The following is a 57,202-nucleotide window of genomic DNA, read 5'->3' on the forward strand; positions in this document are numbered from 1 at the left end:
CAAGTTATCGGTTTCTTGGGTAAGGTTATCAGTTAAACCCGCCCCTACAGATTGATCAAACTGGGCGGGTTTAGTCAAGTTATCGGTTTCTTGGGTAAGGTTATCAGTTAAACCCGCCCCTACAGATTGATCAAACCGGGCGGGTTTAGTCAAGTTATCGGTTTCTTGGGTAAGGTTATCAGTTAAACCCGCCCCTACAGATTGGCTCCTCGGCTCCTCGGCTCCCTCATCCCCAGTCATATTGGGTAAAGGGTCTAAGGGCGATTCCATCCGAGCCGGTTCAATTGAGCCAAAGTCCTCACGGCTATGGGATTGTGCAATACTTTCGGACAGGGTATTATCTTCCGCTTCCCTCTTCTTGTAGGAGAGGCGTCGGGAGAGGTGGGGAGGGGTCTGACCCCGGATTAATTGACCAACAGCTTCCTGGGAAGCATTGACATCTTCCCGTTGCCAGTCTCCTTTTTCCCGTTCCTGGGACAATTCATCGGCTTTCGCTCCTGGAATGATGCCAATTATCCCAATTAGAATCACCAGCAACCCTACAGAAATCGAGGAAAACCATCCTTTACCTGAAACCCTGTGATCATCGATACCTTTAAGTAACGAAAAATAAAGCCTGAATCTCAGTCTTTTGGGTTGACTCGCGTCCTCCCAACGGTTCTGATATTGAGTATTTTTCATCACTGCTCCTCCCCGTAAGCCGGTGTCACCGCAAAGTTCATTCGCGCCATCCCCCCCGGTGAAAGTCGCACCAAGCGAGATTGACTATTCCCTTCGATGAAATAGAGATTCGGCGCAAGGCTGTATCCGGGCAAACTGCTCAAATCCAGAGTCCCACTGCGATTACCGGCGATAACGTTAGCCAATGAAAACAAGCCATTGGCATCTGTAGTAATCCGGTTACCATCATCCATGTAAATCACTGCATTGGGAACTCCCGGTTCTCCCGGTTGCTGTTCGCCATCAAAGTTTTTATCCACGAACACCCGCCCCACGACTGTGCCGCAATCGGATAAAATTCCCGGTCGAATCCGCATCAAAAAGCTGGCAATATTACTGCGTCGTTCCTGGGCGACATTTCGACCATCCCCCCGAATCGCATCCGGTGTGATTACGGCAGCATAGATAACATTGAGGGTTTGATTGGGTTCTAAGCGGGGATAGGTAAACTCGACATTTCGTTCATTACGCTCTGCTGGAGGTAATGTCACAGGTTCTGTGTTGGTGCCTGTTGTAATCGAACCTTGCAACGACTCCGGCAAAAATCGCACGCCCAAGGGCAATCTGTCCGCCAGCACAATACTACTGGCGGCGGATTGACCGGTGTTTCTCAGGGCGAGGCGATAAACAACCGTATCTCCGGGTTCAGCCGCTGCCCTATCTGCTGTTTTAATTAGCTCTAGAGCCGCCTGACCCGCCACCAAGGAGGTTTGATTAGAGTTAACAATACCTGTACCTGGTAAATTATCACCGGACGCCGAAGCTTGATTCCTAATTTCTTGGGCGGTGACCGATGAAGTTCCCGTGAAAAATAATGTAGCAATAAGCGTGCTTATAAGCCAATCATAGCTTCCTAACGTTGCCGTTAAAGATTTCATCAGAAAGTATTGCCCCAAAAGGGAGTTAGATTGTTCAACAGGAATTAAACTCGTTTGTCAGTCAGTTTATGGACAAACGTTTACTCTGGACGTTGAGTTTGATTAACTGTTTTTATTTTTCCACAAAAAAACAATTGCTGTGCTGTACATTAGCACAAAAAATGTTTATATTTTTCCATCTTTTGCTCCCGATTTAACTGGGTGATTTAATTAGTTGCCCTATGTTCCCTGATGCGAACTAATCACTTTAGCCTTAACATCAATCTTTTGCTAGTCATGGTCAACTCCCCAAAATAGTTATATTAACCCATGGGATCTGACCTGACAAGCCATTTTCTTTAAAATTTACTTCATAAACTTTTGATGGCTCAAGGAACAGAAAATAGGGTAAAGGGAAGTTAGGAGTGCGTATAGCAGGTGCTAACACTATGTTATACAGTAGCCATGAGTCAGCCCTATTATACTCTTACTTTATTGTATTACATCAACTTGGAAACGACTGTAGAGGAAAATTTTCCTGTCCTCGGTTAATTAAGATTTAGTTGCAACAACCCGCTGGGCGCTCACTTGATTATCACAAGGGCGACCTGATTCAATATCTGTAATGTTCGATAATGTTGTCTGGGCAATATTTTGTAAAGCATCTTCAGTAAAAAATGCTTGATGACCTGTAATCAAAACGTTTGGGAATGTTAATAGCCGTTGAAAAACATCATCTTCAATCACTTCTGTAGACAAATCTTCAAAGAATAAATTGGATTCTTGTTCGTAAACATCTAAACCCAGATAGCCAATTTTCCGAGACTTGAGCGCATCAATAACGGCTCGCGTATCAATCAGTGCGCCGCGACTGGTGTTGATCAGCATAACGCCCGGTTTCATTTGCGTCAACGATTGAGCATTGATCAGGTGATGGGTTTGAGGGGTTAAGGGACAATGCAGGGAGATAATATCTGAAGTCGCGAAGAGTTCTGGGAGATCGACATATTTGACCCCCAATGCTTCACAATCAGGATTTGTATACAAGTCATAGGTCAATAATTGACACCCAAATCCCTGCAAAATCTTGGCAACTAGGAAACCAATTTTGCCCGTACCGACAATCCCTACCGTTCGCCCATGTAAATCAAATCCTATGAATCCATCGAGGGAAAAATTTCCTTCTCGCACTCGGTTATAAGCGCGATGAATTTTACGGTTAAGGGTTAAAATGAGTCCGACGGTATGTTCAGCGACAGCATAAGGTGAATAGGCTGGAACTCGCACCACAGTTATGCCTAAATCAGCCGCCGCATTTAAATCGATATGGTTGAACCCCGCAGAACGTGTGGCAATCAGCTTTGTCCCCTGTTCTGCAAGCAGTCGCAAGGTTATTTTATCAAGCTGATCATTGATAAACACGCATACCGCCGGAAACCCTGCTGCTAATGCTGTGGTTTCCTGAGTCAGGCGGGGTTCAAAAAACACTAGGTCATGATTATAATTCGCGTTGGCAGTTTCTAGAAAATTTCGGTCGTAGGATTTGGTATTGAAAACAGCGACTTTCATGGTTGTTTATTGTTTGATATAAAGTAAAAAAAAACAGTTAATTAATTACGGCAAATCTATATTATAATATAATTATGACGATATCCACCGTTAACTTTTATTTTGCATTGATATGCCGTAGGGTGGGCATTGCCCACCAGCCTTTTATCAGTGGGGTTAGGGCGGGTTTTGTTGTTCAGTTAATGGGAACAAAGTGAATGAAGTCCCTAAACCCGCCCCGACAAATGACAAATGATAAATAACAAATGACGAGCCTCGCCATTAACATTAATTTTTACCACTTATTTCCCTGTTCCCTAAAGCAACGGATTAATTCTGCCACAGACCAAGCTTGAGCGATCGCGCCTTGGGGGAGATGGGGTTTGTCTCCATCGAAAATCTCGGAAATAGACCCCAGACAAGCTTGGTGCTGTAGATGATCCAGTAAAGGTTTCCAGTCAAAGGGAAGGGGTTCTGTGGGGTAGAAGCGTTTCCACGCCCGACTAAACGATCCAATCAACCAACTCCAAACCGTTCCCTGGTGATAAGCACTATCCCGATGCCAGCGATCGCCACCATAATAACCAATATACTCAGGGTCAGCCGGGTCAAGACTTCGCAAACCGTAGGGAGTTAACAAGCGATCGCGTGCTACTTGTAACACCTGTCGCCCCTGATTCGACTCAAAACCACAATGATACAGAGACAGCGCCACTACCGCATTGGGGCGAATTTGGGTATTGCGGTGATCATCGGGTTCTATGGTGTCATAGAAGTATTTTTGCTCTGGATTCCAAAACTTTTGCAACGAAGTTTTCACCTGTTGTGCTTGCTTGAGATAATGTTGATTCTGGTGTAACAAACGCACCCGATCCTTAACCGCACCCGTCGCCATTTTTTCAGTCCATTTAGCAATCCAACACAACGCCGAATACCAAAGCGCATTAATTTCAATCGCTTTTCCCTGACGGGGTGTAATCGGTTGACCATCCAGCACCACATCCATCCACGTAATCGCCACATCGGGCGCTTCCCAGGTTAAGAGTCCATCCACCGCGTCAACTTGAATATTGTAACGGGTGCCTGCGGTATAAGCTTTGTAGATTTTTCGGACTGTTGGATATTGCTGAATCAAAAAATCCCAATCTTGGGTAATTTCCAAATACAATCCCAAGGTTTCCAGCCACCACAGAGACGCATCAATACTGTTATAAATCGGTTCACTCTCCACATCGGGAAAGGTATTTGGAATTAAACCATCACGACAATAACTACCAAAGGTTTGGAGTAATCCCTTTGCCAAACTAAAACGCCCTGTAGCTAATGTCAATCCGGGCAAAGCGATCAGTGTATCCCGCCCCCAATCATTAAACCAGGGATAGCCAGCCATCACCGTTGGACTACTAATGGAGGCGCACCAGGCAATAAATTGATCCCCAGCTTTGAGTAACTGACGCCAAATCGTCTCCCACTCTTGGTGCGATCTCATCACAGATGGATATCTAATTTCATCGTCCCCAGCTCCCTCAGCTCCCCCAGCTCCCCCAGCTCCCCCAGCTCCCCCAGCTCCCCTCGCTATAGCCACTAACTGATTTTGTCTGTCTTGTTCCCCTTGCACCGCCGCCTCAAACACTTGAGCATTTAACTGGAGCTCTGCCGTATCTTGAGGACATCCCACCCGCGCTTCCAGCGTAACGGTTGCGCCCGGTTCTAGAGAAATAGTAAGATAACCAGGACTATACAGATCTTCGCGATCGCCTAACCCACGTTGATTTTCTTCAGGATAGTAATAATTCCGATACCACAATTCATCGGGTTGATACTCGCCTGCACTCCACCCCAACTGCCAAGGCGTACCCACTTGACTCGGACGCATGGCTTGCAGGTAAAGGCATTGATGTCCGACTAATTGCGAGAATTGTAAATTTTCTTGCTCAAATTGCTGGTGGTGAAAGTCGCGATCGGCAATTAGGGGTCGTAGCCTTAATGTTGCCACATCACTACCTTGATAGGAATACTGAATCAGAATCCGGTGATGAAATTGGCGGGTTTGCTCATCCTCAACTAACCCGTAAGGCATAACCAGTTGGCGCGTCAATTGCCACTGCTGATGTCCCCAAACCCACTGAGGAACAGGATCGGTTTCAAAGGAGCGCAGAAATTGATATCCTACCGGATCAATCGTCTTACCCCCATTCCAGAAATTGGTTGAAAGCGCCCAAATCTTGCCAGATACCTCCAGACTAGTATCCAGATGAGAGAATAACAACGTCCGACGCCTAGGCGGATCGAGTGCCGCAATCAACCAGCCGTGATACGTGCGAGTGCGAGCATCGCAAACTGTACCACTGGCAAAACTGCCTAATCCATTCGTAAGCAGCCATTCCCGCCGATCCAAATAATTCACCACAACTTTTTTCTCCCAATAGCACCCAACCCGTTGTCGCAGAACCTTCCGCGTCGCTTCTACAAGGCTGATCAAGCCAAGAAACCCAACAATGTTGCTTAAAATAGCCTAGTTTAGCGGATATCGGTGGATTGTGAGACGGCACTTGCCTGTCTAAAATACCTCGACTTCATAATTCATCCTTCTGCCGTCGTGCTTTCTCAAAATCGTTATGACTATGATATAGTCGTAACAGTTCGTAAACAATTTGTGTTTATTGACGGCGGTAAAGTTGTCAAAACTTTACCGCCCACGATCACCTATGGCGAACGTATACACCAAAGCATTCAAGGAGGATAATTTCATGGAAGGATGTCTGCGAGTTGGTCAACCGGCTCCTGACTTCAGTGCGACGGCGGTTGTCGATCAAGAATTTAAGACCATCAAGCTGTCTGACTACCGGGGTCAATATGTAGTCATATTCTTCTATCCGCTAGACTTCACCTTTGTCTGTCCCACAGAGATTACAGCATTTAGCGATCGCTTTAGTGAATTTAAAGAAGTTGGCACTCAGGTTCTCGGTATCTCCGTGGACAGTGAATTCTCTCACCTAGCTTGGATTCAAACCGATCGCAAGAGTGGTGGTGTGGGTGATCTGAATTATCCTCTGGTATCTGATATCAAGAAAGAAATCAGCACCGCTTACAACGTCCTTGACCCAGATGCAGGTGTAGCTCTGCGAGGATTATTTATTATCGACAAAGATGGCATTATCCAGCATTCGACCATCAACAACCTCTCTTTCGGTCGGAATGTAGACGAAGTGTTGCGGACTCTGAAAGCGACTCAATACGTTCAGGCGCATCCAGATGAAGTTTGCCCTCAAGGTTGGCAACCCGGAGACAAAACCATGGTTCCCGATCCCGTTAAGTCCAAGGTTTACTTCTCAGCCGTTTAACAGATTGAGTTCTGGACTTTCTGTTTTTAGGAATTAGAAAGTACCCAACGTGGCATCGGCGAATGAGACGGGAAATCCCGAAAACGAATAAGACCGTCCTTGTTTAGCTAAGTTGGAAACCCCAAATAAGAGCGAAGCAAGTTGGGGTACTTCACCGCTTACCCACCTATCTGGTATGGGCGCACGCCCCGTGCGCCCTTTGCCGTTATAGCTTCCGTCGTAACGGTTAGGACTTTCTTTAACGGCTACCTTTTGCGATAAAATAAGTTGTTGGATCAGGTGAAGCCAATGCTAACATCAACTGACTTTAGGGGTTTATTTAACGAGCGTTTTCTGCGTAATTTTTTTCCCATCCCGGCTACTAATCCGTTGAGATTAGGACAATTGACTCCAGATTTTGAACTACCGGACATCACAAATAATCGCCAGGTGAGATTATCGAGTTACCGAGAACAGCAACCTGTTCTACTGGCGTTTACCCGCATTTTTACCGAAAAGCAATATTGCCCCCTTTGCTATCCTCATATTCAGGCGATGAATGAGCAATACGAGCAATTTACCCAGAAGGGGGTAGAGGTGTTAATGATAACGAGTACTGATCCTCAGCAAAGCAAAACAGTGGTCAAGGATTTAGGATTAAAAATACCCCTGTTGAGTGATCCGAGTTGTCGCACCTTTCAAACCTATCAAGTTGGTCAAGCACTGGGAGCGCCTTTACCTGCTCAGTTTCTAGTCGATAACCAAGGTAAACTCCGCTTTAAACATTTGTTTTCATTCTTATCTCCAAATGCGGAGATGGAGAAGGTGATCTCGCTCCTTGATTAGTTGCTCGTCCTCTGGGTTCTGTGTTATTACGAGCGATGAAATAGACGAGCAACTGTTGCTAACGATAAATAGAAAATTTTGCGCCAAGTCATTGAATTCAATTCAACAGAATCAGGTTAGGATTCCTATCCATAATCTTAAATTTGGATAGAGTTTTTTAGCGATATTACTGAATCAGATTGCTGCCTACTATACCAGAGGAGTCTACCAAATGGAAGATACAATCAAGGTTCAAACTATTGATAAAAATAACTGGAGTACCGTATTGCAGGGATTCCAACCCAATCAGGTTAGGCAGGTTTGGCAAGTCCTTGCTTTTGATGGAACAATCCTGGGTACTATCTGTGAATCGGTAGAGGATAAATACTACCTCAACGGTCATCCCGAATTGGACTATCCATCTCTACAAGTAGCGGCGAGAGTCCTGATTGAAAATCAAGCGTCTTTGTAAATACCCTTCTACCCTTTCATACCAAGTTGCATTCAAAGATATAACTTTCTCTCCCCCTGCCTCCCCTGCTTCCCCTGCTTCCCCTGTCTCCCCTGCTTCCCCTGCTTCCCCTGCTTCCCCTGCTTCCCCTGCTTCCCCTGCTTCCCCTGCTTCCCCTGCTTCCCCTGCTTCCCCTGCTTCCCCTGCTTCCCCTGCTTCCCCTGCCTCCCCTGCCTCCCCTGCCTCCCCTGCCTCCCCTGCCTCCCCTGCTTCCCCTGCTTCCCCTGCTTCCAGACGCGCCATGGCGCGTCTCTACATTGCTTCCCCTGCTTTTCTACTATGTTTGAGCCCAACTCGGTATCAACCCTTACCCAGATGTTGACGCACTGGAATCTGAACCACAAACTCTGTTCCCTGTCCTAACTTACTCTGACACAAAAGCCGACCGTTATGTTTTTCAACTACAATTTGATAGCTAATCGATAATCCTAAACCTGTCCCCGTCCCCACCGGTTTAGTCGTAAAGAAAGGATGAAATAGCTGTTGCTTAACCTCCTCCGTCATTCCGGGACCATTATCGATAATTCGGATCGCCACCGCTTGGTTATCTAAGAGTTCAGTCTGCACTCGAATTGTACTAGGATTGGCTTTAATATCATCCAATGACCGATTTTTATTTTGCTCATCAATGGCATCAATGGCATTGACTAGCAAATTCATAAACACTTGATTCATTTGTCCCGCGTAACATTCAACCTGCGGCAGATTACCGTATTCTTGAATCACCTGAATACCCGGATTATCACCCCGTGCTTTGAGTCGGTTTCGCAGAATCATCAGGGTACTATTAATGCCCTCATGAATATCTACGGCTTTCATATCGGCTTCAGCGATACGGGAAAAATTTCGCAGGGAGTAGACAATTTCACAAATCCGCTCCGCTCCAACTTTCATGGAATCCAGAAGTTTGGGCAAGTCTTCGACTAAAAATTCCAGATCGATGGCTTCCATTTCTGACTGGATTTCTGGCGTGAGTTGGGGATATTGCTGTTGATAGAGTTCGATTAAACCTAAAAGATCGGTGGCATAGTCACTGGCGTGGACTAAATTACCATAAATAAAGTTAACTGGATTATTGATTTCATGGGCAACTCCCGCGACTAACTGTCCTAAGCTGGACATTTTTTCACTTTGCACCAACTGCGCTTGGGTTTTCTGGAGTTGGGAGAGGGTTTGCTCAAGCTGTTGGGCGTGGGTTAAGGCTTTGGCTTGTGCCCTGCGACTTTTTTCATAGAGTTCCGCTTGTTGGAGTGCGATCGCTAATTGATCGGCGATGGTACACATTAACTCTACCTCGGCGTTTTGCCAATCGTAGGTTCGATTATCCATCATCAGTCCTAAGGCGCCCCAAACTGAGTTACCACAGTGCAGGGGAACTAACAACCACGCCCCAGGAAACTGTTGCGCGACGGCTGTATTGGTTGTGTCTGCCAAACAGCGGGTATCGTTGATCCGCACCACTTCTAAGCCTTTGAGTCGTTCAGCCAAGGGATTATTTTCATCGGGAATTTCTACACCCAAGACTTTGGGCAAACATTCATCGCGACACGACTCCGCTACATTTACCCAGAGTTGGCGTTCGGGAATATACTGGATAATTTGAGCGCGATCCACTTGCAAAAGGCTCTCAATTTCTTGGGTAGCGGTAGAAAAAATCGTTTCTAAGTCGAGTGAGCAACGAATCGCGTGAGTTAGGTGATTGATCGCTTGTTCTCGTTTGAGGTGATACTGAGCCTGATGGTACAGTTGACTTTGACCGATCGCGATCGCGACTTGGTCGGCAATGGCGGCGATTAATTCTACCTCTGAGTTTTCCCAGGAGTCGGGATGACTGGTTTTACCTAAGGCTAAACTCCCTAATATCTGAGAATTGAAGTGCAAGGGAACCCATAACCAAGCTCCCGGCAAGTCTTCAGCTAAGCCTTGGCTAAATGTACTCCTATCCTCCCTAATAATTTCTAATTGCTTGAGCCGTTCAGCTAGGGGATGATCTTGATCCGGAATTTCCAGTCCCAGATTACTGCGATCCTCTGGAGAGCGGCGATATTCTGCCACGGATAACCAGCACTGGCTCTCTGGCAAATATTGTACAATTTGGGCAAGATCAACGGGTAATAGTTCGCCAATCTCGCGGACGGTTGTCTCAAAAACTGTGGTTAAGTCCAATGAACAGCGGATGGCTTGAGTGACTTGATTAAGGACTCGCTCTCGCCAGAACAGAGATTTTGCCTGTTCGTACAGTTGGCTTTGTTGAATGGCAATAGCAACCTGAGAAGCTAACCCGTCGAGTAAGTCAATTTCAAAGGATTGCCATTTCCGGGGTGCATTACAGTGATGGGCAATCAGCAGTCCCCACAAGCGCGTTGGGCTTTGAGTTGGTGTTGAGACATTGAGTTGGGATTGTGGGATGGGTAGTAGTTTTTCACTGTGGACAATTGGCACAACCAGGTTAGCCCGTACCTGGTATTTGGCGAGTAAGTTAATATAACACTGGCTCAGATTAGCCCCATAGATATCATCCAGGGTTCTCACGCGACCTTGTTGGTAGAGTGAGAGGTAGTTTTTTTCAAAACAGGGGTCATAAATCTGGTTGCCTAAAATTGAACACCAGCGTGAATCTACGGATTCGACAACCACCTTGCCACTCCAGTCGGGATTGAAGCGCAAAATAATCACCCGATGCGTTTGCAGAACCTGGCGTACTTCCGCCACGGTGCGTTCGAGAATGTCCTCTAAGTTCAGCGACTGACGAATGCGTTGAGTAATTGCGCTGATTAACTGCTCTCGCTGAACCTGTTGTCGCAACGTGGCTTCTGCTTGCTGGCGTTGGTGGATTTCGGTTTGAGCTTGCTGATAGAGTTCCGATTGTTGAATGGCAACTGCCGTATGAGTGGAAAGATTTTGCAGCAACTCAATTTCCCACGGTTGCCATTTGCGGGGGGTTTGGCACTGTTGAGCCACAAGTAATCCCCACAAGCGTTCCTCATGGACAATCGGGATAACCAGGTTTGCTCTCACTTGGAATTGAGCGAGTAATTCAATATGACAGTCGGTTAACCCAGCATTATAGATATCTTCGACGGATTGGACGCGCCCTTTTTGGTACAGATGGATATAGTCTTCGGCAAAGTAGCGATCATTGATCACAGTTCCGGAAATGGGTTTCCACTGAGAGCCCACGGATTCAACCTCTACCACACCACTTCCATCTTCATAGAGGCGAAAGACAAGTACGCGATCGCACGCCAAAATCTGCCGCACTTCGGCGACGGTGGTATTGAGAATTTCGTCTAAGTCTAAGGAATAGTGAATCCGTTGCGCGATCGCACCAATTAACCGCTCTCGCAGATATTGCTGTTGCACGGCTGTTTCGGTTTGTTTGCGATCGGTAATATCGATGCAAGATCCGATATAGCCTAAAAACTGACCACTGGGGGTAAATCGTGGCGTTCCTGTATTTAAAATCCAGCGATAGTCTCCATCTGCTCGTCGTAGGCGATATTCCATCCGAAACCCTTGACGAGCATTAAACGCCTCCTGATACGTCTCTAAGCTTGACTTGTCATCGGAATGCACCCCCTCAGCCCAACCATTACCCAATTCTTGCTCCAGACTACGTCCGGTAAATTTTAACCAGCCTTGATTAAAAAACGTACATAACCCATCTGTACCGGACATCCATAACAGCACAGGGGCGCTATCTGCCATGGTGCGGAATCGGGCTTCACTCTCTTGGAGAATGTCTTGGGTGTATTGGTTATCACTCAGTTGTTCCATAGTCGGAACGGCTACTCCATCCGCCAACTGATCAGCTTTTGGTTGCCATTTGTCTTCAATAGACTGGCGATTGATATCACGCAAACGATAAAGTATTGTCCCTTCCTGGATAGAAACCTGCTTGACATTAACGACTAAAGTATGAGGTTTGCCTGTCTTATCGGTAATTTCTAGCTCAATATTACCAACCTTCCCTGTAGCCGCTAAAGCTTGCCAATTCAAGGGCAGGTTGCCCAGCAGTTTAGTAATATTACCCAGAGCGCGGACTTCAGATAAAGAATAGCCAAAAATAGAGGTGATCTGAGGACAAATATAGGTAAAATTACCCTTGTCATTGGTGATTAAAACAGCTTCATTATTATTGCTCAGAGGAGTTGGGAGCAATGCTTGTGACTTAGCCGTCGTCATATCTTCACACACGAGACTAATGATCGAATTCGAGGCGGTTATCGGCAGCAAACGGGTTCTTGCCTTAACCCAAACAATCCTGCCATCTTTACCAATCAACCGAGTTTCCCAGTGATGAATTTCAGTGGGATGTTTACTTAGATTACTCAATAAAGCTTGATACTGGCATTGGCTGTCTTGATCGAAAAGCCGATGAATTGGCTTTTGCACTAATTCCCAAAAATCATACCCCAAGTATGCTGCACCGAACTGACTTACATCCAAAATCACCCCATCAAAATTCAGGGTGAAATAAATGCATGGAAGGGTCTCATACAATATCCGCATCCATTTTAGTTGCTCCGGACTATTGCCTGTCCATGATAATTTTTCAGGCTGATAGTTTTTTCTGGCACTGTTCATCCATTGGGACTTTTTCAAATCGAACTTTTTCATAAGTTGACTCATGCCAATTCGATGATAAATTGAGGCATTTTCTCGATCATAACCCTCAAGTTATTATTTATTTTTCGGATTTAGAGGAATGACTGTAAAAAATAGTTAAACTTGATGGGAGTTTAAAACAAGGGTCAGCCTCATTCGCTCACGTCAAATTCTGGGCTAGCGTTGAATCAAATTTCCCCCTGTTTTCACAGAAGCTGTGGTGAGGCGATTGTTCTAATCTGGCTATCGCTCGCCATTTATCTCTACTCTTTTTCCCAGATGTACTGAACTTGGTTGTTATATCATGTCAAACTTTGCCAATAAAAAAAACACGGCTTGTTTCCGTCTCTCCCAACTCCTGCGTCTGTCCTTGATTCACAGGTTCAATTGGACATGATATGACAACACATGCAGTTTTTGAGCTATCTAATCATAAGCTAATATAAATTTCCCACTATTGTGACTGAATCCACGAATAAGTTTAAAAAACGTTATAAATCCGTTACTTATTTTGATTTACTATCGGGTTAAGTTTATTTATCTTTACAAAAAAAACAATAGGATGCACCCTGCATCCCTGTACCCTAAAACTCTGCATTACCCATGTCTTTCTTCAGATTCCCTGGGGGGACTCCGGAGATGAGGGAGATGATGTGTTCCAGACGTAGAATGCTACATCTGGAACACTCAGGGCGAGTTTAGCCGCATCTTTTGTGAGGTAAAAATAGTGAAAAGAGCCCCTACACAACAGAGGCGTCATGCCCTTGAAGGTAATGAAGGATCGCAACTCAAAACTCACAACTCAAAACTCTCCCAGCACCCTCTAAAGACTTACCTGAGACAAATAGCTGCGGGGATCAAAATGACGGCTTGCCCGGATTTTTTCATAGTACTCTCGCTCAACTGGTGTGATATCTTTTGGTGTAGCAATGATAATCCGCACCAGTTGGTCACCGCGTCCACCTTTAGGTTGAGTCCAGCCTTTACCGCGCAAACGTAAAGATTGACCCGAACGAATCCCGGCTGGCACATTAACACTGACCTTCCCATCAGGAGTCGGCACCTCAATAGTGGCACCCAATACTGCCTCATCGGGCATCACTGGCACTTCACACAGAAGGTTATCGCCCTCGAACTGGAAGAAGGCATGAGGTTTTAAGTCTACAATCAAGTACAAATCACCGCGTTGCTGGTTGTATTGGCTCACTTGACCCTTGCCTCGAACACGAACACGACTCCCTGGTTTAGCACCGGGCGGAATCCGCACTTCGATGACTTCACTGCCCAAATTAATTCGTTTTTGCGTACCCTGGAAAGCATCAGACCAGCTCAACGTAATTGTTGCTTCCCGATCAGTCCCAGCTGCTGCTTTGCCATTTTCATAGCCAGAGAAATCGTTAAAGCCACCAAAGCCACTGGTAAAGTCATTATTAAAACCCGAACCCGTTGCTCCGCCCGGAGTAGAACGATAGGTGTACGTCCGACGAGTTCCCGTACTTCCTGGCGTACCTGTAGCGGCTGTATTAAAGCGCCCTAGAAGTTCGTTAATAAACTCGTCAAAACTACCGTATTGACCAAAATCAAAATTACCGAAATCAACATTGGCACCCCCGGCTCCAGGATACCCACCAACTCCTGCTTGCTTCCAGTACTGACCAAACTGATCGTATTTCTTGCGTTTTTCGGGGTCAGACAAGACTTCGTAGGCTTCGTTAACTTCTTTAAATCGAGCCTCAGCTTGTTTGTCACCCGGGTTCATGTCTGGGTGGTACTTCCGCGCCAGACGTCGAAAACTCTTTTTAATTTCATCCGCACTAGCCGTCTTGCTAACTCCCAGGACGGCATAGTAGTCTTTATAGTCAGTTGCAGCCATGAAGGGTTTCTCCTCTACTCCAAGGATTTAATCGATAAACTGGGCGAATAGTTCTCTACCTCAAAGCTAGAGTAACAAACCTCAGCCTGGGTTTAAGTTCGGATCTTTCTCACTCACGCGATCGCAATTTCCACACCTGAAGCCTCAAATAGAGAAGCTATGGCATTTTTCCCCATCATGCCACTTTCTCTAAACCGTTGCTACCCACATTAGTTGTGGATAGTAGCTAATCTAAAAATTAGCTCAGCTTTGGCTGACTCAACGAGTGTGGATTTCCCGCTATCCAGTTAAGGGAATATAGTTGTAGGGGCGGGCGCGAGTCACATCAGGGCGGGACGCCGGAAGAATGGAGGCGTCCAATCCCTTCCCTTTAAGCCGAGCATAATTTGCATGAGCGCTTAAGCAATTTGATTTTATTGGGGGAGAATTGCCCCATTCTTTTCCAGTTATGGTCATAGACTGATACATTTTTCGACTTGGCTGTTTCGGTATGTCCGCCCACCCAACCCCTGTACACTTTCCCCGCCTTTTCAGCTTGAACAAAGTCACCCCTACGGAAACCAAAGGGCGTGATTGTTCCACCCTTGCGCTTACGGTATTGGTTGGGGTTGGGTTTGTTACTATCTGGGTTTTCAAAATGAAGCTGACGCCTATAAACATTAGGTTTAGCTACTACCTTGAATGGAGCAGGTGTTATTGCAGCTTCCCCTTCCCAATAGCCTCCTTGTGCATTGCTCGAATGCCAATCTTTCCACTTAATAAAATGACTGGCGGCAAGCGCTACACCGTCGTTACTATGCGTTTGTTCACAAGCTTTTGACTTGTTAGCTTTGTCTTTTTCCAGCTTTAGCCATTGTCTGAGATTAGATGTTTGCCAACCCAATTGAGTGGTAGTAGGAGCAATTTTTTCTAACCATTCCAGCATGACTTTTTGCCCGACCATTGCGGGACTAAAACCCTTGTCACCACGAGCTTTGATGTACTCGTAGACGATGTTGGATATAGGGAATAATCGACGAGCTTCTCTGACTACCCTTAGCTCTAGCTGCCTGTTCGCTCTGATGCTAGGAGGTAGAGACCGTCCATGTTTGGTCTCTACTTGCCTGCGATTATCAAACCGTTTGGCTCGATGACACCGTTGGTCATAAGGCAGTTTGCGGTTGATTCGTCGTCCACGTCTAGCTCTCCTAAGTATCCGCCTTGCTGTCATCTTTTTTGTGACATTGGGGAACGGCAGAATTAAATGCAGCTTGAGCAGGGTCGCTTTAGAACTTTGAACCCCAACACCGCTAAACAGTTTGCCAGGGTCTATACCAATAACCACGTCTTGAGTGTCGTACCCAGACGGTTCATTGATCAGTTGAATCGCAAAAACATTCAGGTCATTGGGATAGATTCTTGCCAAACCTCTCCCAAGCCAACGTCTGGCTCTTGAGGGTTTTGTGGGCATCAGTGGACGCCCATCCGGTGAAATTACTGGCACTCGTTTTACAGTGAGCGAAGCGTTCGACTGAGCGCTCACGCCGAAGTCCGAACTGTGCATTTTGGAGATAATCCAATGAATGTGACTAGTTCCTTACCGCCATTTCTAGAAAGATGTCCCCTCTTAAGGCGACCCAATCAGAGGTCTTGCAGTATTTCCGAACTAGGAAAACATCCGGAGGTGCGTACCATCTAGAAACTCATGCGGTAGACAATGCTTACGTTGGAATCTGATTCTTCCAAGCTGCCGCTTCAACGAATTAAGCGGCAGTCATTGACAACTTTACCGTCCCCATTTCCCTATAAAGACCTAAATGACGGTTCCATCGGGAATTACAGCATTTTTGAGAACAACGACAATGCCACTGCGGATCAAAAAGCCTTGTTTTTCACGTTCGGCTTCCTCGACTCGATCTTTGTTCACAATTTGAACATCCTGACCAATGCGAGCGTTTTTGTCAATGATGGCACGGCGAATTGTGGTTCCTTCACCAATCCCTAAGGGCACACGTCCAGTCTCTACACCTGATTTACGTTCGGCAAAGGGTTCGTAGAAGTCACATCCCATGATCAGAGTATCTTCAATCACACAACCGGCTTCAATGCGAGAGCGAACTCCCAATACCGAGTGATGGATACGACAATCTTTGAGAATACAGCCTTCTCCAATAATCGATTGCGTCACATGACTATCCAAAAGTTTGGTCGGAGGCAAATAACGGGCGCGAGTATAAATCGGTGCCTCTTTGTCATAGAAGCTAAAGGGCGGCTGGGGTTGCCGAGTTAAGGCTAGATTGGCATCATAGAACGCTTCAATGGTACCAATGTCTTCCCAATAGTCGTTGAACAAATAGGCTTGAACGTTATGGTCCGCCGATGCTCCGGGGATTATTTCTTTACCAAAGTCGGTCTGTTCCAGGTTGGCTTGCAACAACTTGATCAACGCCTCTTTGCTGAAGACGTAAATTCCCATCGAGGCAATATAGGGTTTTTCCTTTGCCTCGTCTGGTTTCAACCCTAAAACCGTCGTATCCACCTGCATTTGCTTGAGGGCATCACCTTTGGGTTTTTCACTGAAATCAATCACCCTGCCCGTATGATCAATTTTCATCAAACCAAAACTGCTTGCCAGTTTCTCACCGATGGGCACCACAGAAAGGGTGATATCGGCTTTAGTTTGGCGGTGGTGTTCCACGAAATGGCGATAGTCCATCCGATAGAGATGGTCGCCGGATAGAATGATGTATTCATCAACATCCCACTCCTCTAGTAGCCACAAGTATTGACGAACTGCGTCTGCTGTTCCCTGAAACCAGCTTGGATTTTCAGCGGTTTGTTGGGCAGCAAGGACTTCCACAAATCCATCGGTAAAGCCAGCAAAGTTATAAGCGCGGGCAATATGCCGATTTAAGGATGCTGAGTTAAATTGGGTAAGAACGTAAATTTGATAGATCTCGGAGTTGATGCAGTTACTGACCGGAATGTCAATCAGGCGGTATTTACCCGCCAAGGGAACAGCCGGTTTAGCCCGCAACTTGGTCAATGGATAAAGGCGGGTGCCCGCGCCACCTCCGAGAATGATACCTAATACTCTTTTCACGAAACACCTCTGGAATGCCGATAGACTCTCAAGTCTTAGTGTCCGCTTGTGTGGAAATCTTTTCAAGAGGGTAAGGGAGAAAGTTAACTCTCTTTTGGGAAAGAAAAACCAGAAAAACGGCGTGAATAGAAGCACTTCAAGCTTTCTACCCCGACTGGAGTAATAATTTGAGGTAGGGGTTGTGAGCAACTATTCGGTTGAGCTTGTCAGTTCTACTCCGTTGATGCCCAATTTCCATTAAATTAGGATAAGTAAGGGTAAAGGAAGTGAGAGATGTCAGCACAACTGTTACTGGTCGATGACGAACCGGGGATTCGGGAATCAGTCCCAGCCTATTTAGAAGAGGTGGGTGGTTTTACCGTCGATGTTGCCAGTAATGCCAATGATGCATGGCAAATGTTGCAACAAAAAACTCCCGATCTGGTAATTACCGACGTTATGATGCCTCAAGTCGATGGGTATCAGTTTCTCAAGAAGCTGCGAGAAGACCCTCGCTTCAAATCACTGCCGGTGATATTTCTCACGGCTAGAGGGATGACCACAGACCGAATTCAAGGCTATCAGGCAGGTTGTGATTACTATCTGTCTAAACCCTTTGATACGGATGAATTGGTCGCCATGGTGGAGAATTTGCTAGAACGTCGTGCGGCTACTGCTCAGGAAAAGGCGGGTACGGCAGATTTAGGGAATATCGAGAAAGAGCTGACCGCGATTCGGGAAATGTTGGCTCAACGGGGCAATATTTCACAAACCCCTCCGCCCATCCGCATCGACTTTACGCCACGCGAGCAAAGTGTCTTGGATTTGGTCGCCCAAGGGCTGATGAATAAAGAAATTGCTCGCCGTCTGGAAACCAGTGTCCGCAATGTGGAGAAATATGTCAGTCGCTTGTTTAGCAAAACCGGAACTAATAGCCGTACCGAGTTAGTCCGTTATGCCCTTGAACATGGCTTGACTCAATAAAATATTCTGTTCCGTAGCAGGGGAAAAGGATAGCAGGGAAAAAAGTAGCACAAGAGAAAATTATATGAAAGTTAACATGGTCAAACTAGAGAATTTCTAGTGCTAATCTAGGTGAATGTCACATTCCGCTACGTCCAGAGAAACAGATGGCAACCTTAGTTGTAACCACCGACACAGTTTTCAAAACCCAACCGATTCAGTCTTCAGAACTCGCCGACTCCGAGAAGTACCCTGTACCTAAGGGAGAATTCGGACTCAAAAGTTACCAGGAACAGAAGGGTCATCTTAAAGTCACCTTAGCCAATCCCCTGGGCGATCGCACGGAATGGTATGTGTTTAAAGGACACGTCGAGGTTCTCAACACCTCCACCTTAGTCGTCAGGCAAGATACCATTTTCAAGACTAAACCCTTACAAGCCAAAGACCTACCCGACTCCGAAAAATTCCCGGTTGCCAGACGAGAACTCGCCGTCAAAAACTTCCAGGAAAGAGGTATCCATCTACTGGTGACGTTAGTGAATCCCCTTGAGAATGATTCCAATCGCCTGGACTGGTATGTGTACGAAGGGCACATTGATGTGCTTAAAATTGCCACCTACTCTCCGCCAATGGACGAACCCGAACCCGTTAACCGGGGGATTTTGTTCCGAATACCAGGACGCGGACAAGTTGGAACGGATGACTCTATCATCCCCAATGGCAACTTTACCTGGGGTGAAGCGACAAAAAACGGGACTCGCATTCCGGTTAATGAACTCATTGTAAATAACATCATCGCTATGGCGCGACAGATGGAAGAGGTGAGATCACGCTTGGGAAATCGCTCCATTACTATTACCAGTTGGTATCGACCCCCGCTTGTGAATCGTGCTGTTGGTGGTGCGACGCGTTCAACCCACTTAGAGGGACATGGTGTTGATTTTTTGGTCAGTGGACTGACACCCAGAGAAGTGCAGCGACAACTCGATCCCTGGTGGCCCGCTGGATTGGGGTATGGGAGGAATTTTACCCATCTCGATAATCGAGGTTATCGGGCAAGATGGAATTACAATTAATTTGACGACTCCCCTGACTAAAAGTCAAGGGGATTCTTAAAGGATGTTACGAGGCGGACTGAAGTCGCGCCTCTCCACCCTTGTTCCTGCTTCTCGGACTCTTAACTAGACTGTTGCCAGTCCCCGTCAGACCGTCTCCACAAGCATTTTCTTCGTCTAGGATGCGTCCCACCCCAGACAATCCTCTATTTCTAACAATCTGTGCAGCCGCTACATCGCGATGCGTGGTGTACCCGCACTCAGGGCAAGAGTGAACCCTATCACTAAGTTTTTTCTTACCTGTATGGGCATCGCATTGAGGGCAGACCTGGGAGGTGTAATCCTTGTTCACTTCACCAAAGTACACACCACGCTTCCAACACACCCATTTGAGGATGCTGACAAACTGCCCAAATCCGGCATCTAAAGTATGTTTCCCAAGCATCCCCTTTGCCCACACTCGAAAATCGATATCTTCAACGAATATCATTCCAGCCCCATCGCATAGCTTGTGAGCTAATTTAAAGTGCCAGTCTTTCCGAGTGTCGCTAATGCGCTGATGCAACCTAGCAATCTTTCTATTGAGTTTGTGGCGATTGCTTGACCCTTTCTTTTTGTGCTTCAATCTGCGTTGGAGCAATTTCAGCTTCCGGTGCAGCGAGTTCAAAAATCGAGGTCTATCAACCACAAGCCCATCAGAAGTTGCAACGAATTTGTCTAATCCCAGGTCTATCCCTAGCGGATGACCACCATCCATAACATCGGGAATAGATACATCACACTTTAGCGATAATTGCACGAAGTATCCAGACGCTTTGCGAATGATTCGAGCTTGCTTCATAACAAACCCGTCCGGGATTTCTCGCGACTTAACATATTCCAGCCAGCCTAACTGGGGAAGCTTGACTTGATTCCCTTTTAAAAGCTGACCTTTCCCCAGTTGTGGGTAAACAAAAGACCTCATCCGGTATCTGTTCTTAAACCGAGGAAAACCCATTCCCTTACGCTTCATGTCCACAACAGCCGCTTCCAGCCTTTTTAGGACTTGTTGCAATGCCTGAGCGTTAACGGTTGCTAACTCTGGAAACTCGGTTTTAGCTTTTGTTAATGTCCTACATTGTTGAGCATAGTTAGGATAGGGTGCATCTGCTGGGATGATGTATTCTGATTCCAGCGAACAAGCGTTAACCTGACATTTACGAGAATTTGTCCAATCCTTCCTTTCACGCAAAGCAAAATTCCAGACTTGGCGACACATGCTTAGCGTATGTTCAATAGTCTGGACTTGCTCTGGTGTTGGGATTGCCTTAAATTCGTATGTCAGGTTTAACACTTGTGTTTACCTCCTATGAAATTATAGCGCGTTTCATAGGACATGGAAGCAGGGATACAGAGGGCTTTAGCCCTTAAGTCGCTTTCATCCACCGCTTAAAAGACGGTGGCTCTCAGCTTCTTAGTGTTTTTGGTAGAGACGTTCCATGGCACGTCTGTCAAAAATTTCTTTTATAGCAACCGCCATAGCAGTTAGGACACATCATTTGGTAGAGACGTTCCGCCGGAACGTCTGGAACAACAGTTCGCTATACCTTGCAACAATAGCTCCTCCCCTTGGAAGCATAGAGTCTTAGACACTACCAAAGTGTAAGTATTCAACCGGACAGAGTATTAAATAAATTGCCAAACTTTAATCGTTTTATCTTGAGCCGCGCTCACCAAGGTTGAACTATCTGGACTAATTGCTACAGACATTACACCTGCTGCATGATCAGATAACGTCTGGAGAAGTTTTCCACTACCCGGATGCCAAAGTTTAACGGTTCCATCAGCACTACCACTGATTAATAGACTCCCTTTGGCGCTAATTGCCACAGAATGAACCGCATCTGTATGTCCAATCAGTGTTAATAAAATATTGCCTGTCCTCAAGTTCCAGACTTGAATCGTCCCATCTGAACTACCACTGATTAAAAGTTGACCACTAGGACTAAAAAAGAGTGAATTGACGGCATCGGTATGTCCATGTAGGGTTAACTGAATCTCACCTGTGGCTAAATTCCAAAGTTTAATCGTGCGATCTACACTACCACTTGCCAAGGTTTGTCTATCTGGACTGATTGCAACCGTTTGAATCATGCTGGAATGACCATCTAGGCTGTTTTGTACATCCTGCGTCTTGAAATTCCAAACCTTAATCCGCTGATCAGCACTCCCACTGGCGAGAATCTTGCCATCTAAACTGATAGCAACTGACTTAATCCAACCTGAATGTTGCTTCAGGGTATGCTTTAAGGTTTGGGTACTTAATTGCCAAACTTTAAGCGTGTGATCCCAACTACCACTGACTAAAAACTGTCCATCTGGACTAAAAACAACGGCATCAATTAAGTTAGAATGCCCAGAAAGGGTACAATGGGATACACCACTATCCAGATGCCACAGTTTAACGCTACGATCCGCACCACCACTAGCCAGCATCTGTCCATCCGGATGAAAGGCGATCGCATGAATCGAACTCGAATGACCCCGCAATGTCTGTACACATTGCCACATCGGTGTTAGCGTGTTTGGCGTCATCGATGAAACAGGGGAAGGGACTGAAAATAATGGGGCTAATTCTTGGCTTAAATTCAAATCCTGGAGAATCTGGGCTGCTGATTGATAACGCCGCTTCACCGCCCCCTCTAGCATTTTAGTCAAGGTTTGCTTAAGCTGATCGCTAATGGGTTCGATCAGGTAATCTTGCCACACCCACATTCCTTCTAAACTGTTGAATAAATCAAAGGGATGAACATTGGTCAGTAAATGAATACAAGTCACCCCTAAACTATACAAATCACTACTCGTCACCGCTTTGCCCATCAGTTGTTCCGGGGCGGCGTAAGCAGCAGAACCAATAACCGTTCCGGTTCGGGCTAATGCTGTTTTCGTAGTCAATTTTGCGGCACTAAAATCGACGAGAACCAGTTTCTCTGCCTCTGTCTCTATTCCTGTATCTGGAGAACGAATAATATTAGCTGGATTAATATCGCGGTGAATCACCTGATGAGAATGAATATACTGTAAGACAGGCAGCAGTTGTGCCAAGATATGACGAATCTGGGTTTCCTTAAATGCCCCTTCTTTAGCGAATTGTTGGGCTAAGCTTTCTCCCTCCACTAAGCATTGCACGATCGCACCCGCTGTTCCCATTTGCGGATTGGGTTCAAAATAAGCCAGCAGTCGAGGAATCTGGGGGTGTTCGCCTAGATTTTGTAATCGGGCGGCTTCTTGACGAAAGGATGCAGCCGCTTTCTCGATATTGGTTGTACCTTGATTGGTGGGTGAAAACTGTTTGATAATACAAGGGGATAATCCAGACTTATATTCGTCAATTGCCCTAAAGGTACGACCAATACCCCCCTGACTAATCAACTCCATGGCACGGTAGCGATCGCCTAAAAGTAATCTTGACCCACAGGCAGAGCAAAATCTGGCATGATCAGGGTTGTCGGGTTTGTGACAAGTTAGGTTAAAACAATAACTCATTCGCTCTCTTTTTGGGCGTGACACACCTAATTTGGTGTATTAAAATTCTATCCAGAAACTGTAGGGGCGCATGGCGTGCGCCCATAAAATCTGCCAATCTAATCCATCATTTTAGCTGGGTCACGCCACTAAAAATAGAGGCTTTGCGTAAGTCCTATTGTTATGCTGTCATTACAGTGTGATGTACAAATACCTGATCCAATACCGTTAGCAATAAGCCGATATCATCCACCTTAAAATCTTCTGCCCTCTGCCTTGGAGCCTTCTGCCTTCTTTTGTACAACCCATTTCAGGCTTGATGTATGTGGCTACCAGACGGATGGCGTATCATCCAATCGTCATCCGTTGACACAAAACCATGTCTACTGTACCAGGTTCGTAAATTTTCCATGCCAAAAGGACTACCCTTGTCCAATTCTAGAGTAATCGGTTTATCATCCAACATCTGGCAAAGCATTTCCAAGATTTTAGAACCGTACCCTTTGCCACGATTACCAGGCATAACATTCAAGAAATTGATAAAATATGATGTTTCATCCGCACAGACAGATGCCACACCGACTAACTCATCTGCCTGAGTAAACTCATACCTCATTTCCCCTTGATGTCCAAAGGTTCTGGGAACGACTTGTACCGATAGATTCACGGTTTACTCATCCTCTTGTCCATTCAATTTATACATCAACCTATTTTCAAATTCCGGCTAGTGCGTCGGCTGAGGTTACCCCAGTTAGCATTCGTCTTATGTCTTATGTTTGCTCCCTGTGCACCTAGAAAGGCGGGTTTAGTCAGGTTATCGGTCAAACCTGCCCCTACATCGGGATCTTGTCATAGTGCTATGGCAACGTCTCTACATGGCTTCCCCAGCTTAAGTTGACACAAATGGGACGTGGTAGACGGCGCGATCGCTTCTTTCTTGAAGACAGGGAGGGGTGATTGAACCACAACTAAAGAAAGAAAAATCTATCTTCTTGGGGATACCTCTTTGTCAATTATCGTTTCCTCTGATAGAGGTAAACCTGACTCTAGTTAAAAATAATAAAAATGTAACAAACTCTCATGGGAGAGAACACCAATGCGATATAAATATCTTACAGCTATAGGAATTTTAACCGCTATTTTCGGCTTAGCAAACCCTGTATCGGCTCAATCACCAGTCACTACCAACGCCGAAGACGTTACCCTATCCGGTGAATCCCTAACAGGCATTGAACAGAGAACTCTCAGGGATGATTTTGACCAGTTCTTTTTAAATGATCCAGCGATAGCATGGAGAGGAACGGGTGGTAACCAGATTGAGTTTAACAACCAAGTAGGTGGTGACTGGCAAGTAATGGAAGACGTGGAAATCTCAATTAACGAACCCTTATCTCCACCTATCAGTCCGATCAATTTCCGCAGACACGAGAATTTAAGCAGTGGTATTGATCGCGTGGAAGTACAAGTTGAACTAGATTAATGGTTATAGGTTTTGCCAAAAGAAGGGGCGGGTTTAGGACTCTACTTTAAAAGAATCGTTTGATTTGTTTTGGCAGATTGGCAAGCGGCGTCTCCAACCTGAAGCGCATATAAACTGGCTGCACTTGACACATACAGAGGCTTTCCATCCACCAGATGATCCAATACCATTTCCGTATCTTTAACAAATAAACCGCGACGCCCTGCTACAGGGATAGGTTGTTCTTGCTCTGCTCTAATTAATTTGCCTTGATCGCCATCAAACACCAGCGTGCCTTGATCGCCGTGGACTTCAAAGGTTCGTAATTTCTGCCAGAATATTTCTCCTTTACCATAGGTAACTTGGACAATTAAACCTTTGACAAACTGTAATTGAGCCGTACATAGACAGGCACGATAATAGTCTGAATTCTGCCAAAATTGAGCATTACAGCTAACTGTTGCGACGTTGCCAAATAAATTAGTAAATCGATGGATATGGGGTAATGCGGCTTTAAAGGGAAAGCCAAATAAATCATGATGGTATGTCCAACGCTGCGGTGCTGGCTGTTTCGGCACAATTGTGACATATCGGGCATAAAAGGGAGTGCCAATCTCTGGTAGCGATTGCTGTAAGGCTTGATGTAAGCCGCCCAATAGCTCAATATGTTCCACATGTAGAAGTTTGCCTTGAGTTTGGGCGAGGGCAATTAGGGATTGGGCTTCTGTTGGATCAAGGGAAATGGGATATTCGACGACAACATGCTTCCCTGCGGTTAAAGCCGCCCTGACAATCGCCCCATGATCGCGATTAATCGTACAAACAAAGACTAAATCCACCTCTGGATGTGCCACCACCTGTTGCCAAGATTCGACAGCGCTGGTTTGGTGACGTTGTACAAAGTCTTGCACTGTTTCCGGGGTATGTCCACTGACAACCACTAGCTGCGATCGCGCATCCGCCTGCAAGGTTTGCGCCCGTTGGTTGGCGGCATATCCAGTTCCGACGATACCAGCCCTAATTGGCAGTTTATCCATCATTTTTGATTAGTCCTCTCGTTTCATCCCTCGGATAAATCACGAGGGCTTTCACCATCGCTTATGACGTAAAAATCCCCCTATTCTAGAGTAACTAAGTAGGTGAACACAGACAAACTCACCAAACGTCCTGGTTATTTTACCTTATTTTGCTTTCTGGAAGACTCTTTTTTCAAAAAAGCACCAAATCCCAGCGCTACACCTGAACCGAGAATAGTCAAGGGTTCGGGAACAGGTTCGCTGTTACCCACTTGGATTTGATACGCAAGGTTAGAGCGAGTCGGTTGATCTCCAGTCCAACTGAAGCTCACTGTACCTTTAAGTTCAAAGGATTCTGAGATATCGCTAATCCGCAGATAGTTTACACCGCCATCCTGAGCTACAGAAGAAAAGCTTAAAGGTAAATTGTTGAAAGACTTACCCTCGACCTTACTAAAGCTACTAGAAGTATTTCCATTAACAACTGATTTTGTACGGATGTATATCGTGTCGATTGGATCGCTAAAAGCTTGGCTGCTTAGTAGTGTTCCGCCAACATTATAATTGACCATTGAGCCATCGTAGTTCAATGTGAAATCGTATTCTATACCATTCCCCCATTCAAACTGTGCTGACTTCACAGGGTTTCCAGCTTTATCATTAATCCCTAACTCTCGCTCAGCCGTGTTCAAACTGTTATTACCAACTCGCCCCTCAGCAACGAAGACTTCGGTAAATTCCCCACTATCAATTAACCCATCGAAATCGTCATCGGTTAAGTTGGGTAGACTCGTGACTGTAGCGGCACTGGCAACACCCGAAACGAGAAACATACCCACAGTGGCTAAACCAACGCCTAAAGCAACTTCAGCTGCTCTGAAAGAAATTTTTGAGTAGATGCTATTCATCGTTACACCCCGTATATACCCTTATCTCACAGTATAATTCTCTCTTGAGAGAATTTATGTGAAGTGTTGATAAAGTAAGATCCAAATCCTAGCGCCAAACCCATAGTTATGTTAAAGCAACAAAAATTGTCAATATTTTTTAAGTCGGGCAGCATTTCTATGCCAACCAACGGGGAAGAACTTGAGCATTGTCTATAATTATTCTTAATTAGCTAGACGGATGCTAGCTGAATATCCCCGAATCAACCCAATAGGGACTGTTGAGAAAAAAAGCATTAGGAGAGTTGATCTGTAAGTAGTTTCTTGCGGTTGAACTTAACTCTAATGGCACTGAAAAGCGTGCATTTTTGGCTCGCCGAAACTCTTGATATAGCGTAGGGTGGGCATTGCCCACCAACATACCAGTCAGTACCATTCAACTTAACTCCCCTCACCAAACCGATATCCCTTCCCGTATACCGTGTGAATCAGGGGGGCTTCACCAAGAGCCTCTATTTTGCGGCGTAACAAGCGAACTAAAGCAGCTAAGACATTACTACTCGGTTGTGCCTCATCCTGCCACAACTGTTGATAAATTTCCCCATGAGTCAATAGTTGACCCGAATGACGCATAAAATAGTCCAGAAGCTGGGTTTCTTTTTCCGAGAGTTCAATTAATCGTCCATTACGATAGGCGAGCTGATTTTCCACATCCAGTTCTAAAGAAGCGACGCGCAACCGAATAGGCGCATTTGTTTCCGTCGCCGCCTTCCTCCGCAACAGAGCACGAACCCGAGCCAGTAATTCTCGTAGTTCAAAGGGTTTAACTAAATAATCATCAGCCCCAGCATCTAACCCCATCACCCGATCATCAAGAGTATCTTTAGCCGTAAGGAAAAGAACAGGCGTTGTTTTCCGGTGCGATCGCAACTGTTGGCAAAGCTCTAACCCAGACTGATGGGGTAACATCCAATCTAAAATAAGTAAATCATAGTCGCTTTGCATTGCTAACTGGTATCCGGATTGTCCCTCGTAAGCCACATCAACCTCGTATCCCTCCCGCTTGAGGACTCGGCTTAAGGGATCAGTGAGTTCAACTTCATCATCAACCAAAAGAATACGCATTATTGGTCATTGGTCAGTGGTCATTCGTTAGGGAACAGGGAATACACTATATCATGGTGAATATTGCTGCCCTTAAAGATGCCAATGTCTGTATCCCGGCTCAATGAAACCGAAAGCTGGTTAGAAGCCAATCAGCAGTATTTGATGGGAGAGATTGCGCGAGTGCGCCAAGGGTTGGAACGCAAGAGTGATCAAGTCACCACCGGTATCTCTCTCACCTTAACCAATGGCTTCTATCCGAATGGGAATGGTTTGTACCATCAGCCCGACACGTCTGTTTCACCGCCTCCCTTGTTAAATCAGCTTTGCCAAATGTTTGGGCTATCCTCATTTGAGCGAGATTTGCTGCTCTTATGTGCTGGGATGGAATTTGATGCCTCTTGGGGGTTACTCTGCGGCATCGCTCAGAGTAATGAGCAATTAAAGTATCCCACATTTGCTCTAGGGTTGGACATATTACCCGACGGACATTGGGGGGCGCTGTCGCCAGATGCACCGTTGCGTCGCTGGCGGTTAATTGACGTGGGTGAAGGGGTGACTTTAACCAATAGTTCACTACGGATTGATGAGCGGATTTTGCATTACCTGCGCGGCGTTCAATATATTGATGAGCGCTTGGCGATTATGGAGGAACCCATGCCTTTACCGGGTATTTTGGTATCCTCTCATCAGCAAAGTGTCCAACAAATCGCTACAACCTGGTTACAGGTGGGCGAGGGTACATTCCCGGTGGTGCAGCTATGTGGGGAGGATGTCACCAGTAAACGTGCGATCGCAAAAGCTGTATGCGATCATCTAGGGATTAATCTCCATGCTCTTTCTGCTGAATCTCTACCCACGGATACCAGTCAACTTAATATTGTTAAGATACTCTATGAACGGGAATGGGCATTAAGTAGCACGGTTCTGTTGTTCAACTGCGATCATCTCGAAACCAATGATCCAGCCAGAGAAAGCGCGATCGCTCGTTTCATCGAAAGCCTCAACACACCCTTAATTGTCACGAGTCGCGATCGCCGCCGCCAACGCCAGCGTCCGATCATTACTATAGATGTCCATCATCCCACAAGCGACGAGCAGCGTTTAATTTGGCAAAACGCTTTAGCCGATAAAGCCCCCAAACTTCAGCCTTCAATCAACCTATTAGTGTCTACATTTAACCTCAGTGCTCCCGATATTCATACGGCTTGCTTAACCCTCAAAGGAATGAATATCGAGACACAGGAAGAAGACGAGCAACTCATAAACGAAGACATTGATAACTCATCCGTCATCCCACCCATTACCACTAAATTGTGGGACGTATGCTGTATTCAAGCCCGTCCCCGCATGGAAGAATTAGCCCAACGAATTGACACAGCCGCCACTTGGGACGATTTAATTTTGCCGGATATTGAACGCACTGTATTGCAAGAAATTGTCACCCATGTACGCCACCGGATGAAGGTGTATGAAAGTTGGGGATTTGCCGGAAAAAGCAGCCGTGGGCTGGGAATTAGCGCTCTATTTGCGGGGGCGAGTGGAACCGGGAAAACTATGGCAGCAGAGGTGATCGGCAAAGAGTTACGATTGGATGTTTATCGGATCGACCTCAGTTCAGTTATTAGTAAATATATTGGTGAAACTGAAAAGAACTTACGCCGGGTTTTTGATGCCGCAGAAGGAGGCGGATCGATTCTTTTATTCGATGAAGCCGACGCCTTATTTGGTAAGCGTTCTGAGGTAAAAGATTCTCATGATCGCCATGCCAATATTGAAGTCAGTTACCTATTGCAACGCATGGAATCCTATCGAGGATTGGCAATTTTAACGACCAATATCAAAAGTGCATTAGACCAAGCCTTTATGCGCCGGATTCGCTTCATCGTTCAATTTCCCTTCCCCAGCGCTGAGCAACGTAAAGAAATTTGGCAACGCATATTTCCCAAACAGACACCAACTGAGAAACTGGATTATCGGAAATTGGCAAAACTGAATGTAGCGGGCGGTAATATCCGGAGTATTGCCATGAATGCAGCATTTATCGCGGCAGATGCTGGGGAAGCCGTGCAGATGAAACATATTTTACAAGCCACTAAGAGTGAATATGTGAAACTAGAGCGACCATTAACCGATGTGGAAATCAGGGGATGGGTTTAGGGATTGTAACAATTCATGTAGAGACGTACCATGGCACGTCTTGTCAATTGATTGTGTGTAGGGGCGGGTTTAGCCGTTTAATTTGAGTATCTACTGATAACCTTTCAACAAAACCCGCCCTTCTTTGTGGCTGGTGTGATAGTTTTGTGCAAATCTAGTAATCGATTGTGATTACACCGACTGCATTTCTAGTCCCCTAGTCACCTCTTCACCCATCCCCAATCACTATTCCCTAAAGTTCCGTAACAATTTGAGCGATCGCGAATTGCAAAAAGGACTTGTGCAGGATAATATTAAGTATTCACAAGTTGAGTTGGGAAGACTGGTCATGGGTAGCCGACGGCGTCTTAACAAAAAAACATCCTGGGAATCGACTTCTTTACCAGTACGGAATCCTTTACAACCGCGCCCCTTCGGTAAAGGTATCCAGGCGAGACGAGCAGAGTTACCAACAACCAATGTCTTGCAAACTCGTCCCTTCGGGACTCCCAAGCAGGCATCTACGCCTAGACAAGAGATGACAGATCTCCAAGCTCAACTCAAACAGGCAGAAAGCTTTGGCTATAATGCCGCTAATATTCCCACCGTACCTTCGAGTAGCGCTACACCAATTCAGGCAAAGCTGACGATTGGAGAACCGAATGATAAGTATGAGCAGGAAGCGGATCAAGTAGCGTCTCAAGTCGTTAATCAGATTAATTCGCCTCAGAGTCAGCCGTCGGTTCAGGGTAAGACAGTACAACGGGAAACTCTACCACCAGAAGAAGAGGAAGAGGAAACTCCCGTTAGTGCCAAACTCGAATCAGGAACACTACAACGGGAAGCTTTACCACCAGAAGAAGAGGAAGAGGGAACTCCCGTTAGTGCCAAACTCGAATCAGGGACACTACAACGGGAAACTCTACCACCAGAAGAAGAGGAAGAAACTCCCGTTAGTGCCAAACTCGAATCTGACACTATCCAGCGTCAAGGTATTTCTCCTGAAGAGGAAGAGAAAAAAAAAATTAGCCCAAAGTTAATGAGGAAATCCCAATCGGGAACAGGGAGTACAAATGCCTCCGTTAACTTAGAAGAATCCATTCAACAAAAGCGGGGTCAGGGACAAGCCCTCTCAGAGGATATCCGCGAACCGATGGAGCAAGCGTTTGGCGCTGATTTCAGCGGGGTAAAAGTACACACTGATAGCCAATCTGACCAGCTTAATCACTCAATTCAGGCGCGTGCTTTCACAACAGGATCAGATGTTTTCTTCAAGCAGGGCGAATACAACCCTGGAAGTAAGGATGGACAGGAATTAATTGCCCATGAGTTAACTCATGTTGTTCAGCAGACAGGTACTGTTCAGCGCGATGATGATCCGGCAAAAAAAGACAAAAAAAAGTCTAAGAGTACCATTGAGGAACTCAGAGACGCATTGGGCGGTTGGGGGGCAGATTCAGACAAGATTTTGCAGTTGCTAGGTAAAGCGTCTGCCTCCGAGAAGAAGCAGATACTAGCTGACTCTAAACTGATGGGTCAACTTCAGAGTAAACTGAGTCGCCGTGAGATGATTCAAGCCCTCAATGCTCTGGAGGCTCCCCTTAAACAAAAGCTGAATGCAGCAATGAAGGGTTGGGGTTGTGATGCTCAGCTGATTAAGGATCTGACAGCCAGTGCCAAAGACGCAGAGAAGAAAGCCGTTTTAGCTGACACAGCACTGGTTAATCGACTCTCAAGCGAATTGAGTCGAGCCGATATGTTGACGGTTTTAGGCAACCTCAATGCGCCTCTGAGAGACAAACTAAATGCGGCGATGGATGGTTGGGGAGTCGATGCTGAGGCGATTAAGACTCTGACTCAGGCAGCATCGGATGCAGAAAAGCAGGGGATTTTGAATGACGCGGCACTGGTATCGAGGCTTTCGAGTGAGTTGAGTCGAGCCGATATGCTAGTGATTCTGGGTAATCTCAATGCCCCTCTTAAGAATAAGCTGCGTGTAGCAATGAGTGGTTGGGGTGCAGATACACAAGCTATACGCACTCTAATAAATAATGCAGATGTAGCCCAAAAGCAAGCGGTGCTGGCTGATGTTGCGTTCCTAAGGAGTATGTTAGCTGAATTGAGTTGGGATGACTTCGCCAAGAGCGTGGAATTGCTTGGTCGTCAAGCTCCTACAGCAAACGAACTTCTAGCCAATGGTAATGTACAAAGCGCCTTAGGTGCTGCATGGACAGATTCTCAAGTGAATGATCCAACAAATCGACATGAAGAAGGAGGCTGGATATATCTGAATCTAGTTACAGGTGAGATTTCTACTCGAAGAGCGCCTGCTGGTGCACAGGCAAGGCTGGATCTGGGGAATCCACCACAAGTAGATGAGTCGATAGTTGTTGGAGATTTCCACACTCATCCAAATCCTACATCACAAGGTTGGCAACCCAGACCAAGTACACAAGATCATGCACACGGAGCATGGGCAGGTGTTCCTGGTCTTGTACGTTCCGATATCGGTGATTTCACCTTTGGTCCCAACCAAAGACTCCATTTAGCTGGAAATCGAGGTTTTCCTGGCTCTTCTGGAGGAGTTGCTCCACAGGCTCGAAAAGATGGAAGTTATGACGAAATATAGTTCATAAATTCAAGAATAAATAGTTACTAAGAAAGGTGTTTACGATGTTGAATCGATTGGTTATGAATTTAAAAAAAAACGGCTATTTTGATAATTGCGTTGACTTTATTAAGTCTTGGCATCTTCGGAGTAAATGCTTATCAAGTTGTACAAAACCTTGATAAGGAGGAACAAAAAATGCAAATTACAAAAGAAAGAGTTCTGGAAATCGCCCGTGAAGATGCAGCGCGAGTATATCAAGACTTATCGATTTATGAAGTCACCATTGAAGCTGATGGGGAAAATTGGCGCGTTGATTACAACCTAAAAGATCCAGCAGTGGTTGGAGGAGGTCCTCATTATATTATTTCCGGACAGGATGGTACTATTCTTCAGCGGCGGTACGAACAATAAAAACATAAGAAGATTATTTCTTGCCTCCAGTTAACGTCAGACTGTTGACTGGTATAATCCCTATTGTCCGCTGGTCAGGAATAGTAATGGACATTGAACGGCTCAGACAACTCTGCTCACTTCAGAGTCTGAAGGTTACCCAAGATATCGACGAAGTGTTACACAGACTCAGGAATCCTCTGGCTGAATATACAGAGTTGGAGTTGCGGTCTGATCAGAAACACGTTGATCTGATCACCTTAAGCGAAGACCCCAACGCGGTGGATGAGTTTTTGGCAATATTAAAAGACCGAGGAACCCCTGAGCCAGATTGTGCCACAATGATTGCCCTGGCTAATTTTGGAGCGGGTTATGTTGTGGGAATGAAGCTGCCAATCGCTGGGTCAGTTTCCGGAGGAGAGATGTACATTCGGGGCGCAATTCCGCTGTCGGAAGTTGAGTACTTTTTGGCACAATGGGGTGTGGGTAAAGAAGCGATCGCGCAGATTTCAGGATTAGCTCAAATCTTTGAAAAGGATTACACTCATATTCTGGCAGCCGATGCCACGTCTCCTCCCAGTTTTAGCGTATTTTTCACCACCTATCTCGTTCCCGGAGAGGAACAACATGACCGCGATCGCTTGCAGCAGGCGCTTGCGAAAACGGGTGTTACGGAAGATGGTATTGAAAAATTTCTGCCCTTACATCGTTTGCTGGGTGCCTCACGACCCGAAACTCTCTACTTTTCTTGGAGGATCAAGGATGGCAAACCGACAATTGGAGCTAAAATTGACTACGCGGGTGTTCGACTTGGGCTTGTTTCAGAGATGCTCACCAGTATCGGTGTAGCTAATCAAGCTAGACTCCCGATCAAATGGGGTACACAGCTTAATGTACGACAAGCTAACTATGCGAGTCTTGTCATTGGCTCTCACCAACTATCAGGTGTTCGTGCCTACTTTACCATTCCTAGTACAAAACACTGACGTAATGCTCAGTGGATTATGAACCGCTTTTCAAACCGAAGCCACCAATATTCTATGTTCAAGTGGCAAATGAATCGGCTTTTGCTGACTTGTATCTTCAGTTAACATCAGATTATCCACGGGCGGCGATTCGGATGATTAGGGGCAATAAAAGTAAAACAGCACCTGACTTTTTCAATGAAATAGGTGCAGCCCTTCAGTTTCCCTACTACTTTGGCGAAAACTGGGATGCTTTTGACGAAGGCATTACGGATCTCAGTTGGCTCGATGGGGAAGCTTATCTGTTAATGGTAAATCAGGCTAATTTGCTTTTACAAGACGCCCCACAAAAGGATTTCCAGATCTTGATGGAAGTGTTATCGGATGCTCATGAGACATGGCTGACGCAACCCCAAATCGTCAACGAAGACGAACAACCAACAGCGTTTCATGTTTTGTTAGCTTGTACGGATGAGCATCATTCTGCATTGAAACAACGATTGACTGATTCTGGGGTAGAGTTTCAGATGTTTTATCAGTAGGTGGACACAATAAAAGTCTGAGAAGAAGTAACTTTAGCTTGGCGATAAAACTTGACATAATCATAAAATAATGATAGATATCAAGTATATCTCCAGTTAAATTTGGAGGGGGTTATGGGTATCCGACGACGAATCCGCAAAAAACGGTCTGGGGAAGATGAGTTTATCCCAGCACCAAGTTCGTTACAGACGTACCCTTTGGCACGCTCCTTCGGGAAGGGTATCCAAGCTAGACTTGCTAAGTTACCTGTCACCAATCTCTTCCAGACGCGCCCCTTTGGTTCCCCCAAAAAGGCATCCACTTCATCCAAGGAAACCGCAGATATCCAGACGCAACTGAAACAAACGGAACGTTTTGGGTATAACGCGGCAAATATTCCAGTGTTTCCACCCAAGAAATCGAAAAAATCGAAAGGGAAAGAATCCGATCACGATCAGATTGTCATCCATAACCATCCCGGTGGAACGCCTCTGAATCAGGGTGACATTGTATCCGCGATCGCAAAGGACAATAAAGAAGTACAAGCCGTGGGTTACTATGGTAAATTTAGCCTACGGCGCAAGGATGATACTTGGCAGATTAGTCAAGAGCAAGTGGCGAGGGCTTATGCTCAAGGGGTTGAGCAGTGGTTGCAAGAATGCCCGAAGGAATTAACCGAACATTATCCGGCGAAAAAGGATATCCTGCAAGCGGGAGCAACCTTTAAACAGGATCGGTTTATGGTAAACTATTTTGCCTGCAAAATTTTGGCAGCGCAAAGTAAAGGTGCAGTGGTTTACGAACACCCTGACGAAAAGGAACTAATCCAAAAACGGGCAAACCTGTACCGCGAGAGAATTGTTGTCCCGCTTAAGCGCACCTCCCCTGTCAACGCTAATCCGACAGGTACGAGTCTGGGGACAAAGCTGGAAACCCCCAAACTGATGAGCGATCGCATAGAATAGTCGTTCGGTTGCGATCGCGCTTTCCTGATACAATCCCCCCCTGTTCCAGACGTAGTATACTACGTCTGGAACACTGATCAATGGGGTAATCTGATCTGATAGGATCATCCAGTCCGCAAGGGTGAACAAACTACCGTATTCCATGCTAATTTTAAAACGTTTTCATCAAATTATCAAAATACCCAGTATCCGAATTTATCGTTTTTCTCACTATAAAAAACAAATCCTGATTATCCTGGCTACAGTAAGTCTGATTTGTACCCAGGTTGTCGCTCAAGATGTCCCCATTTATAGCCCCCGAGACATCTTTCATCCGGTTATTGCAGAAAATGGCATGGTTTCCTCTCAAGAAAGCTATGCCACACAAGCCGGTTTAGCGGTATTAAAAGAGGGCGGAAATGCCATTGATGCTGCCGTAACCATGGGATTTACCATGGCAGTCACCTTACCCAGTGCGGGAAATATTGGCGGTGGTGGATTTATGCTCGTTCATTTAGCTGATGAAAATAAAACCATTGCCATTGATTATCGAGAAAAAGCCCCCAAAGCCGCAACCCGTACTATGTTTCTGGATGAAACGGGTGAGGTTGAGCCAGAAAAATCTCGCCATAGTTATTTAGCTGTTGGTGTTCCTGGAACGGTTGCTGGATTAACAATGGCACTGGAAAAATACGGGACAATTTCTTTAGCACGGGCGTTACAACCTGCGATTGAATTAGCTGAAAATGGGTTCCCTGTTTCCGAATACTTACATCGTTCCCTAATTGCTGTGAAAGAACGGATGCAGGCTTATCCGGCGAGTTGGACTATCTTTTATAAACCAGGGGGAGAACCGTATCAGATTGGCGAAATTCTGGTGCAAAGGGATTTAGCGCAGAGTTTGAGATTGATTGCCAGGGAAGGATCAAAGGCATTTTACCACGGCGCGATCGCAGAGGCGATTGTGGCAAACATGGAAGCCAATGGTGGCTTGATTTCTCAAGGGGATTTAGCGGATTATCAACCTGTTATCCGAGAACCGATTCGGGGTACCTATCGTGGCTATGAAATTTATTCCATGCCACCGCCCAGTTCTGGGGGAATTCATCTGATACAATTGCTGAATATCTTAGAAGCATTTCCCCTAGGTGAACTGGGACAAAATACCGCCCAAACCATTCATTTAATCACCGAAAGCATGAAACTAGCTTATGCGGATCGGTCTAAATATTTAGGGGATACTGATTTTGTTTCTGTCCCCATTTCTGGGTTAATCTCTAAACCCTATGCCAATCAGCTACGCCGCAAAATAAATCTAAATCAAGCAACGCCCAGTCAAACAATTGCCCCCGGAAATCCTAATCCGTTTATTGAAAGCAACAATACTACTCATTATTCAGTTATGGATAATCAGGGAAATGCTGTGGCGAATACTTACACCTTAAACTTCAGTTATGGCAGTAAAATAACGGTTCCTGGGACAGGGATTCTGCTCAACAACGAAATGGATGACTTCTCAGCCAAGCCAGGAGTCCCCAATGCTTTTGGTTTGATTGGTGGAGAATTTAACGCCATTGAACCGGAAAAACGGATGCTCAGTTCTATGACGCCAACGATTGTATTAAAAGAAGGAAAACCTTTTCTGGTGACGGGGAGTCCGGGTGGTAGTCGAATTATCACGACGGTTTTGCAGATTATTTTAAATGTTATCGATCATGACATGAATATTGCCACAGCAACTAATGCGGTTCGTGTGCATCATCAATGGTTTCCTGATGAGTTGATGATTGAACCAGGATTAAATAAAGACACCATTCGTCTGTTAGAGGAAAAAGGACATCAGATTACTCTCACCAATACCATGGGAAGTACCCAAAGTATTATGTTGGTTGATCAAACCTTAAAAGGTGCATCTGACCCCCGACGTCCCGGTGCTTTAACCTTGGGATATTAGATTCAGGCTCAATTGGTCTAGCGAGAAATTATATAGCAATCCTATATAGGATTGCTATAGCTGTTTTGACTGTAGAGGCGATTCATTAATCACCTCTACTTTGGTTTTCCAAGTTTACTAATTCTGAGTAATCACCAAAAACTCACTGGGGATTTTCGACTGCACATTATAGAATGTGGGAGTATACTGACGATTTTGATCCAAAATCTTTCTGAGTGTATATCCCCAAGCGTTGGAGAGTCCTAAGAACCACGAGTTTTTTCTCTCCCAGGTATTTCCCTTCATGTCGCTATCAAGTTGAGTCATGGTGAATTCTGCAATCCACTTAGGTAAACCGAATCCGAATACAATGGGAGTAATTTGGGCATGGTGGAACGTTTGATCAAACTCAACTTTATAAGTTAACTTGGTGAAATTAACCACATTGAGTAATCGACGTCCACCATCAGAAACACCAAATGTCCACTGAAATGGGGCAAAAACGGGAACAAGTAACGTTCGGCTACTCACGTCCCATTTCCCGCCCTCCAATGTTAGGCAATCATCGGGAAAAGGATTGCCATCCATGAAGAACACCCCTTTAAGAATGTCGGGTAAATCTGTTCCCCTGTCTTGTCTCATCCAAGTGGCAATATTATTAAGTTGCCGAGTTTCAATTGTTGCCATAATTTGTTGGGCGTATTGTTGATTGAGGTAAAACGGATAGTCGTTAAGCCAAAGACAGACAGTTAATCGGAGCGTCGAGCAAAACCATCAAGCACCAGATTGGGTTTGAAAGGAGCAAACTTTTTCATGTCCCACTCTCCCCCAGAAAATGAACGCCATTGATAATGCTTGAGTGCATATAAACAAAATAGCTTAACTAGGGCAATAGACAAGGCTCTACCCGGACAGTTGCGTTCCGGGTTTGAGCCATTCCACGATAAAATATCGCTGTGATCGCGTGTTGTTTTGAACGTATCCGGACTTTCATATTTTTTGGGATCACGATGAGCAGTAAAGACAGAAGCAACAAGGCGAGTTCCCTTTTGGAAGGGACATCGCTGACCCCCAATTTCTACCTCCATCGCTTCCGTAGACATTTGATTAAGAAAACGAACGGGTGGGTACAGACGTGCTGTTTCAAGAATGACTTTTTCGGTTAATTGGAGTTGGGCTAATGTTTGGGCGTTCGGGGTGTCTTGACAATTCCAAACTGCATCTATCTCAGAGATAACATTTGCTCTCAAGGGTTCATTTTGACATAAAACGCTGAAAACTGAGGCAAGTAGGTCACTTGTACCCGCCGTTCCAGCAACGTGGATCATATCAAACAGACTGTTAGCAACCTGCTGTTCGTTTAACTGATGTGTTGCCCCAAACGCCAGATACTCCTGATATTTGGGTGATTTCTTGTAAGATTCTATTAAACGTTGGCGATGCTGAATGTGCGGTTGTGTCTTCTTTCTCAAGAGTGTGTTATGAACAATATTGGGAACTGTGGCTAAGCCAAGATTAGCGCTGTAGGCTGCTGATCCCGCAATTTCTGCCTCAGATAATTTTAGGTTAAAAACGAGTTCGTGTAACAGCGCTACAATTATTTTGGGTAGGTCTGTTTTCACGTTCATTGTTCCCTGCTTAGCAACGCTAGCCAGTCCTTGATTGGCGAGCGTTGCTAATACCTCTGTCGTTTCTTCGGGTTTTGGCAAGGCGTGAAAGAATAAGGCGCGAATTCCGGCATGTTCATTACCGTTGGTTCCTAAACTCAAGGGATTACCTAGGAAGAAACTGCGAGCATTTATTTTCAATGGTCCTAAATAATTGTCCCGTTGTTGAGGAACCGTTTCAACTAATCTTTTTGCATCGGCGTAAGAGGTATGAATGATTGCCTGATCTAGACCGAGAAATTTATCCGAGATCTGTTCCTTCCGCACATACAAATAATCCCGCCATTGCTGAGTTAGTACCGGAAGGTCTAAAAAATAAGCCCTTAAACAAATGAGTTTGCCAAGGGGATTATTCCGACCAATTTTCGCCAAGAGGCGTGAAAACTTAAGTTGACGCTCATGGGCTTCGAGTATCTTTTGATTTTCCATCCTTATTCGCTAAAAACAATCAAATTCAATAAAGAAGTTCATTACACTTATTGCACTTTATGGCTTTCCGCTGTTTCTTGGGTAGATCCCGAAATAAAAATTTACATAAATTTATAAAAATATAGAATCTAAAGAATCTTGAACAGACTTGAAACACTGCTCAAAATAGTATACACTATGAATCTGCCTAAAGATAGAAATCTTATAGCCAGTCTCAATGATTTGTGAAAACCGATGGGGTTGAAAATTTAGTCCTATTAAGGATTTTTATTTCATAACTGATTTAGACGCCCTATATTTTTTAGCTTGATCGGGATAAAGCATTGACAAAGGGCTACTTTTTTGTTAATTGCCTTGGTAGTTCGTTATTTTCCAATCAGCGCTCGGTTAACAAATTGTAGAATAGGTTAAGTTTTACCCAGTAAGCGTTAGAGTAAAAATTAGGGAATTTTCCATCATCAAACAGGCAAAAATAAACCCAAAAACCATTTTTTGAGGCAAGGAATTAAAATGACAAAGTCGCAAACTATTGTTCAAGAGCTATTACAAGTTTTAAAACTCCGACTCCTTAACACGGCGGCGGCTCAACAAAAACTCAAGAAAAAAGCCGAAAAACAACAGTTTGAACTAAGTAAAGTTGTGGGTCAACTCGTCTTCAGTGATACGCAAAACCCCTTGCATAATATGGAAGTCGAGGTATGGGATCGAGATATTGGCACTCCCGAAGAGTATTTAGGGAAAGGGATCACCGATCGCAATGGTTATTTTGAGATTTACTATGATCCAGAACAAGCTGGCTTTAAAGATATACCTGATTTAGAATTGAGAGTGATCGAAATTCGCACCAGCTTCGATACTAACAATGAAGTGGTTCTTGCCAAGCGTCTTGCCTACACGATTAAAGGACCGGACAATGTCACGCAAAAAGAGTATGACTTTGGCACCTGCACCGTTCCATACTGGCTATACAACCCCACCAACCCATTCCCCCGCATTCTGTTTACCGATTTAGAGGGAACACCGGATGAAGATCCGATTGGTCGCAAACTGCAAGGCTATGAAGCGGCGAATCATTTGACCCCGATTAAAGCAAAGCATGTTATTGCAAATACACTTAACCCGAACAAACCTTCCCTTCAGGAAATCCAAGCCGATTATCCGCCGAATTCCACGATTGAGCTAGAACGAAAAAATCCAGGCTACACCCGAAGTGATGAATTCTTTGGACTGCGGGTTCTCAATGGGATGAATCCCTGCTTACCGAAAAAAAGTAAGAGTAAACCGAATGAGTACAAGGTGACGTTCAACTGGGATGCTTACGAAAAAGATAAAATTCATGACCTGCACAACGTTGAGGCGACATTTGAGATAAAAGAGGGCAAATTATTACCCACTTCGATTACCATTCAAAGCCGACATCCTGATTCCTACGATCCCTTTTCTCCCCTCAAAGAACCGCTCACCTATACTCCCAATGATGGTGAAAAATGGTTGCAAGCAAAGCGAATTTTCCGCACCAATACGTTCTACGCGGCTGAATTAATTGAACACTATATCAAAGCTCATTTGCAGATGGAGCAATATACAGTTGCTGCCTTCCGTAACTTGAGAAAAAATCCGCTCCGCCTGATGTTGATTCCTCATCTAAAAAGTTTAATTAACATCAATCGACGGGCTGATACTGTGTTGGTAGACCCAAATGTTGGCTATGTCACCACCGCAGGACCTTTGGTAGCAGAGAGTGTGGTTCAGATCTGCCATGAAACAATGGCGAAGTTGGATTGGAAAGGTTGGCAACCTCGTCAGCCTTTATGTGAGACGCATACTTATGCCAAGATAGCTAATCTTTATTGGCAGCTTTTGACGGAATACATTGAGGTATTTTTCCAAAAATATCAGGATGAGATTGAACGAGAGTGGATTGAAATTCATCGCTTATCTGATGATTTGGTTAGCCATAGTGTGGATTATGAACCCGGAAAAGATAGTGGAGGGAATGGCAGCGATGCTTATGAATGGTATGATACCAATGAACTGACTAAACCGAACAATTCAAGACGAACCATCAATGGCAGTCTAAAACTGGTTAGTCCAGTGACTCAATCGGACAAACCTGATGCCAATGATATGGAAACCTTGAAACAATTCTGTCGGTTTGTGATTTTCCACGTTACCTTGTGGCATTCCTGGGTTAATGATTCCCAAACTGATGCAGGTGGGGAAGTGTTTTATAATTCCCTAGCCTTGCGAAATGGTAGCTTTGGGAGTGAGGATGATCCGGTAATCTCTCCCGACTCAGCCGAAGCGACGCAGCTTCTCTATTTGGTGAATGTGCTAACGGCAATTAAGTACGGATACATCATCAAGAATGAAGATGGGGATATTCCCGCCGAATTCCGCACGATTCTGTTAAATCACAAGCAAGACTTTGCTAAACTCGACTTTGATGTGAGTAATATTAGAGCGCTGATCAATATTTGATATGAATAGAGATGTTGTTGGCAACATCTCTACAATCTAGCGGGTAACCTTATATCCCATCTGTAGGGGCACAATCCTTGCGCCCTTTGTTCAATTGTGCCTTTGAAACCAGCCAATCGTTCAGTCACCCTACAGTTTCTTTTTTGTAACTCTCATCCATCAAATTAGGTGTGCCACACCACTACTACTTTAGGCATGGAGTATTTTCATCAATGATTTAGTTACCTAATGTTACGTTTGCCAAAAACTGCGTCTCAGGTCATGTACCTTTAGAAGTAAGCCCCTACTCAGTCGGTGTTTGGCAATGCCTTCCTCAATTTCTCCTCTATCCCAGCCAGAACCAGAAAATAACTGTGCGGATTGCCTGTACATGACGTTGACCGGAATTCCGGTGCAACCGATAGAACATCCTGACTATCTGGAGTTTTTGCAACCGTTCCACACTCCAAAAATTGACCTGTACTTAACCCTTAAGTTTAGCCTGCAGTGGGAGTCTCTACCTGAAGGACGTGTTCAGTTTGGACTTAAAGGAGGAGCATTACGGCTGAGGGTAGAGGGTGGTGAGATTCCTTATGAGTCTCGGATTATGGGTTCTATGGAATTGGTTGTGCCAACGGTTGAGACGGATTCCCAAGTTAATAGTCTTATTGGCGATCGCGTCTCTGGGGAGTTAGATGTGCCAACCCTTGACCCTCAGGGGAATGGAACAACAAGACAAGGGTCACAAAATGGGAAACCTAATCATCATTCCATCTGTCATGTTACCACAAAGGTAACGGAAGAAAACCCAGCCTGGATTTTTGAAGAAGAACGGGGACAACCTATTTTAAACGGCTGGCTTAACCAAGTCAAACTAGCCACATTGAGAGTCTCTGCCCTTCCCTGTCACCTAGACGCCACATTTGAAGTGTCTCGACGAGATATCTGTTTGACCAATGTTGAGGGATTGTGGAGTCCGGATCTTAGTCGCAATAAACGAGCAGTGCTGGACAGGCTGATTATTCAGCAGTTGCTGGAGCGTAAGTTTAAGCCCTATCTCAGTCGAGTCGAGTTGCACTATGATGGATGAACGTTTTTTTAGCCAACTCCAAGTCCTGATTCAGAACGTTGTTGCGGCGGAAACTGACAATTTAGCTCAGCTAGCGGCGATGGTGGGTCTGAATTTGGCACAAGATTTCGCCGAGTCTAATCTCAGAGATACCCATCTTCGGGGTGCTAACTTGGTGAGAGCCAATTTACGAGGTACTGATTTGCACGGCGCTAACCTAATTAAGGCGAAGCTGTGCGGGGCGGATTTGCGTGGGGCGGATCTGATTCAGGCAAATCTGTGTGGGGCGGACTTGAGAAAGGCTAACCTACGCGGCGCCGTGCTGTGGAATGCGGATCTGACTCAGGCAAACTTAGAGGGGGCTAACCTCACCGATGCCAATTTAGCTGGGACAACCCTGAACTATGCCAATTTGAAAAGGGTTGATTTAAGAGGCGCTCATCTCTACCAGGCTCACCTCTACGCCGCTAACCTGAGTGAAGCTAAACTTAGAGGAGCAAATCTGGGGAATACTGACCTGAGAGAGGCGAACCTTAAGGAGGCTTCAATTATTCGTGCCTATTTGGGAGAGGCTAACTTACAAGGTGCGGATCTCGACGGTGCGAATCTGAGTGAATCGGATCTGAGTCGAACAAAGCTAAACCGTGCCAAATTGCGGAATACTCAGCTACGGAATACTGATTTCAGCCTCAGTGATTTGAGTCAGGCTACTCTGATTCGTGCCAATGCTAGCCACGCTCACCTGATTCGCGCCAACTTGCGGGGGGCGGACTTGATTCGGACTAATCTCACTGGTGCTGATTTACAAGGGGCTGATTTGAGTCTGGCTGATCTGAGTTTGGCTAACCTTTATTTAGCTAACTTAGGCAATGCTAACTTAATTCGCGCCAATCTGAGCATCGCTGAACTTGGCGGCGCGAATCTGAGTCGAGCCAACTTGAATCAGGCGGATTTGAGAGGGGCAAATGTGGAAAATGCTGAATTTGCTGGCAATCTGGGATTGTCTGGTGAGATGAAACGGGTGTTGAAACGGCGCGGAGCAATCTTGGCAGAGGTGATGAGCGATCGCGTGGAAATGTTAGCGTCTCGTTAATTGGATGCGAGGTGCTCTTTTTTCCCAGGTCGTGCGATCGCGAAATTCCTGGTAAGTCTCTATTCTCCCTACTGTTTTAGAGGGTCTATAGGAGCGCACATTTTCCCATGATAAAAAAATACCTGAAACAACAAAAAAAGTCAAGGGCTGACTCAATTTTTCCAAACTGTATCAATCAAACATTAGAAGAGGGTTGACAACTCAGAGCCGCTTTAGGATAAGCAATCCGCTGGTGATTGCACTGTTGCCAAACTTTAACAAAGACTTCCGCCGTAGTCAATAATTCCTCTTTTGTTAACCCAGAATCGACTAACTGGTTATCTTCCCATCGGGCTTTGAGGATTTTCTTAACCGTAATTAAAGCCGTATCCGGGGTAACATCCTTAAGCGATCGCAACGCCGCTTCACAAGCATCTGCCAGCATGACAATTCCTGTTTCCCGCGACTGGGGAATCGGTCCATCATAACGAAAGTCTACCTCGTTTACAGACTCCCCTGCCTCTTCCTGAATTCGTTGTTTAGCTTGAAAGTAAAAATAAGAAATCAGTAGTTTGCCTTGATGTTCGGGAATAAAATCGCGAATCGCTTTCGGTAACTGATGTTTGCGAGCCATAACCAGCCCTTCAGAGACGTGCTTTTTTATAATCGCGGCACTTTTCCAGGGGTCATTAATTTGATCATGCTTGTTGGGACCACCCATTTGATTTTCAATAAATCCCAACGGATCATGCATTTTACCAATATCATGATACAAAGTTCCCGCCCGCACCAGTTCCACGTTACAGTGAAGCTCACGGGCAGCCGCTTCAGCTAAGGAAGCAACAAACAACGTATGTTGAAATGTGCCTGGCGCTTCCGTAGCCAGCCGTTTAAGCAATGAACGGTTAGGATTGGACAACTCCGCTAAACGAATCGGCGTCACCAAATCAAACAACCGTTCTAGATAAGGAGATAGTCCCAAAGCCACAATACTCCAGGCTAACCCCGCTACCCCATATAGAGCCGCACCGGGTAGCACCGCGTACCAAATTGTGCCAGCACTGGCACTCATAATCAGATTCAGGAGCAGATTAACGCTGCCTTGGGTCAAGCCCACCACACCGCCTAAGAGCGCCAATTCCTCGCGCGATCGCATCCGTCCCGCAATCAACGCTCCCACCAAACCTCCTGTGCCACCCGCGATTAAAAATTCCCAGCTCACCTCCATACTAAACGTCACCAACCCCGTCAACAGAATCACTACCGTCGCGCCCAAACTCGACCCATAGAAACTCCCCACTAACAACCCAATTGCGGGTAGGCTATTATATTGACCCCCCAATAGTGCCAGGACGGGTGTACTCAAACTCAACAGCAGAACCAAAATATGGTCACGTCGCCGCAGGGGGGGATGGACTTGACGTTCGACCAACCAAAAAATACCCACCGCCCCGGTGACTAAACCGCCAAATCCAATCAGCCCTATCCAATTAATTTCGCGACGACTCAAGCCATAGTGATCCAGCAGCACAAAATCCGCCTGGGTGATCGCCTCCCCCTCTGCGACAATCACTTCTCCCTCAACAGCCGTAACCATCACAGGTTCCACAGCCAGAGCGGCTTGTTCTGCCCTGCGTTTAGTTTGTTCTTTGTCTTCAATTAAATTGGGCTTTAAATTATAGGTGAGGAGTTTAATGGCTAAGGGTTGTGCCTCAGCCGGAATCAGCGTACTCACCTGCACCGTTACCGCATCTTCTAATAGATCCGAGGGGAGTCCCGGCGGAATCCCTTGAGTCAGAATATTCCGAGTTGCGCCCTTAATTCCCTGTCGCGTTTCCTGCCAAGCGGAATCAGATAAGTCGAGTACGGATGAATCGTAGGCAGGAGTTGATTCACTCGTCACACTGGATGAAACCTGAGCCAATGCCTGTTGGTAACCCTGACGGGCAAGGTTTATTGTCTCAATCAGCTCAGAGAATGCTTGTGCAGACGCTATTTGACGGTAACTTTGCAATTCGCTCACCCCTTGAGTAAACGCCCGCGTCAACGGTTTTTTCTCTCGGTTAGGGATGACTACTCCCGGATCAAAGGGATTGATCGGAGCATTGTCTTCGGCGAAAGCGACAATCGCTTGCCATTCCCATTCTTTACTCTGGCGCAGATACTGCTGGGTGCTGGCGGAGAGCACGGAGGTTGGCACAAAGGGAAACGAACCGCTGACTTGTCGCCATTGGTCCATTTTTTCCAGGGATTGCTGGAGGTTTTGACTAATCTCTTGGGTCAGAGATTGATCAATCATTAAAACTGGGAACGAACCCGTGCGAGCGGCTTTGCGTTTTTCTTCTGTGGTTTTTGTGTCCTCAACACTAGCGTCAAAGGGAGCGGGGATACTGTAGGGAGCCTCTCTACCCACATCGAGGGTTGGTTGATTGTAGAAGCGGTTTCCCATCACGCTGGTGAGAGAAACGACTGCCAATACCACCATGACGGGTGAACGTCCTTGACGCTTTCCTGAGTGCCGTGGATTGCTTTTTTGACCCGATCTAGGACGGTTTGGTTTTGACCAATGACCTGGCTTTTTTTGATCGGAGGAAAGATCAGCATCAGACCCTCCGAATGGAAGGATAGTGCAAAATTGCTCAGATTTTTGCCGCAGGTGGTTTAGCTGTTGCGTCAACGAGTGGAGCGTTTTCATAGCAGAGGAGTTGCCTTTTTTGCTTATTCGGCCAGAAGCCTCACACTTAACTCAATGAGAGTGAGTGTGTTAGCGGAGTGGGGCTGATATCCCGATGAATCCCCAGTAATGCCCTCTCAAGTGGCATTGCATCCTTTTGGATTGGGTATTCAACAGCCAATTTTATTCCCAGGTTTTGTGTTTTCAACACTTCTGTTCTCACATAGCGCCTGATGTTTAAGTAAGAACCGCTTCAGAGTTCACAACGGGGTATTTATGGACTGTAATGTCTTAGTTTAGCTTTTTTTAGCTTACAAAGCATGGTTGACCCACCCCTACCTTAATAAACGACGTTGGATAACACCTGGTGCAGCGACGGCTGCTTGTTTGTACCGATCCTTGATATTGTTTTGATCGTAAACCCCCAGCCAAACGGCAAAGAATTGCTCGGTTAATTGTCGCCTGTTTTCGAGTGCCGGAATTTTTAGTGCAGCAAGTCGCCAGCTTACTGGAATACCATTGATACCTTGATAAACACCCGCTAATGCCCCTGTCAGAGCCGCCGTAATCGGGTTATGGTAACCGCTACGAACGGCACGGAGAACACAGAGGCGAAAATCCTCTGGGGTATAGAGGAAACAGTAAAAGGCTAAAGCGATCGCCATATCTGAGGCATCCCCCCTATTGCCTAAATTTGCTGGCTCCCGTCGCACATTCCTGGTGGTGGTTTCTAAATCTGCACCGGCTTCGATCAGGGTTTGGACTTGTTGTAATTGGTAGGCTAAGACTGTTGGTTGTGTCCCTAAGCCTCTGAGGATATGAGGAATTAGGGTGGTTGGGTTGATTGTTTCGGTGAGCATAACAGCCATCGCCATCGCGATTGCCAACACCCCAGCCGAGGCGTTGGGTTCGACTTGCCAAATTGCCGCCGCCTGAATTATAGTTTGCCGTAACCATTCTGGATTTTCGTGAAAAAAAAGCGCCATTTGCAGGGAAAGCACTGCGGCTTCGCTACTTTGTGCTTTACCTTTCAATTCTAGGAGTGAGGGTTGGGTTTGGCGACAATGAATGATCCAATCGTCTATATCCAGCCTGCCTGTGTCAATTAGACTCTCAATTCCACAGGTGGAAATTTTACTCCAATCTGAAAGTTGGGGAATATAGAGGTGGGACTGAGTGGGTTTGGGTTGGCTTTTGGCTAAATGTAGCGATTTCCAACCAACTGGACTACCGAGTTCTTGATCAGGCTGATGGCTGACAAGCTCACCGATCAAGCTACCTAGTAATGCTCCTTGAAATCGGCTGATCACAGAATGCTGCATTAATTTGCTCTTGCCACGGTTTTCAGGGTATGGACGAGAGCTAAGAGTCCCAAGCGATAACTTTCGGCGCCAAAACCGCTAATTTGACCCACAGCTATGGGGGCGATGAATGAGTGATGTCGAAAGGGCTCGCGCTGATAGATATTACTCAGATGCACTTCCACTACGGGCAGGGCTACAGCGGCTAAGGCATCGCGCAGGGCTACACTGGTATGAGTATAAGCACCCGCATTAATTAAAATACCATGATGCTGCGTTCTCGCTGCCTGTATGGCATCAACTAAAACACCCTCGTGGTTGGACTGTAATGTCACAACTTGACAGGATAATGACTTGCCTTCCTGCTGCAAGAGTTGGTCGATTTCCGCCAACGTCACAGATCCATAAATACCAGGCTCTCGGAGTCCTAGGAGATTCAAGTTTGGACCATGCAGGACGAGAATACTCAAAGAACCCCGAACTTCGTTCGGCACGTCTACAAATTACCGGGAACGACGGCGTGGATTGTGAACTGGAATGGGAATTGGTTCGGGTTCTGGCTGAGGTTCAGGACCCAAAAGGGTTTCAACCAGCTTACGTGCCCATTCTTTCAGTTTTTCCAACACCTTTTCTATATAATCCATTAAACTGAATGCTCCTGTGAGACAACTTAATAGCTTTTTGAGAGTCTTAACAACAGGACGAGTGTTAGAGCTCTTTCTCCGCAAGACTTTGGGGACTATTGGATGCCAAATGTGGAAACCCTGCCCAAGTCAAGTTAAGACTATGACGCCGATATTAAACTGAGCAGTTTTCCTTTTGGGATACACCGTTAAATAAGACTTATGCCTGTCTAGGTATGGTTTTACACAACTAGGCTTGCCGCTTACTTCCTGCTTCACTCTGGTGGTGACGGCACTTAACCAGTCCACAGGCTTAAAGTTGGGTGTAACTCACCCTTTGTATCTTTACAACCCATCTGTTGCATTTCTTAACTTTAAGCATAACACGACAGACCAAAGGCGAGCTATCCCCCAAAAGGAATCTGGAATCGATCCGGCGATCGCGACGGTTCCGTACTCCTCTACCTTTAGTTATAACTCAGGTTATACCTGAGCCGGATGGAATCGGCTCAGTAATCGGCGTCGCAGTTGGTCTAGGGCATAACAGGCACTCTGGTGACGAATCGAAGTCCGAGAGCGATCGCGACCAAAATTATATTTAAAACACTCCACTCTATCATCTGGCGTCGCCAGACCCATATAAACCAACCCCACCGGTTTAGATTCATTCCCGCCACCGGGTCCAGCAATGCCGGTAATACTCACGCCCCAATCCGTCGCTAGCCGCGATCGCACACCCAATGCCATTTCCTGGGCGACTTGTTTGCTCACCGCCCCCCATTTATCCAGATCTGATGACTTAACCCCAAGTAAGGAGACTTTCACGTCATTGCTATAAGCAATCACCCCACCCTTAAAATACTCAGAACTTCCCGGAACGGCTGTCAACAGACTCCCTACCCCTCCCCCCGTGCAAGATTCCGCCACACTCACGCTTTGATTCGCTTCCCGTAAAAGCTGACCCACAACCGAGGCGAGAGTATCTGTGTCTGAACCAAAATAGTCAGTTCCAGCAATTTGCCGCAAATCCTTGACAACGGGTTCAATTAGCTGTAATGCTTCACCTTGAGATGGCGCACGGGCGCTAACCCGTAACCGGACTTCTCCCTGAGAAGCGTAGGGGGCGACGGTGGGGTTCGTTAAATGGAAAAACGGCGCCACTTTTTCGGCTAAAGCCGATTCCCCAATCCCCCAGAATCGTAAGGTTTGACTGTAGATAATTTGTTTCCCCCAGCCTTGAGCTTTGAGATAGGGAACCGCCGTTTCTTGCCACATCCGGTGCATTTCACTGGGAACACCGGGAAAGGTGAGAAGGATTAAACCTGGGCGCGGTTGCCAAATTATACCCGGTGCGGTTCCAGTTGGGTTAGGTAAAACCTTAGCACCTTCAGGAATCAAGGCTTGCTTGCGATTACTTGGGGTCATTTGACGCCCCCGTTGAGCAAATTTGCGAGTAATATCCTCGATAATGTCAAATTGCTCAATCAACCCAACGCCAAAAAAATCCGCTAAAGTTTCCGTAGTCAAGTCATCTGGCGTCGGTCCAAGTCCTCCCGTAAAAATCAGAATCGCCGAGCGTTCGCAAGCCATCGCCAAGACTTGCTTTAACCGAGAAGGATTATCTCCCACAACGGTTTGATAGTAGTGAGGAATACCCAGATCCGCCAATTCGCGAGCTAAAAACTGGGCATTCGTGTTGAGAATATCCCCCAGCAGTAACTCGGTACCAACACAAATGATTTCTGCGCTCATAGATTTGTCCTTTGTCCTTCGTCATTTGTCCTTGCTCAAAACAGGGAACAGGGAACAGGAAGAAAAAAGCCTCCATGTTCTTCTAGTCCCAGTTATTTGATGTTACTGCTCAACCATTACTCATTCCGAGAATACTGATTGTGGTAGGGAGGTGTGGAACATAGTAAAAAAAGGGACAAATGGCAAATGACGAATGACAAATTTATACGAGTGTGGGTACAGGAATATGCAGATGGGGGTATAAGGGGAAGCGATCGCACAATTGAGCAACGCGACGCCGACAATCAGCGGCGATGGTTTCATCCTCTGGATTGAGTAAGCGATCGGCAATAATATCACCAATCTCGATAAATTCGGTAACGCCCATCCCTCGTGTAGTCATCGCGGGGGAACCCAGACGTAAGCCACTGGTGACGAAGGGAGATTCAGGATCGAAGGGAACCGTATTTTTATTGGCGGTAATATTAACACCACTCACCAGTTGATCCGCTCGTTTCCCGGTCATGGAAATACAGCGTAAATCCACGAGCATTAAATGATTATCGGTGCCACCTGATACAATTTTCAGACCCCGTTTTTGCAGTTGACTTGCCAGGGCTTTGGCATTTTCAATTACATGAGCCGAATAGTCCTTGAACGCTGGTTTTAACGCTTCACCAAAGGCGACAGCTTTCGCCGCGATCGCATGTTCCAATGGACCGCCCTGAGTTCCCGGAAACACCGCTTTATCCAACTTTTTCCCCAGTTCCGGATCACGGGTAAGAATTAAGCCGCCTCGGGTTCCCCGTAGGGTTTTGTGCGTGGTTGTGGTGACTACATCACAATGGGGAATGGGGTTCGGATGATGACCCGTCGCTACTAAACCCGCGATGTGAGCAATATCCGCTAGCAGGTAAGCGCCCACTTCATCCGCAATGCTTCTGAATTTTTCAAAGTCAATAATTCGCGGATAAGCCGAATAGCCACAAATCAGGAGTTGGGGACGTTCTTTGAGAGCCAGATCTCGCACCTGATCATAGTCGAGTTGCTCGGTTTCGGGGTTAACGCCGTAGTGACACACATTAAACCACTTCCCAGACACATTTACCGGTGAACCATGGGTGAGGTGTCCCCCATGGGATAAATCCATCCCCATAATCCTATCTCCTGGCTTGAGCAGCGCCAGGAATACAGCAAAATTGGCTTGAGCGCCGGAATGGGGTTGGACATTCGCATGAGCTGCACCAAAGAGCCGTTTAGCCCGGTCAATGGCAAGCTGTTCTACTTTGTCGATGAATTCACAACCGCCATAGTAGCGCTTTCCCGGTAAGCCTTCAGCGTATTTATTGGTTAAAACTGAGCCTTGAGCCGCCAGTACCGCAGGCGAGGTAAAGTTTTCACTGGCAATCAATTCCAGATGGTCACGCTGGCGCTGGAGTTCAAGGCTTATCCCTTCAGCCACTTCTGGGTCAGTTTGGGCAAGAAAATCTAAGTTTGTTTGAGTCACGTCCGTCAATCCCTTACGATGCTATTGCCGTGCAGTTGGGTTCATACAAGTTTTACCATATTGCCCGTTGCCGTTGCTTTGCTCAAACCCTGACCCACCTCCCCAGTTTTTCTCAGACGGTCAGTATTTAGTCAGAAAAGTTAAGCTGTGTGTTGATCGAGAGCCTCTAGCTAAAGACATAAATTAAGATGGGAGCAGCGGTCTAGTGGATTTGACCGGAGGCGTTCTATGTTAGTTATTCTTACCGAAGAGCAAATTCTTTCCCCCAATCAAGTTTGTCAAAGCTGTTTACTGGCTGACAGCAAGGGTCAACCGCGTTGGCGTCAGGGTAAGCTGGGCTGTGGTCATGCTGTTCGTAAACTCACACCCCATCAACCGGAGCAATATGAATGTGAAATGGGTTTCCGCATCGCTAACCTTGAGTAGTTTATCATCCGGGGCAATAAACTGAACTATTTTCTCTGCCTGAAATAGCCCTTAAATCCCGACCAATGACCGATGACAGATGACAACGTTCATCGAAATAGGTCATCTACGCTATCCTGAACATAGTTGGATAACGATTTGTCCCCCAAACCCACAAAGGAGAACCAAAGATGACTTGGCGCGGATCAACGACTGTTAAAGATCGAATTTTTGCTTCCCTTACCTATTTACTGCCTTTATTCTATGTAATGCAGTTTGCGCTCCAGTTGAGGTTGCCTTTATTGGGCCAAATTCCCCTTTTGGGAACTGCTTTAGAAATACTTTTACTCCCGGTAGCTATTGTTTTCACGTTAGTCCCTTTCGGTTTAGCCGGAATTATCATTTTTTTCGTTTTGTTCTTGCTGGTCGTTAGAAACGAAAGGATTGCCCATTTTATCCGGTTCAACACAATGCAGGCGATTCTTTTAGATATTCTTTTGGTTTTATGTAATTTGCTTGTCAATATTGTGCTAAAAGGACTGGGTTTCAATTTAATAACAGAAACATTGTTGAATGTCATCTTTTTAGGAACAATTGCTGCTTGTTTCTATTCAATCGTTCAATCCTTGCTCGGTCGCTACGCTGAAATTCCCACACTTTCGGAAGCGGTTTACGCCCAAGTTCGATGATTGGTCATGGGTCATTGGTCAGGGTTTGAGGACTATTGACAAACACTTTATTTCCATCGACGGACTTAGCTCTAAATAAAAAAGGGCTAAAATTTACCTTGTCACCCTTGTCCCGGCTTAAAGGGTGACTGGCGCAGAACGGGGAACAACGGTGTTCTCTAAATGACCAATCCCCTCAATTTCCACACGGACGCGATCGCCGATTTGCATTGGACCAATTCCTCGGGGTGTACCGGTGAGGATTACGTCTCCGGGAAGCAATGTCATAATCTGAGAAATGTAGGAGACAAGAAACTCAGGAGCAAATACCATTTGATCAATGGACGCCGATTGTACCGGTTCAGGCGCATCATTTAAAAACGTCTGCAACTTCGCCCCCGCACTCAATTCCCGCACAATCCAAGGTCCTAGGGGACAAAAGGTATTAAATCCCTTTGCCCTAGTCCATTGACCGTCTTGTTGTTGTAAGTCACGGGCGGTGACATCATTGGCAATAGTATATCCCCAAATTCTTCCCTGGGCTTGTTCGGGTGTACAGTCTACACAGAGTTCACCAATCACCAGCGCCAACTCTCCCTCATAGTCCACCCGCTTTGACTGAGGCGGGAACTGGATTTCTCGATCCGCCGCTGTGATGGTTGTGGGAGGTTTGAGAAACAGTAAGGGTTCCTGAGGAACGGGTGTTCCCATTTCAGCGGCGTGGTCAATGTAGTTTTTCCCGACGGCGACAATCTTGGATGGCGCACAGGGAGCCAATAATGTGTAACTATCAGACTCCAACTCCAGAGCCGTCGGTTGACCCTGTAGCCAAGGCGGTGCATCCAAAACTTGGATACTGCGGTTGAGTTGCAGTAAGCCATAGTAGGTTTGCCCTTGAGCCGTTTTAATTCGGACGTAGCGCTGCGCCATGATGTTAGAGATTCCTTCGTAATTTAACTTTTTCGCCGTAAGTCCCCCGTTATAATCTTAGATTTAACGGTGGGATATAAGGCGTTTTTAATGTATAATAGAAATGTCAAAGGTTATGCAGGAATGTTCTTCCGGGCTTGTGTGAGTGAAAAGTAGGCTTATACGCTTTAGCATCCACCGCTTTAGGGTTGCCGGAACCTCCACGAAAGCAAAGAACTGGTGTAAAGACACCAAAAGTTATCAAACTCGATACGTTGTACCCAGGGACTCTGGGGAATCAAAATGCCTATGCAGTCGGTCTGTCGGGGAGTAAGTCATGAGGCTGCTCTAGATAAGTGGCGAAAAACTCGTAAGAGATGTAACTAGGAATGTCCTATCGTGAGGTAGGAAGCCTACACCATAATCTTTGATTTGGTGTAGGAGGATGTCACTGAGAGAGTTCTACTGATATGGGATTGTGATTGACCCTGGCAGCTAGCTAGAATTAATACCAAAAAATAGTAAAATTGCAATAGTGTAATCTGGGCGAATTGTCGGCCTCAAAGCTAGAGAGGGGGCAAAAACTCAGATTAGGCATAGAACAGAGCAGTTAAGTCGGCTCATATCCTTGCTTGTTTGACTGGGATAGCTTCCCGATTGAAAACCGTGGCTATCTTGAATCAGCCAAAGAAGCCCAATTGTCCATAAGGAGAAGACCATTTGTGAGCGATAGTTACGAAATGATGTACATCCTGCGTCCTGATTTGTCAGACGAGCAGGTTAACCAAGCCATTACCAAATATCAAGATCTCCTGCAAGAGCAAGGTGCACAGCAGATTGAAATCCAGCATCGGGGTAAGCGCCGCTTGGCTTATCCCATCCAAAGACACCGCGAAGGGGTCTACATTCAAATGAACTATCAAGCACCCCCGACTCATGTGACTCAGATTGAGCGAGCTATGCGCTATGGAGAGGAGGTTATTCGTTATCTAACGCTGAAACAGGAACTTCCCCCTGAACCCCAACCCGAACCGGTTGAGGTAGAAGCTTAGCGGGTTTTAGGGGAGCACGCCTCGTCATTGGTGTCAACTTAAGCTTAAAACGAAAGCAATACCTTGATGCTAACCCCACCCTAACCCTCCCCTTATCAAGGGGAGGGAACATTTCCCCCCTGCGAGGGGGGGATTAAGGGGGGTTAAGATTAAGGCAGCGAGATTCAAAGACTCACTTAGCTTGCATTTCCTCTTATGTTGACACGGATGACGCCCCGTGCGCCCCTACCGTCTTAATTTAAGGCATCAGTTGCCCAATTTGTCTCGTAAGAGCAGCGCTGGGTACGTCAAAGACAGGGGTTCATCCTGGGAAAGGGTGATGGCACACAACAGCTTCAATCGGTCAGAAGCCCAATAAATCCTGACTTAGGCAACAATAGTAGGAAGAGTCATATTAAGATTACTCGAAATCCTTATTTCCTTATTGTTCATCATTCAGGTTTTACCGCGATTGCACCCAATTGGGGCAAATCAGCACTAGTTGTTGTGATCAAGTCCCTTGCCTAAACCTCAGACTCTTGTTGCCCGAAGCTCCTGAACCCTACCAGCATGACTGTAACGGATACTGTTACCCATAAAATTTCGAGCTGGAATCGGCAAATCTATAAACGCTTGAAACTGGCTCTGAGTCTCGGATTGCGTCGTCAAATTTTTGTGGCGATTTGTGATGATCTGAGTCTGCGGAATCGTCTGGCGGGTAAACTACATGGGGAGTTGGGTACAACTTGTGCGATCGCGCCTCCCAATGATTCAATCCCTACTAATTTAGTCAGCCTGAATATCAATGTCAATGATCCTCATCCCTTTGCCCAAATTTCTGCCTGGTTGGCTCAAAATCCCTATTCCCCCATCACCACATCCCCTCCCAGTTTCCAACTCCTCGGTATTGAACGCTTAACTCGTCAATCGCCAACGATACAGCAATTGTTTCTGAGGCGGTTACAGTCGATTGAGCGTTATTTGCCCCAGTTAGATGCCAATGTCTTGCTCTGGCTACCCCGCCCTTGGTTCCATTCCATTGTCCAGTCTGTACCGGAATTTTGGCAGTGGCATACTGGGGTATTCGAGTTTGAAGGGGAACCCACACCACTCCCCCCGATTGGTTCAACTCAACCGGAAGCCTCTCCCACTGCGGTGACGACTCAACAGACAACGGCTTCGTTCCAAGAAACCTTGCAGACGGTGCTGACGCAGGAGTTCGAGGAAAATCTTGATTTAGAGTTGTTCCAGGCTATTGTGGGCAACAATGGAGACAACAGCCGCGAGATGGAACCCCTTCTCGCTCCCACCAATGGAAACTCTGGTGCTAACCTCAAGGATAATGGGATGCTTAAGGCTGTGGACTTCCAGACCCAGGAAACACCGACACAGCCAAATCCTACCACGTCCCAACCCCTGAGTGAACTATCCCAGGAATCTCCCCATCTCCCTGCAGATGAATTGGCTCAAACCCCATCGCCCGCAGAGGCGTATTTACAACTGGGTAATCATTATCGTCACGCGATTGAACAGGGAGATCCCTCACCCGAAAATTTAGCGATCGCGATTCAATCCTATGAGCAAGCCTTACAATGGTTAGATGACACATCCCCTCACGTCCCTGATGTTCTCAACGATTTGGGGAATCTCTACTGGATGCTCTCCCGTTGTCCCCAGGATAGGGGAATCCAGCTTTCCTATCTCGAACAGGGGATTCAATCCTATCAACTGGCATTAACTAAGTTAACCGCCCAACAAGCCCCCCAAACCTACGCCATGATTCAAAATAATTTAGGCGCAGCTTATGGGGATTTGGCTCGCTATCAAGAGGCGGCTGAGAACCTGGAACTCTCAATTCGAGCCTACGAAGAAGCCTTACACTATCGTCATCCAGAAAATGACCCGCTCAAATATGCCTCTACTCAAAATAACTTAGGCACCGCTTATTGGCATTTAGCACAACATCACTCCCCTGTCAATAATTTACAAGCCGCAATTGGGGCGTATGCGGAAGCCCTGTGTTATTACAACAGCCGCTCAAACGCCACGAATTGGGCGATGATTCAAAATAACTTAGGTACTGCCTACTGGAATCTGGCACAGTATGAAAAACCGGAAACCTGGCTAGAGTTGGCGGTGATTGCCTATAAAGATGCGTTAACCTATCGTACCCCAGAGGTGGCTCCGGCTGCCTGTGCCGCGACTCAGAATAATTTGGGTACGGCTTATTGGCATCTGGCAGATCGCTGTGTGGAAGACCCTCAGCGACGGGCAGACTACTTACGACATTGTATCAGTGCCTATGAAGTCGCGATCGCGTTAGCTGAGAAATTGGCGCAGAATCATCCCCCAACACCGATTAACTTTGATGGTATCGCCACGCGGAATAATCTGGGACTTGCTCATTACCAGTTTGCGACTGAACCGTCTTTGGGTGCTGGGAAAGAGGATCAATCCAAACATCTGGAAACCGCCCTCCACCACCATGTTCAAGCCTGTATGGGAGTGGCAGCGCGATCGGATGCTTATCAAACTTCTTTGGAGTATATCATTAAAGCTATTCGGACTTTCTACCAGGAACAGGGAATTACCGGGCAAAATCTGGCACTCTCAAGGATACCCGGTCAGCTTTTACCGGAAATTTTGCCGCGCCTGTAGAGTTAGTTGGGGTCTGCTGAATAAGTCTGGTGGAGGGAGCTCTTGAAGCAGGGGAAGCAGGGGAAGCAGGGGAAGCAGGGGAAGCAGGGGAAGCAGGGGAAGCAGGGGAAGCAGGGGAAGCAGGGGAAGCAGGGGAAGCAGGGGAAGCAGGGGAAGCAGGGGAAGCAGGGGAAGCAGGGG

Annotated in this window: 44 protein-coding genes and 1 pseudogene; 21 read left to right on the forward strand and 24 right to left on the reverse strand. The window is 46.1% G+C overall.

Annotated features, from left to right (window positions below; genetic code table 11):
- From RLO19_RS05725 to RLO19_RS05740, 4 genes and pseudogenes are all read right to left on the reverse strand, one after another.
- A pseudogene (locus tag RLO19_RS05725) lies at positions 1 to 681 on the reverse strand (hypothetical protein); the annotation flags it as partial.
- Positions 681 to 1,598 carry a hypothetical protein gene (locus RLO19_RS05730; RefSeq protein ID WP_446354626.1) on the reverse strand — a complete coding sequence of 306 codons (918 nt, stop codon included), beginning with the start codon at positions 1,596 to 1,598 and terminating at the stop codon, positions 681 to 683. The gene RLO19_RS05730 and the pseudogene RLO19_RS05725, both read right to left, overlap by 1 nt.
- A gap of 531 nt (positions 1,599 to 2,129) precedes the next feature.
- Positions 2,130 to 3,146 (reverse strand): 2-hydroxyacid dehydrogenase, encoded by a 1,017-nt coding sequence (locus RLO19_RS05735; RefSeq protein ID WP_446354628.1) that lies wholly within the window; start codon positions 3,144 to 3,146, stop codon positions 2,130 to 2,132.
- A gap of 274 nt (positions 3,147 to 3,420) precedes the next feature.
- Positions 3,421 to 5,532, reverse strand: a complete 2,112-nt coding sequence (locus tag RLO19_RS05740) for an amylo-alpha-1,6-glucosidase (protein ID WP_446354703.1) — start codon at positions 5,530 to 5,532, stop codon at positions 3,421 to 3,423.
- 343 nt (positions 5,533 to 5,875) lie between these two features.
- Between RLO19_RS05740 and RLO19_RS05745 the strand changes: the two genes are divergently transcribed.
- From RLO19_RS05745 to RLO19_RS05755, 3 genes are all read left to right on the forward strand, one after another.
- Positions 5,876 to 6,469: a peroxiredoxin gene (locus tag RLO19_RS05745; RefSeq protein WP_446337396.1), complete on the forward strand. Its 594-nt coding sequence runs from the start codon at positions 5,876 to 5,878 to the stop codon at positions 6,467 to 6,469.
- A gap of 288 nt (positions 6,470 to 6,757) precedes the next feature.
- The gene (locus RLO19_RS05750) at positions 6,758 to 7,294 is read left to right on the forward strand and encodes a peroxiredoxin family protein (RefSeq protein WP_446354630.1); all 537 of its coding nucleotides are present in this window, start codon (positions 6,758 to 6,760) and stop codon (positions 7,292 to 7,294) included.
- Between the two features lie 211 nt (positions 7,295 to 7,505).
- Positions 7,506 to 7,745 carry a hypothetical protein gene (locus RLO19_RS05755; RefSeq protein ID WP_446354631.1) on the forward strand — a complete coding sequence of 80 codons (240 nt, stop codon included), beginning with the start codon at positions 7,506 to 7,508 and terminating at the stop codon, positions 7,743 to 7,745.
- Here RLO19_RS05755 and RLO19_RS05760 read toward each other — a convergent pair.
- The 5 genes from RLO19_RS05760 to RLO19_RS05780 all read right to left on the reverse strand — a co-directional run bounded on the left by RLO19_RS05760 (position 7,698) and on the right by RLO19_RS05780 (position 17,347).
- Positions 7,698 to 8,027 (reverse strand): hypothetical protein, encoded by a 330-nt coding sequence (locus tag RLO19_RS05760; protein ID WP_446354633.1) that lies wholly within the window; start codon positions 8,025 to 8,027, stop codon positions 7,698 to 7,700. The two genes, RLO19_RS05755 and RLO19_RS05760, sit on opposite strands and share 48 nt — an antisense overlap.
- Positions 8,028 to 8,084: 57 nt before the next feature.
- Positions 8,085 to 12,404: a GAF domain-containing protein gene (locus tag RLO19_RS05765; RefSeq protein ID WP_446354635.1), complete on the reverse strand. Its 4,320-nt coding sequence runs from the start codon at positions 12,402 to 12,404 to the stop codon at positions 8,085 to 8,087.
- A gap of 811 nt (positions 12,405 to 13,215) precedes the next feature.
- Positions 13,216 to 14,265 carry a DnaJ C-terminal domain-containing protein gene (locus RLO19_RS05770; RefSeq protein ID WP_446354637.1) on the reverse strand — a complete coding sequence of 350 codons (1,050 nt, stop codon included), beginning with the start codon at positions 14,263 to 14,265 and terminating at the stop codon, positions 13,216 to 13,218.
- A gap of 370 nt (positions 14,266 to 14,635) precedes the next feature.
- Positions 14,636 to 15,808 (reverse strand): RRXRR domain-containing protein, encoded by a 1,173-nt coding sequence (locus tag RLO19_RS05775; RefSeq protein WP_446354638.1) that lies wholly within the window; start codon positions 15,806 to 15,808, stop codon positions 14,636 to 14,638.
- A 249-nt stretch (positions 15,809 to 16,057) separates the two neighbouring features.
- The gene (locus RLO19_RS05780; protein ID WP_446354640.1) at positions 16,058 to 17,347 is read right to left on the reverse strand and encodes a glucose-1-phosphate adenylyltransferase; all 1,290 of its coding nucleotides are present in this window, start codon (positions 17,345 to 17,347) and stop codon (positions 16,058 to 16,060) included.
- A gap of 273 nt (positions 17,348 to 17,620) precedes the next feature.
- On the opposite strand from RLO19_RS05780, the gene RLO19_RS05785 reads away from it, so the two are divergent.
- Positions 17,621 to 18,310 (forward strand): response regulator transcription factor, encoded by a 690-nt coding sequence (locus RLO19_RS05785; RefSeq protein WP_446354642.1) that lies wholly within the window; start codon positions 17,621 to 17,623, stop codon positions 18,308 to 18,310.
- 146 nt (positions 18,311 to 18,456) lie between these two features.
- Positions 18,457 to 19,365 carry a D-Ala-D-Ala carboxypeptidase family metallohydrolase gene (locus tag RLO19_RS05790; RefSeq protein WP_446354644.1) on the forward strand — a complete coding sequence of 303 codons (909 nt, stop codon included), beginning with the start codon at positions 18,457 to 18,459 and terminating at the stop codon, positions 19,363 to 19,365.
- A 46-nt stretch (positions 19,366 to 19,411) separates the two neighbouring features.
- Here the strand turns inward: RLO19_RS05790 and RLO19_RS05795 are convergent, their stop codons facing one another.
- From RLO19_RS05795 to RLO19_RS05805, 3 genes are all read right to left on the reverse strand, one after another.
- Positions 19,412 to 20,677, reverse strand: a complete 1,266-nt coding sequence (locus tag RLO19_RS05795) for an RNA-guided endonuclease InsQ/TnpB family protein (protein WP_446354645.1) — start codon at positions 20,675 to 20,677, stop codon at positions 19,412 to 19,414.
- 332 nt (positions 20,678 to 21,009) lie between these two features.
- Positions 21,010 to 22,869: a protein kinase domain-containing protein gene (locus RLO19_RS05800; RefSeq protein WP_446354647.1), complete on the reverse strand. Its 1,860-nt coding sequence runs from the start codon at positions 22,867 to 22,869 to the stop codon at positions 21,010 to 21,012.
- A 289-nt stretch (positions 22,870 to 23,158) separates the two neighbouring features.
- Positions 23,159 to 23,515: a GNAT family N-acetyltransferase gene (locus RLO19_RS05805; protein ID WP_446354649.1), complete on the reverse strand. Its 357-nt coding sequence runs from the start codon at positions 23,513 to 23,515 to the stop codon at positions 23,159 to 23,161.
- Between the two features lie 429 nt (positions 23,516 to 23,944).
- Here RLO19_RS05805 and RLO19_RS05810 point away from each other — a divergent pair, with 429 nt between their 5' ends.
- Positions 23,945 to 24,328, forward strand: coding sequence for a hypothetical protein (locus RLO19_RS05810; protein ID WP_446354651.1), 384 nt, complete (start codon positions 23,945 to 23,947; stop codon positions 24,326 to 24,328).
- A gap of 41 nt (positions 24,329 to 24,369) precedes the next feature.
- Here the strand turns inward: RLO19_RS05810 and RLO19_RS05815 are convergent, their stop codons facing one another.
- From RLO19_RS05815 to rppA, 3 genes are all read right to left on the reverse strand, one after another.
- Entirely contained in the window at positions 24,370 to 25,347 is a 978-nt protein-coding gene (locus RLO19_RS05815; protein WP_446354653.1) for a Gfo/Idh/MocA family protein, read from the reverse strand.
- Between the two features lie 131 nt (positions 25,348 to 25,478).
- Positions 25,479 to 26,231, reverse strand: a complete 753-nt coding sequence (locus tag RLO19_RS05820) for a PEP-CTERM sorting domain-containing protein (RefSeq protein WP_446354655.1) — start codon at positions 26,229 to 26,231, stop codon at positions 25,479 to 25,481.
- 420 nt (positions 26,232 to 26,651) lie between these two features.
- A complete protein-coding gene (gene rppA, locus RLO19_RS05825) occupies positions 26,652 to 27,335 on the reverse strand; it encodes a two-component system response regulator RppA (protein WP_446354657.1) in 684 nt (227 codons plus the stop codon).
- An 84-nt stretch (positions 27,336 to 27,419) separates the two neighbouring features.
- On the opposite strand from rppA, the gene RLO19_RS05830 reads away from it, so the two are divergent.
- From RLO19_RS05830 to ggt, 7 genes are all read left to right on the forward strand, one after another.
- Positions 27,420 to 29,474 (forward strand): ATP-binding protein, encoded by a 2,055-nt coding sequence (locus tag RLO19_RS05830; protein WP_446354659.1) that lies wholly within the window; start codon positions 27,420 to 27,422, stop codon positions 29,472 to 29,474.
- Between the two features lie 250 nt (positions 29,475 to 29,724).
- Positions 29,725 to 32,082 carry an eCIS core domain-containing protein gene (locus RLO19_RS05835; RefSeq protein ID WP_446354661.1) on the forward strand — a complete coding sequence of 786 codons (2,358 nt, stop codon included), beginning with the start codon at positions 29,725 to 29,727 and terminating at the stop codon, positions 32,080 to 32,082.
- Between the two features lie 177 nt (positions 32,083 to 32,259).
- Positions 32,260 to 32,475, forward strand: coding sequence for a hypothetical protein (locus RLO19_RS05840; protein ID WP_446354662.1), 216 nt, complete (start codon positions 32,260 to 32,262; stop codon positions 32,473 to 32,475).
- Between the two features lie 86 nt (positions 32,476 to 32,561).
- Complete coding sequence (locus RLO19_RS05845; protein WP_446354664.1) at positions 32,562 to 33,440, forward strand: hypothetical protein; 879 nt, start codon at positions 32,562 to 32,564, stop codon at positions 33,438 to 33,440.
- Between the two features lie 11 nt (positions 33,441 to 33,451).
- A complete protein-coding gene (locus tag RLO19_RS05850; protein ID WP_446354666.1) occupies positions 33,452 to 33,961 on the forward strand; it encodes a barstar family protein in 510 nt (169 codons plus the stop codon).
- Positions 33,962 to 34,075: 114 nt separating this feature from the next.
- On the forward strand, positions 34,076 to 34,906 hold the full coding sequence (locus RLO19_RS05855) for a hypothetical protein (RefSeq protein ID WP_446354668.1): 831 nt from the start codon (positions 34,076 to 34,078) through the stop codon (positions 34,904 to 34,906).
- Positions 34,907 to 35,048: 142 nt separating this feature from the next.
- Positions 35,049 to 36,839, forward strand: a complete 1,791-nt coding sequence (ggt, locus tag RLO19_RS05860; protein ID WP_446354669.1) for a gamma-glutamyltransferase — start codon at positions 35,049 to 35,051, stop codon at positions 36,837 to 36,839.
- A gap of 117 nt (positions 36,840 to 36,956) precedes the next feature.
- Here the strand turns inward: ggt and RLO19_RS05865 are convergent, their stop codons facing one another.
- Complete coding sequence (locus RLO19_RS05865) at positions 36,957 to 37,505, reverse strand: hypothetical protein (protein ID WP_446354671.1); 549 nt, start codon at positions 37,503 to 37,505, stop codon at positions 36,957 to 36,959.
- A 62-nt stretch (positions 37,506 to 37,567) separates the two neighbouring features.
- Positions 37,568 to 38,914: a cytochrome P450 gene (locus tag RLO19_RS05870; protein WP_446354673.1), complete on the reverse strand. Its 1,347-nt coding sequence runs from the start codon at positions 38,912 to 38,914 to the stop codon at positions 37,568 to 37,570.
- A 510-nt stretch (positions 38,915 to 39,424) separates the two neighbouring features.
- Between RLO19_RS05870 and RLO19_RS05875 the strand changes: the two genes are divergently transcribed.
- The 3 genes from RLO19_RS05875 (at position 39,425) to RLO19_RS05885 (ending at position 43,536) form a co-directional block, all read left to right on the forward strand.
- On the forward strand, positions 39,425 to 41,395 hold the full coding sequence (locus tag RLO19_RS05875; protein WP_446354675.1) for a lipoxygenase family protein: 1,971 nt from the start codon (positions 39,425 to 39,427) through the stop codon (positions 41,393 to 41,395).
- A gap of 304 nt (positions 41,396 to 41,699) precedes the next feature.
- Positions 41,700 to 42,464 (forward strand): hypothetical protein, encoded by a 765-nt coding sequence (locus RLO19_RS05880; RefSeq protein WP_446354677.1) that lies wholly within the window; start codon positions 41,700 to 41,702, stop codon positions 42,462 to 42,464.
- Positions 42,454 to 43,536: a pentapeptide repeat-containing protein gene (locus tag RLO19_RS05885; protein WP_446354679.1), complete on the forward strand. Its 1,083-nt coding sequence runs from the start codon at positions 42,454 to 42,456 to the stop codon at positions 43,534 to 43,536. The genes RLO19_RS05880 and RLO19_RS05885 overlap by 11 nt, the downstream gene beginning before the upstream one ends.
- Before the next feature lie 175 nt (positions 43,537 to 43,711).
- Here RLO19_RS05885 and RLO19_RS05890 read toward each other — a convergent pair whose 3' ends face one another.
- The 4 genes from RLO19_RS05890 to RLO19_RS05905 all read right to left on the reverse strand — a co-directional run bounded on the left by RLO19_RS05890 (position 43,712) and on the right by RLO19_RS05905 (position 48,134).
- Positions 43,712 to 46,210, reverse strand: a complete 2,499-nt coding sequence (locus RLO19_RS05890; protein ID WP_446354681.1) for an HD family phosphohydrolase — start codon at positions 46,208 to 46,210, stop codon at positions 43,712 to 43,714.
- Between the two features lie 314 nt (positions 46,211 to 46,524).
- The gene (locus RLO19_RS05895; protein ID WP_446354683.1) at positions 46,525 to 47,511 is read right to left on the reverse strand and encodes an ADP-ribosylglycohydrolase family protein; all 987 of its coding nucleotides are present in this window, start codon (positions 47,509 to 47,511) and stop codon (positions 46,525 to 46,527) included.
- Positions 47,511 to 47,984, reverse strand: coding sequence for a type II 3-dehydroquinate dehydratase (aroQ, locus tag RLO19_RS05900; RefSeq protein WP_446354685.1), 474 nt, complete (start codon positions 47,982 to 47,984; stop codon positions 47,511 to 47,513). Before aroQ ends, RLO19_RS05895 begins: the two co-directional genes overlap by 1 nt.
- 9 nt (positions 47,985 to 47,993) lie before the next feature.
- Positions 47,994 to 48,134 carry a hypothetical protein gene (locus tag RLO19_RS05905; RefSeq protein ID WP_446354687.1) on the reverse strand — a complete coding sequence of 47 codons (141 nt, stop codon included), beginning with the start codon at positions 48,132 to 48,134 and terminating at the stop codon, positions 47,994 to 47,996.
- Between the two features lie 235 nt (positions 48,135 to 48,369).
- Between RLO19_RS05905 and RLO19_RS05910 the strand changes: the two genes are divergently transcribed.
- Entirely contained in the window at positions 48,370 to 48,606 is a 237-nt protein-coding gene (locus RLO19_RS05910) for a hypothetical protein (protein ID WP_446354689.1), read from the forward strand.
- Here the strand turns inward: RLO19_RS05910 and RLO19_RS05915 are convergent.
- Positions 48,597 to 49,865, reverse strand: a complete 1,269-nt coding sequence (locus RLO19_RS05915) for a competence/damage-inducible protein A (RefSeq protein WP_446354691.1) — start codon at positions 49,863 to 49,865, stop codon at positions 48,597 to 48,599. The two genes, RLO19_RS05910 and RLO19_RS05915, sit on opposite strands and share 10 nt — an antisense overlap.
- 202 nt (positions 49,866 to 50,067) lie before the next feature.
- Positions 50,068 to 51,351 carry a serine hydroxymethyltransferase gene (glyA, locus tag RLO19_RS05920; protein WP_446354693.1) on the reverse strand — a complete coding sequence of 428 codons (1,284 nt, stop codon included), beginning with the start codon at positions 51,349 to 51,351 and terminating at the stop codon, positions 50,068 to 50,070.
- A gap of 228 nt (positions 51,352 to 51,579) precedes the next feature.
- Between glyA and RLO19_RS05925 the strand changes: the two genes are divergently transcribed.
- Together RLO19_RS05925 and RLO19_RS05930 are read left to right on the forward strand one after the other, a co-directional pair.
- Positions 51,580 to 51,777, forward strand: coding sequence for a hypothetical protein (locus RLO19_RS05925; protein ID WP_446335686.1), 198 nt, complete (start codon positions 51,580 to 51,582; stop codon positions 51,775 to 51,777).
- Between the two features lie 170 nt (positions 51,778 to 51,947).
- Positions 51,948 to 52,445, forward strand: coding sequence for a Tic20 family protein (locus tag RLO19_RS05930; RefSeq protein ID WP_446354695.1), 498 nt, complete (start codon positions 51,948 to 51,950; stop codon positions 52,443 to 52,445).
- Positions 52,446 to 52,562: 117 nt separating this feature from the next.
- Here RLO19_RS05930 and RLO19_RS05935 read toward each other — a convergent pair whose 3' ends face one another.
- On the reverse strand, positions 52,563 to 53,354 hold the full coding sequence (locus RLO19_RS05935) for a fumarylacetoacetate hydrolase family protein (protein WP_446354697.1): 792 nt from the start codon (positions 53,352 to 53,354) through the stop codon (positions 52,563 to 52,565).
- A 701-nt stretch (positions 53,355 to 54,055) separates the two neighbouring features.
- Here RLO19_RS05935 and rpsF point away from each other — a divergent pair.
- Together rpsF and RLO19_RS05945 are read left to right on the forward strand one after the other, a co-directional pair.
- Positions 54,056 to 54,385, forward strand: a complete 330-nt coding sequence (gene rpsF / locus RLO19_RS05940) for a 30S ribosomal protein S6 (RefSeq protein ID WP_446354699.1) — start codon at positions 54,056 to 54,058, stop codon at positions 54,383 to 54,385.
- 549 nt (positions 54,386 to 54,934) lie between these two features.
- The gene (locus tag RLO19_RS05945; protein ID WP_446354701.1) at positions 54,935 to 57,022 is read left to right on the forward strand and encodes a tetratricopeptide repeat protein; all 2,088 of its coding nucleotides are present in this window, start codon (positions 54,935 to 54,937) and stop codon (positions 57,020 to 57,022) included.
- Positions 57,023 to 57,202: the final 180 nt, after the last annotated feature.

This window comes from Coleofasciculus sp. G2-EDA-02, from assembly GCF_040226375.1.
Lineage (GTDB): Bacteria > Cyanobacteriota > Cyanobacteriia > Cyanobacteriales > Coleofasciculaceae > Coleofasciculus.

Coding starts and splice junctions, on each gene's coding strand:
- RLO19_RS05730 (WP_446354626.1), bottom strand. CDS start 1,598: ATGAAATCTTTAACGGCAACGTTAGGAAGCTATGATTGGCTTATAAGC.
- RLO19_RS05735 (WP_446354628.1), bottom strand. CDS start 3,146: ATGAAAGTCGCTGTTTTCAATACCAAATCCTACGACCGAAATTTTCTA.
- RLO19_RS05745 (WP_446337396.1), top strand. CDS start 5,876: ATGGAAGGATGTCTGCGAGTTGGTCAACCGGCTCCTGACTTCAGTGCG.
- RLO19_RS05750 (WP_446354630.1), top strand. CDS start 6,758: ATGCTAACATCAACTGACTTTAGGGGTTTATTTAACGAGCGTTTTCTG.
- RLO19_RS05755 (WP_446354631.1), top strand. CDS start 7,506: ATGGAAGATACAATCAAGGTTCAAACTATTGATAAAAATAACTGGAGT.
- RLO19_RS05760 (WP_446354633.1), bottom strand. CDS start 8,027: ATGGCGCGTCTGGAAGCAGGGGAAGCAGGGGAAGCAGGGGAGGCAGGG.
- RLO19_RS05765 (WP_446354635.1), bottom strand. CDS start 12,404: ATGAAAAAGTTCGATTTGAAAAAGTCCCAATGGATGAACAGTGCCAGA.
- RLO19_RS05770 (WP_446354637.1), bottom strand. CDS start 14,265: ATGGCTGCAACTGACTATAAAGACTACTATGCCGTCCTGGGAGTTAGC.
- RLO19_RS05775 (WP_446354638.1), bottom strand. CDS start 15,808: ATGCACAGTTCGGACTTCGGCGTGAGCGCTCAGTCGAACGCTTCGCTC.
- RLO19_RS05785 (WP_446354642.1), top strand. CDS start 17,621: ATGTCAGCACAACTGTTACTGGTCGATGACGAACCGGGGATTCGGGAA.
- RLO19_RS05790 (WP_446354644.1), top strand. CDS start 18,457: ATGGCAACCTTAGTTGTAACCACCGACACAGTTTTCAAAACCCAACCG.
- RLO19_RS05800 (WP_446354647.1), bottom strand. CDS start 22,869: ATGAGTTATTGTTTTAACCTAACTTGTCACAAACCCGACAACCCTGAT.
- RLO19_RS05810 (WP_446354651.1), top strand. CDS start 23,945: ATGCGATATAAATATCTTACAGCTATAGGAATTTTAACCGCTATTTTC.
- RLO19_RS05815 (WP_446354653.1), bottom strand. CDS start 25,347: ATGATGGATAAACTGCCAATTAGGGCTGGTATCGTCGGAACTGGATAT.
- RLO19_RS05820 (WP_446354655.1), bottom strand. CDS start 26,231: ATGAATAGCATCTACTCAAAAATTTCTTTCAGAGCAGCTGAAGTTGCT.
- rppA (WP_446354657.1), bottom strand. CDS start 27,335: ATGCGTATTCTTTTGGTTGATGATGAAGTTGAACTCACTGATCCCTTA.
- RLO19_RS05830 (WP_446354659.1), top strand. CDS start 27,420: ATGTCTGTATCCCGGCTCAATGAAACCGAAAGCTGGTTAGAAGCCAAT.
- RLO19_RS05840 (WP_446354662.1), top strand. CDS start 32,260: ATGCAAATTACAAAAGAAAGAGTTCTGGAAATCGCCCGTGAAGATGCA.
- RLO19_RS05845 (WP_446354664.1), top strand. CDS start 32,562: ATGGACATTGAACGGCTCAGACAACTCTGCTCACTTCAGAGTCTGAAG.
- RLO19_RS05855 (WP_446354668.1), top strand. CDS start 34,076: ATGGGTATCCGACGACGAATCCGCAAAAAACGGTCTGGGGAAGATGAG.
- ggt (WP_446354669.1), top strand. CDS start 35,049: ATGCTAATTTTAAAACGTTTTCATCAAATTATCAAAATACCCAGTATC.
- RLO19_RS05865 (WP_446354671.1), bottom strand. CDS start 37,505: ATGGCAACAATTGAAACTCGGCAACTTAATAATATTGCCACTTGGATG.
- RLO19_RS05870 (WP_446354673.1), bottom strand. CDS start 38,914: ATGGAAAATCAAAAGATACTCGAAGCCCATGAGCGTCAACTTAAGTTT.
- RLO19_RS05875 (WP_446354675.1), top strand. CDS start 39,425: ATGACAAAGTCGCAAACTATTGTTCAAGAGCTATTACAAGTTTTAAAA.
- RLO19_RS05880 (WP_446354677.1), top strand. CDS start 41,700: ATGCCTTCCTCAATTTCTCCTCTATCCCAGCCAGAACCAGAAAATAAC.
- RLO19_RS05885 (WP_446354679.1), top strand. CDS start 42,454: ATGATGGATGAACGTTTTTTTAGCCAACTCCAAGTCCTGATTCAGAAC.
- RLO19_RS05890 (WP_446354681.1), bottom strand. CDS start 46,210: ATGAAAACGCTCCACTCGTTGACGCAACAGCTAAACCACCTGCGGCAA.
- RLO19_RS05895 (WP_446354683.1), bottom strand. CDS start 47,511: ATGCAGCATTCTGTGATCAGCCGATTTCAAGGAGCATTACTAGGTAGC.
- RLO19_RS05905 (WP_446354687.1), bottom strand. CDS start 48,134: ATGGATTATATAGAAAAGGTGTTGGAAAAACTGAAAGAATGGGCACGT.
- RLO19_RS05915 (WP_446354691.1), bottom strand. CDS start 49,865: ATGAGCGCAGAAATCATTTGTGTTGGTACCGAGTTACTGCTGGGGGAT.
- RLO19_RS05925 (WP_446335686.1), top strand. CDS start 51,580: ATGTTAGTTATTCTTACCGAAGAGCAAATTCTTTCCCCCAATCAAGTT.
- RLO19_RS05930 (WP_446354695.1), top strand. CDS start 51,948: ATGACTTGGCGCGGATCAACGACTGTTAAAGATCGAATTTTTGCTTCC.
- RLO19_RS05935 (WP_446354697.1), bottom strand. CDS start 53,354: ATGGCGCAGCGCTACGTCCGAATTAAAACGGCTCAAGGGCAAACCTAC.
- RLO19_RS05945 (WP_446354701.1), top strand. CDS start 54,935: ATGACTGTAACGGATACTGTTACCCATAAAATTTCGAGCTGGAATCGG.